The organism is Streptomyces sp. NPDC001852 (assembly GCF_042891825.1).
GTDB lineage: Bacteria > Actinomycetota > Actinomycetes > Streptomycetales > Streptomycetaceae > Streptomyces.
Map to the genome: position 1 here is coordinate 362,852 of NZ_JBIATN010000001.1, position 56,290 is coordinate 419,141.

The window sequence follows — 56,290 nt, forward strand, 5'->3', positions numbered from 1 at the left end:
CGCAGGATCGCTCCGTGAACCTGTCAGACAGCCAGACAGGTGGTCCTGCACCGCGGCGCGTCAGCGCCATGGAAGCGGTGCTCGCCCACCTCCGCGGCGCCATCGAACGCGGCGAGTACGCCATAGGCGACAAGCTCCCCTCCGAGGCCGAGCTGTGCCGCACCCTCGAGGTGTCCCGGCCCGTGCTGCGCGAGGCGCTGCGCGCGCTGCAGACGATGGGCCTCACGGTCTCCCGGACCGGAAAGGGCACCTTCGTCGTCGCGAACGCCGTCGAGGACCCCACGTTCGGCGACTACGCGGCCAGCGACCTGCTCGAGGTGCGCCGGCACATCGAGATCCCCGTCGCCGGGTACGCGGCCGTGCGCCGCACCCCGGAGAACCTGGACCACCTGTCCCACCTGCTCGACCGCATGGAGCGGGAGACGGACACCACGGCCTGGGTCGCGATGGACACCCTCTTCCACCTCGCCGTGGCCGAGGCGGCCCAGAACCCGGTGTTCCGCCGGGTCATCGAGGAGATCCGCGACGCACTGGCGCGTCAGTCGGCCTTCCTCAACGAACTGGGCGGCCGCCGCGAGCAGTCCAACCGCGAGCACCGGGCCATCGTCGAGGCGCTGATCGACGGTTCCGAACACGACGCGGTGGAGGCCATGAGCCACCACCTCGACCGCGTCGAGACGACCCTCACCGACATCGTGCGTCCCCAGCGGACGGACGACCTCCCCACGGAAGGCGGACCCGAGGCGTGAGCGAGCAGCACCTCAAAGACGAGACGCGCCCCTCGTCCGGCCATGTCGACGCCGGAGACGCCGGCTACAGCAAAGGCCTGAAGCACCGGCACGTCAACATGATCGCCATCGGCGGAGCCATCGGCACCGGCCTCTTCCTCGGCGCGGGCGGCCGGCTCGCCGACGCCGGGCCCTCCCTGTTCATCGCCTACGCCGTCTGCGGCGTCTTCGCCTTCCTGGTCGTACGCGCCCTCGGCGAACTCGTCCTGTACCGCCCGTCCTCCGGCGCCTTCGTGTCGTACGCCCGGGAGTTCCTGGGCGAGAAGGGCGCCTACACCGCGGGCTGGATGTACTTCCTGAACTGGGCGACCACCGGCATCGCCGACATCACCGCGGTCGCCACCTACACCCACTACTGGGGCATGTTCTCCGACATCCCCCAATGGTTGATCGCATTGATCGCCCTGGCGGTCGTCCTGACCGTCAACCTGATCTCGGTCAAGATGTTCGGTGAGCTGGAGTTCTGGTTCGCCATCGTCAAGGTCGGCGCGCTCGTGGTCTTCATGGCGATCGGCATCTTCCTGCTGGTCACCCAGCACCCGGTCGCCGGCCACCACCCCGGACCGTCCCTGATCACCGACAACGGCGGCGTCTTCCCCAACGGCCTGCTGCCGATGCTGCTGATCATCCAGGGCGTCGTCTTCGCCTACGCCTCCGTCGAGCTGGTCGGCGTCGCCGCCGGTGAGACCGAGAACCCCGAGAAGATCATGCCGAAGGCGATCAACTCGATCATGTGGCGCGTGGGCCTGTTCTACGTCGGCTCGGTCGTCCTGCTGTCCATGCTGATGCCCTGGAACAGCTACAGCGCCGGCGAGAGCCCCTTCGTGACGGTCCTGTCGCACATCGGCGTCCCCGCGGCCGGCGACGTGATGAACCTGGTCGTGCTCACCGCCGCCATGTCCTCGCTGAACTCCGGGCTGTACTCCACCGGCCGCATCCTGCGCTCCATGGCCATGAGCGGGTCGGCCCCGAAGTTCACCGCGCGGATGAGCCGCAGTCAGGTCCCGTACGGCGGCATCCTGCTCACCAGCGGTATCTGTGTCCTCGGCGTGGGCCTCAACTACGTCGTCCCCGCCGACGCGTTCGAGATCGTCCTCAACTTCGCGGCGATCGGCATCCTCGCGACCTGGGGCATGATCATGCTCTGTCACCTGCTCTTCTGGCGGAAGACCCAGAGGGGCGAGCTGACCCGGCCGTCGTACCGGCTGCCGGGCTCCCCCTGGACCGAAGTCGTGACGCTGGCGTTCCTCGCCTCCGTCCTGGTCCTCATGTACGCCGACGGCGGCGCCGGACGCACCACCGTGCTCTGTCTGCCGCTGATCGTCGCCATCCTGGTCGCCGGCTGGTACGGCATCCGCGGCCGGATATCCCGCACATCCACCGGCGCCGACGCGTGACCCGCGTACCGGCCGACCCGACTCATCGATGCAGGCAGTGATGTACAGCAGTTCTCCCGTCGACGCACCCGTCGTCCGCGAACCCCTTCACGCCCCGGTCGCCCACCTCATCCGCGGTGGAGTCGTCGAGGGCATCCACTACGGCTCCGTCGTCGTCCTCGGCGCCGACGGCACGGTGGAGTTCCAGCTCGGCGACATCGAGGCCGCGTTCTACCCGCGCTCGGCCGTCAAGCCCCTCCAGGCCGTGGCCATGCTGCGGGCCGGGCTGCCGCTCGACGGCGAACTGCTCTCGCTGGCCGCCGCCAGCCACTCCGGCGAGGAGCGCCACCTCGCCGGCACCCGGCGCATCCTCGAACTCGCCGGCCTCACCGAGGACCACCTGCGCAACGTCCCCGACATGCCGTTCGACCCGGTCGTCCGCGACTCCTGGGTGCGCGAGGGCCGCCTGCCCTCCCGGCTCGCCCAGAACTGCTCCGGCAAGCACGCGGCCATGCTGTGGACCGCCCGGCTCAACGGCTGGTCCCTGCAGGACTACCTCGACCCGGAGCACCCGCTCCAGCAGGCGATCCAGGAGATCGTCGAGGACCTGACCGGCCAGCGGGTCGCCCGGGTCACCGTGGACGGCTGCGGCGCGCCGCTGTTCTCCATCTCCCTGCACGGCCTCGCCCGCGCCCTGTCGCGGATCACCACCGCCGCCCCCGGCACGCCCGAGGCCCGGGTCGCCGAGGCGATGCGCTCGCACGCCGAGATGGCCTCCGGCTCGGGGCGTGATGTCGCCGCGCTGATGCGGGCCGTGCCGGGGCTGCTGGCCAAGGACGGGTTCGAGGGCGTGCAGGTCGCCGCGCTGCCGGACGGCCGTGCCGTCGCCGTGAAGATCGCCGACGGGGCGAATCGGGCGCGGGTTCCGGTCGCGGCGGCGGCGCTCGCTCGCGCGGGCGTGGATCCCGAGCTGCTGACCGCATTTGCGGGTGAGCCGCTGCTGGGTGGTGGAGAGCCGGTGGGGTGCGTGCGAGCTGTGCGTGCGCTGGATCCGGTTCCGTTCACTGCGTGTGCCTAGTTCGCCGAACACCAAGGGGGACTGCGGGTCGTCCGCGGTCCGCGGGCCGTTCGTGGCTGGTCGCGCCCATGCCGCGGAAGCCGCAGATCGTCAACGCCCCGCGCCCCCTTCGACACCTCCGTACCTGAGAAAGAGGACCCACCCCTCATGACCGCCACCACCCGCAGCGAACACGATCTGCTCGGCGACCGTGACGTACCCGCCGACGCGTACTGGGGTGTGCACACCCTGCGCGCGACGGAGAACTTCCCCATCACCGGCACCCCGATCTCCGCCTACCCGCATCTGATCGACGCCCTGGCCGCCGTCAAGGAGGCCACCGCTCTCGCCAACGAGGAACTCGGCCTGCTGGCGCCGGAGAAGGCACGCGCGATCGTCGCCGCCTGCCAGGAGATCCGGGCGGGCAAGCTGCACGACCAGTTCGTCGTCGACGTCATCCAGGGCGGCGCGGGCACCTCCACCAACATGAACGCCAACGAGGTCGTGGCCAACCGTGCGCTGGAACTCCTCGGCCACGCCAAGGGCGAGTACGCGTATCTGCACCCCAATGAGGACGTCAACCTGGGGCAGTCGACCAATGACGTCTACCCGACCGCCGTCAAGATAGCGACGGTTTTCGCGGTCCGGGGGCTGCTCAAGGCCATGTCCGTCCTGCAGGACGCCTTCGCCCGCAAGGCCGTCGAGTTCCGTGACGTGCTCAAGATGGGCCGCACCCAGTTGCAGGACGCCGTGCCGATGACGCTCGGTCAGGAGTTCTCGGCCTACGCCGTCATGATCGAGGAGGACCGCAGCCGTCTTGCCGAGGCCGTCGAGCTGATCCATGAGATCAACCTGGGTGCCACGGCGATCGGCACCGGGCTCAACGCGCCCGCGGGATACGCCGAGGCCGCCCGCCGGCACCTGTCCACGATCACCGGACTGCCGCTGGTCACCGCCGCCAACCTGGTCGAGGCCACCCAGGACTGCGGTGCCTTCGTGCAGATGTCCGGTGTGCTGAAGCGGATCGCGGTCAAGCTCTCCAAGAGCTGCAACGACCTCAGGCTGCTGTCCTCCGGTCCGCGTGCGGGCCTCGGGGAGATCAACCTGCCGCCGGTGCAGGCCGGTTCGTCCATCATGCCGGGCAAGGTCAACCCGGTGATCCCCGAGGTGGTCAACCAGGTCGCCTTCGAGGTGATCGGCAACGACGTCGCCATCACCATGGCCGCCGAGGCCGGACAGCTCCAGCTCAACGCCTTCGAGCCGATCATCCTGCACTCCCTGTCGGAGTCCGTCACCCACCTCCAGAGCGCCTGCCTCACCCTGGCCGACCGCTGCGTGTCCGGCATCACCGCCAACACCGAGCGGCTGCGCGCCACCGTGGAGAACTCCATCGGCCTGGTCACCGCCCTCAACCCGCACATCGGGTACACGGCCGCCACCGAGATCGCCAAGGAGGCGCTCGTCACCGGCCGGGGCGTGGCCGAGCTCGTCCTGGAGCGGGGCCTCCTGCCGGCCGAGCGGCTCGCTGAGCTACTGCGTCCCGAGGTCGTCGCCGGCAGTGGGGCACCTGTCGCCTGACCTGCGGTTACGGGCGGATATCAGCTCGTACGCGAGTGGGCTCCAGGGCCGGTCCGGAGGCACAATGGTGATCATGACAACGACGTCGTCCCTCACCTTCCTGCCGGTCCTGGAGCGCATCGCCGAGGAGATCGGGCGCACACCCGGCCGCGGCCGGGCCGCCGACTACATCCCGGCCCTCGCCGCCTGCGATCCCCGCCGCTTCGGCATGGCCGTCGCCGAGCTGGACGGCACGGTGTACGGGGTGGGGGAGTGGCGTGAGCCGTTCTCCACGCAGTCCATCACCAAGGTCTTCACCCTGGCCCTGGACCTGGCCCGAGAGGGCGACGAACTCTGGGAGCACGTGGGCCGCGAGCCCTCCGGCAACCCCTTCAACTCCCTGGTCCAGCTGGAGTACGAGAACGGCATCCCGCGGAATCCTTTCATCAACGCGGGGGCCCTCGTCGTCACCGACCGCCTCCAGACCCGTACCGGAGACGCCGCCGGGGAATTGCTGACCTTCCTGCGCACCGAGAGCGGCAACGCCACCCTGGACTTCGACAAGGAGGTCGCCGCCTCCGAGACCGCCCACGGTGACCGCAATGCCGCCCTCGCGCATTTCATGGCGTCCTACGGCAACATCGACAACGACGTGCCGACCCTGCTCGACCAGTACTTCCGGCAGTGCTCCATCACCGCCTCCTGCGCCGACCTGGCCCTCGCCACCGGTTTCCTCGCCCGGCACGGCATCCGCGCCGACGGCGGCCGGCTCCTCACCCGCAGCCAGGCCAAGCAGGTCAACGCGGTCATGCTCACCTGCGGCACGTACGACGCGGCCGGGGACTTCGCCTACCGCGTCGGCCTGCCGGGCAAGAGCGGGGTCGGCGGCGGCATCATCGCGGTCGTACCCGGCCGCTGCACCTTGTGCGTGTGGAGCCCAGGCCTGGACGAACGCGGCAACTCGGTCGCGGGGGTGGCGGCCTTGGACCGCTTCACGACGCTGACGGGCTTGTCGGTGTTCTGAGCCGCGATCGCGTGCGTTCCCTGGCCCCGCAGGCGCAGGGGACGCCCCTGACGTGCCGAGGTCACCGTTCCTCACACGCCGGTCACGTGCAGGCCGCCCCCGCGTGAGTGGAGCGTCGTCTTCCGGCCACCCGGCGTTGACACGCTGAACCAGTGTTGGCCATGGCATTCCCCGTCGATCTCCGCCGCTGCCAGGTGCTCGGGCTGGCCGGCACCGCCTTTCTCGCGCTGGGCGGTGAGACGGCCGGTGCCCTCCCCGTGCAGGATCTCCTGGCCCCCGCCTCGGTGCAGGCGGCGCTCGGCCTGGTCGGGGTGTACTTCGGTGTCGTCCTGCTGATCGCGGCCTGGGTGCTGCTCGGCCGTCTGGTGCGCGGGCCCCGGCCACCCACCCCGCGCGCCCTGCTGGTGGTGCTGGCCGTGTGGACGGCCCCGCTGCTGCTCGCACCGCCGTTGTTCAGCCGGGACGTCTACAGCTATCTCGCGCAGGGCGCCATGGTCGACGCCCACCTGGACGTCTACGCCCACGGCCCGGCCCAGCTCGGCGGCCCGCTCGCCGACGAGGTCGCCCCGATGTGGCAGCACACCGGCGCCCCCTACGGCCCCGCCTTCCTGGTCCTGGCCTCCGCGCTGTCCGGACTCACCCGCGGCCAGCTGCCCGCGGGCCTGCTCGGCATGCGCCTGGTCGCCCTGCTCGGCGTGGCCCTGATGGCCGTGGCGCTGCCCCGCCTCGCCCGGCACAGCGGCGCCGACCCGGCCGCCGCCCTCTGGCTCGGCGCCCTCAACCCGCTCGTCCTGCTGCACCTGGTCGCGGGTGCCCACAACGACGCCCTGATGCTCGGCCTGCTGGGGCTCGGCCTGGTCGCCGCGCGCGGGGACCGACCGGCCGGCGGTGTCCTCGGGGCGGTCCTCGTCACCCTGGCCGCCCTGGTCAAGGCGCCCGCCGCGCTGGGCCTGGCGGCGGTCGTGGCCCTCCAGGTCCGCGCCGGCCGCCGCCCGCTGCCGGCCGTCCTGACCGCGGCGGCCACCTCCGCCATGACGACGGTCGCCGCCACGGCCGTCGCCGGCACCGGCTACGGCTGGATCGGCGCCCTGGCCACCCCCGTCTCGCCGCACAACTGGGCCCTGACCAGCCTGCTCGGCCGCGCCACCGGGGCCCTGCTGGAGCACCTCGGCAGCGGCCTGGCCCCGCTGGCCGTACCGGCCTGGCAGCTGTTCGGCCTCGCCGCCACCGCCGTCGCCGTGGCGCTGATATGGCTCCGGCTGCGCGTCAGACCGGTGTACGCCCTCGGGCTCAGCCTGCTGACCGTCGCCGTGTTCGGCCCGGCGATCCGCCCCTGGTACGTGCTGTGGGGCCTGTTCCTCATCGCCGCCGCCGCGCCCAGCACCTCGGTACGGCACCGGGTCGCGGCCCTGGCCGCCGTCCTCGCCCTCGCCGTCCTGCCCAGCGGCGGCCCGGCCGACCTCGGCCAGTTGGTGCTCGCCGTCTCCGGCGGGGCGCTCGGCGTGGTCGTGCTGTGGCAGGCCCACCAGGCGGCCCAGGCCCCGGCCCCGGGACGCATGGCGTGAGCGGGCCGCGCACGACCAGGGGCCGTCTGCTGCTGGTGCTCGCCCTCGCGGCCGCAGTCACCGTCTTCACGGCCACCGTGCCGCTGCTGCGCGGATTCTTCGACCTGCGCGTCTACTACGGCACCGTGCACACCTGGGCGCACCACGACGGCCTGATCTACGACTACCGGGTGCCCGGCACCACGTACGGCTTCACCTATCCGCCGTTCGCGGCGCTCGCCATGCTGCCGCTGGCGCTGCTGGACCGGGCCCAGGCGATCGTGGCGTCCCTGCTGGTCAACCTGGCCGCGCTGGCGGTGATCCTGCGGATCCTCACGGGACCGGACTGGCGGCGGCACGGCTGGTACCGCTGGGCGCTGTGCCTGTGCCTGCTCGCGCTGTTCGAGCCGCTGCGGGACACGTTCAGCTTCGGCCAGGTCAACCTGGTGCTGCTCGCGCTCGTCCTCGGCGACTGCCTGCTGCTCGCGACCGGCCGGGAGCGCTGGGCCGGCGCCGGGATCGGGCTCGCCGCCGCCGTGAAGCTGACGCCCGCCCTGTTCATCGGTCTGCTGCTGCTCGCCGGGCGGCGCCGGGCGGCCGGTGTCGCGACGGCCGTGGCGGGTGCGGCGACCGCGCTGGCCGCCTGGGCGGACCCGCGGGCATCCCGCTTCTACTGGACCGAGGCGCTGTGGGACACCGGCCGGGTGGGCCGGCTCGACTATGTGTCGAACCAGTCGCTCCAGGGGGTGCTGGCCCGCCTCGGTGAACCGGGCCGCCCGCTGTGGGCGACGGCGGTCCTGCTGACCCTGTGCGTCTGGGCGTGGCGGGCCCGTGGGGCGGTGCGGGCCGGTGACTGGACGGCGGCCTTCGCGCTCACCGGGGCGGCGGCCTGCCTGGTCAGCCCCATCACCTGGGTGCACCATCTGGTGTGGCTGCTGCCGTCGTTCGCCGTGCTGCTGCGCGCCGGGCACCCGCGGACCGCGGGCGCCCTGTACGCGGTGCTGTGCACGAGCGTGGTCTGGCTGTGGTTCGACGACGCCTCCGGCCTCGGCGGCTTCCTCGGCAGCAACACCTACACGTGGATCACGCTGGGCCTGCTGCTCGGCCTGCCGACGGGTCAGCCGCGCGGGGTCCGGTTGCCCTTGCCCCGCGTCGCCACCGCGGCGACGCCCGCGGCGAGACCCGAGCACCCGACGACGACGGCGACGTCCGTCCAGAACGAGTCGTCGCCCTTTGCCCGCGACGCGGCAGCCGCGGCCACCGGTGCGGGCCTCGACACCGGCCGGGACCTGACGCGCAGCCCGTCCAGCGAGCCGACCGGATCCACCCGGCCGGCCGCCGCGAAGCCCCAGTCGAGCAGCTCGCGCGCCTCCTGGTACACCGCCAACCCGCCGCCCACCTGAGGGTTCATCACGGTCACCAGCAGCGTGCGGCTGCCATGGCGGGCCGCGGCCACCAGGGTGTTGCCCGCTTTGGTGGTGTAGCCGTTCTTGATGCCGATCAGCCCGGGGTACTTCTCCACGCCGTTCGCGCCGGTCAGCAGCCGGTTGGTGTTCCGGATGCCGTACGACGCGCCGTCCCCGGGGAAGTACGCCTCGGCGGTGGAGCAGTACCGGGCGAAGTCGGGATTGTGCAGCCCCTCCCGGCCGAAGACCGCCAGGTCGTAGGCGGAGGACACCTGGCCGTCGGCGTCGTAGCCGTCGGGGGAGACGACATGGGTGTCCAGGGCGCCGAGCGAGCGTGCCTTGGCCTGCATCCGGGCGGCCGTGGCCGCCCAGCCGCCGTTCAGCGAGGCGAGCACGTGCACGGCGTCGTTGCCGGAGTTGAGGAAGACCCCACGCCACAGGTCGGCCACCTGGTAGCTGTGGCCCTCCTTGACGCCGACCAGGCTGCTGCCCGGCCCGATGTCCGCCAGTTCCTCGTCGCGCACGGTGTGCCGCATCGTGGCCGGCAGGGACGGCAGCACGGTGACGGCGAACAGGGTCTTGAGGGTGCTCGCGGGCGGCAGTTTGCGGTGCGCGTCGCTCGCGGCCAGCACCGCCCCGCTGCCGGCGTCGGCCACCAGCCAGGACAGCGCCGACACCTCGGGCACCTCGGGCGCGTCCCGGTGCGGCCGGACCTGGACGCCGGAGCGGTAGAGCCAAGACGGTGCGGGCATCGCGGCCCGGGGGCCGGGCGGGGCGGGTTCCCCGGCCCGGGGCCCGGCGGAGGCGGCGGCCGGGGTGAGTACCAGCACGCCCGCAGCGCACAGGGCACACGCCGACACGGCCACCCGATGAGAAAGTCCGCTGATCATATGATCAACGTACGGACGGGATCGTCGTTCCTCGCGCCGAAGCGGCCGTTCGGCTCACGCGAGCAACCCGGATGCCGCACCGGGGCCGCCTGCGGGCGGGCTCAGCCGGTGGGCAGCGTGGGCCGGATCTGCCGCAGGAACGCGGCGTTGTCCGGGGTGGCGCGCAGCCGCTCCAGGAGGGTCTCCAGACCGGACGGGCCGCCCTCGCGGGGGCGCAGGACGCGGCGCAGTCCGTGGACGGCCGTCAACTCGCCCGGAGTCAGAAGGAGTTCCTCGCGGCGGGTGCCGCCGGCGTCGAGGTCCACGGCCGGGAAGAGGCGCCGGGCGGCGGACTCGCGGTCGAGGCGCAGCTCCATGTTGCCCGTGCTCTTCAGCTCCTCGAAGTAGTAGCCGTCGGCGCGGGAGCCGGTGTCCACCAGGACGCTGGCGAGGATGGTCATGGAGCCGCCCTCCTCCGCCTGGCGGGCGGCGCCGAAGAACCGCTTGGGCCCGAGCAGCGCGCCCGCGTCGACACCACCGCTCAGGGTGCGGCCGCCGGCGGCGGAGGCGTTGTTGTGCGCCCGGCACAGCCGGGTCAGCGAGTCCAGCAGGATCACGACGTCCTCGCCGGCCTCCACCAGGCGCTTGGCCCGCTCGACCACGAGCTCGGCGAGGGCGATGTGCTCCTTGGCCGGCCGGTCGAAGGTGGAGGCGTACACCTCGCCGCGCACCGAGCGGCGCATCTCGGTGACCTCCTCGGGGCGCTCGTCCAGCAGCAGGACCATCAGCCGGCACTCGGGGTGGTTGCCGGCCACGGCGGCCGCGAACTGCTGGAGGAGCACCGTCTTGCCGCTCTTCGGTGGGGCCACGATGAGTCCGCGCTGGCCCTTGCCGACCGGCGCGAAGAGATCGGTGACGCGCCCGGCCAGTCCGGACGCGGGGTGTTCGAGCCGGATGCGCTCGTGCGGGTGGAGCGGGGTGAGGTCGCGGAAGTGGCGCCGGGCGCGGAGGTCCGCCGGGTCGCGACCGTCGACGCGGGTGATCTCGGTCAGCGCGCGCCGGTCACCCCGGACGCCTTCGACGAGGTCACCCTTGCGCAGCCCGTGGCGCCGGATCAGGTGGGGCGCGACCTGGGGATCGGCGGGGGAGGGCAGCAGGTGCGGTGCCCGCAGATGCCCCTTCCCCTGCGCGTCGATGTCGAGGACACCGGTGACGATCCGGGCGGCCGCGGCCTGCTGGACCACGGGAGGGTGTTCGAGTGTGGTGGTCATGGTGGAAGGTCCTTTCACGGACGGAAGAAGAAGGCGGGAAGGGGGGAGAGGCCGCGAGCGGGAGGCCCTGACAACTGCCTCCGGGCGGCGGGAACGGCACCTCGGGTACGGCGGAAACGCCCTCGTCACGAGGTGGTGCAGGGAAGAAGCCCGGGCCGGTCGGAAACCTCGGCCGAGGGGCTGGTGGAGAGAGGAACGGCGCCGGTGTCCGTACGACGGGACACGCACACGCGCTGATCGCACTATACCCGTGCGCTCGGTCGGGTCAACATGATGCCGTCCGCGTCCATTCCCGTCCCGCACCCCGCGGCAATCACGTCCTGGACACGTCCCCAGACCACAACGATCCCGGACGTGCGGGGACTTGACCGTCAACCGTGGACTATGTTCAGGAGATGTCCACGCCACCGCAGCCGGCCGACCAGCCGCCTTCGCAGCCCCAGCAGCCCGCGTCGGCACCGGCCGTCCCGCCGCAGCCGACGGCCTATCCCTACCCGAACCCGCAGTCCCCGCCGCCGGGCGGCTTCTACGCCCAGCCCACGCTGGTCGGCTCGCCCGCCGCCCAGCCGCAGCCCGGACAGCCGGGCCAGTTCGGGCAGCCGGGTCAGCCGCAGCCCGGGAACCCCTACGCCCAGGCTCCTCAGTTCGGGGCCGCGGTGCCGCCCGTGCCTCCGTCCGGTGGCGGCGGGGCCGGCAAGGCGGTGCTGTGGGCCGCGGTCGGCGCGGTCGTCGCCTCCGCCGCCTGGGCGGGCGGTGTCTTCCTCATCGGCGGCAAGAGCGACAGCGCGGATCTGCGCGGCTACTCGGCGCCCTCCGACATGTGCTCCAGTGCCGACTACTCCTCCTTCAAGGCCGAATATCCCGAGGGCGACTCCTCGCCGACCAAGAGCTCCCTCAAGAACCCCGCGCTGGACGAGAGTTACTGCTACACGGGCCTGAAGAAGACGGGGTCCTCGTATGCCGACGCCTATCTGTCCATGCAGCTCGACGCGCACAAGAAGACCGATCCGGGGCCCGAGTTCACGGCGCTGTGGAAGAACTACGCCGACAGCCACACCGGTTACGACGTCTCCCCGGTCAGCGGCATCGGTGACGAGGCCTACCTGGTCAGCCAGGACACCACCGGCGGCTCCTCCAGCAGCGGTACCCGCTACGCCACGCTCGCCGTGCGCGACGGCTGGGTGACGTACACGATGAGCTACAGCGCCTACCTCACCTCGTACGACCAGGACAAGAACCCGCCCGCGCTCAGCGACGTGGAGGACTGGCTGAAGAAGGACGCCAAGGCCACGCTGGGGCAGCTCAAGGGCTGACCCGGTTCGGCCCTCAGGCGTGGTCCACCGCATCGGTGATGGCGGTGGCGACGACGGTCGCGCCCTCGCGGGCGCATGCCGTCACCTCGGCGGCGCCCTGACCCTGCGCGGCTCCGGTGGCGACGACGGTGCGGCCCGCCAGACGCATACGGCTCACTGCTTCCTGCCGGCTCGGGTCTGCTGCGACCCACGCCAGGAAGCCGCGCCCGGCTGCGGAAACTCATGTTCCTGATGGCTGTCATCCACGGCGTCGATCTCCTGCCCGGGCCGCCCTCACGCCGACCGGGCCTCCGCCTCCTTCACGATCTCGTCGAACCGCGCGCCCATGGCCTCGGCGAGGGCGTGCGCCCCGGACAGCGGACGGACCATGACCATCAGCTCGTCGATCAGGCCGTCCTCGTTCACGTGCAGGAAGTCGCAGCCGGTCAGCTCGCGGTCGCCCACGCGGGCGGTGAAGACCAGTGCGTGGTCGGGGGCGGCCGGGTCGCCGATCTCCCGGACGTACCGGAAGTCCTCGAAGACCTGGGAGACCGCGCGCAGGATCGCCGCGGTGATCGCCTTGCCCGGATACGGCTTGAAGACGACCGGGCTGGAGAAGACGACGTCCTCGGCCAGCAGCGCCTCGACGGCGTCGATGTCGCCGGCTTCGACGGCCGCACGGAACGCGTGCATCGGATCACCTCGTATAATCAACTAATTGAATAGGTGCAGATGAGATTAATCAATGGCTGCTAGCCTGTCCATATGTCGCTCAAGTACGCCGTCCTGGCCGCCCTGCTGGAGGGTGAGGCCTCGGGCTACGAGCTGTCGAAGTCGTTCGACGTCTCGCTCGCGAACTTCTGGCCCGCCACCCCGCAGCAGCTCTACCGGGAGCTGGAGCGGCTGGCGCAGGACGGACTGGTCCGGGCCCGGACGGTCCAGCAGGAACGGCGGCCGAACAAGCGGATGTTCACGCTCACCGAGGCCGGCCGCGCCGAGCTGGACGCCTTCGCCGCCGAGCCGCCGAAGCGGCCCACCGCCATCCGCGACGAACTCCTCATCAAGATCCAGGCGATGGACGGCGGCGACCCGGAGGTCACCCGCGCGCTGATCGAGGAGCGCATGGGCTGGGCGCGCGGAAAGCTCGACCGCTACCGGCGGGTGCAGGGCCGCCTCCTGGACGGCCGGACCGAGGAGGAGTACCTCCGCGGCGCCGACCGCGTCGGCCCGTACCTCACCCTCATGGCCGGGATCGCCTTCGAGGAGGAGAACCTGCGCTGGTGCGAGCGGGCGCTCGCGGTCCTGGCGCAGCGAGTGGCCCTGGGCTGAGGAGATGTTCGGTCCCGAAGGCCCCAGCCTGCGTGAACTCGCCGTACAGGCACTGTCGTCCGTCGAGCACGGTTACGACCTGCTCGCCCCGAAGTTCGATCACACGCCCTTCCGGACACCCGACGGGGTGCTGGAGTCCGTGGCGAAGGCACTCGCCCCGCTCGGCCCGTTCGAGGACGGACTCGACCTGTGCTGCGGCACGGGCGCGGGCGCCGAGGTGCTCACCGGGCTGTGCCGCCGCAGCGTCACCGGGGTCGACTTCAGTGCGGGCATGCTCGACGTCGCCCGGCACCGCGTACGGCCCGCCGACGGGCCCGGGGTCGCCTGGGTGCGCGGCGACGCCCGTGCCCTGCCGTTCGCGGCCGCCTTCGACCTCGTGGTCTCCTTCGGGGCCTTCGGCCACTTTCTGCCGCGGGAGCTGCCCGGGCTGTTCGCCCAGGTCCACTCGGTCCTGCGGCCGGGCGGCCGGTTCGCCTTCCCGGTGCTCGCCCCGCCCCGTCCGACGCAGGCCGGCTACTGGATGCTGCTCGGCTTCGACGCGGTCATGCGGGTGCGCAACGCGCTCTGGCGGCCGCCGTTCGTCATGTACTACCGGGCCTTCCGGCTCGGCGATGTGCTCGGCGCGCTGGGCCGGGCCGGGTTCACCGTCGAGCTGCACGCCCTGCCCGAGTTCGGGCGGCGCGGCGACGGCGGGCCACGGGCCCGGCTGGTGGTGGCGCGGCGGGCTCAGACCGCCGCGGGCAGTGTGAACTCGTAGACCAGCGCGTCCCGTTCGGCGTTCACCACCAGATCGGTGATCTCCAGCGGCCGGGCGTACTGGTCGTGCACCCGCCGGGTCACCCGTACCGAGGCCGCGCCGTCGACCTGGCTGATGGAATCCCGGTGGTGCAGGGACAGCCCGGCCTTGCGCATCCAGTCGTAGGCCCGGCGCAGCTGCGCGGGGGTGGTGCCGTCGGCCCGGTTCCGGTAGCGGGCCAGCTCCGCGACCTCGGCCAGTGCCACCGCCGAGAACGACGTCACGGCCGTCCGCAGCGACCGGCCGTCCGGCGTCGCCGACCGGTACCGGTGCACCAGTGTCGGCCGGTGCGGCGCGAGCCCCAGCGCCCGCGCGTGCTCCTCCGGCGGCGCCTCCCAGGTCACCGTGGCCCGGTCGACCGCCGAGGGGCCCGCCGGGCGGGCGCCCAGCGGGAAGGCCGGTGTTCCCGGCGCCGCCACCGGCCGGGCGGGCAGCGTGGCATGGCTGCCCCGCCGGTCGGTGGAGACGGCACCGCTGCGCCGCAGCATCTCCAGCGCCTGCCGGATGGTCTCCCGGCTGACCTGGAAGTAGGCGGCCAGGTGCCGTTCGCCCGGCAGTCGTTCGCCCGGCGGGATCGTGCCGGTGCGCAGTTCGTCGAGGAGCAGCGCCGCGATCCGCCCGTACAGGGGCCGGTCGTCGCTGTGTGCGGGTTCGTGTGGTGCGGGTTCGTGCGGGGTGGTGCGGGCCATGCCGCGCCCTCCTGTGGTGACAAGGTGTAGTCGTGCGGGCTCGTTGCGCGACCACAATTAGCATTGGTCTAAACCACAAGGGAAGAGCGGCCTGCCGGTTCGGCCGAAACCCACCCGCGCCATCGCGCCGTCACAGGGCGCTGTACAGGGCGTCGATCAGCGCCATTTTCCGCGGGTCGTCGGCGATGCGCGGCCCCATCCGGTTCATCACGTACCCCAGCGACACGCCGGCCTCCGGGTCGGCGAGCCCGCACGAGCCGCCGAACCCGTCATGACCGAAAGCCCGCGGGTTCGGGCCGTACGACCGCTGTGGACCGCTCAGCCACAGCCCGAGCCCGACCTCGGTCTCGCCCTCGAAGCCCGCGCCCAGCACCAGATCGCGGCAGCTCCCCTGGCCCTCGCGCACCCGCTCCGCCGCCCCGGGCGACAGGAGGCGCCGCCCGCCGTGGCGACCGCGCCCGGCGAAGACGCCGTACAGCGCCGCGACGGCGCGTGCGGTGCCGTGCCCGTTCGCCGCGGGGATCTCCGCCGCGCGCCACTCGGGCGTGTTCGCCTCCGCCGCACCGACCAGCGGATTCGCCAGCGCCGCCAGCGCGGCCGGTGCCAACTGGCTGAAGACCGCCGCCTGTTCACTGCGAGAGGCGGCCGGCGGACGCACCAGCTCGGCCGCCCGGTGCGCCTCCTTCGCCGGCAGCCCGACCGTGAAGTCGATCCCGAGCGGGCCGGTCACCTCCCGCTCCAGGAATTCACCCGGCCGCAGCCCGGAGACGCGCCGGACGACCTCGCCGACCAGGTGGCCGTAGGTCAGCGCGTGATACCCGGAGACGGTGCCCGGCTCCCACCACGGCTCGGTCGCCGCCAGCCGGGCGGTGGTCAGATCCCAGTCGTACAGGTCCGTCAGGGAGTGCGGCTCGCGCAGCCCGGAGAGCCCGGCGCGGTGCGACAGCAGATGCCGTACGAGCACCTTCTCCTTGCCGGCCGCCGCGAACTCGGGCCAGTACGCGGCCACGGGCGCGTCGAGGTCGAGCAGCTCCCGGTCGGCGAGCAGATGCGCGCACAGCGCCACCGGGCCCTTGGTGGTCGACCACACGTTCACCAGCGTGTCCTGCTCCCAGGGCCGGGTGGCGGCCGCGTCCGCCCAGCCGCCCCAGAGGTCCACCACCGTGGCGCCGTCGACGGTCACGGCCATCGCGGCGCCCAGTTCCCCCCGCTCCCGGAAGTTGTCCTCGAAGGCCTCCCGCACCGCCGTGAAGCGCGCGTCGCAGTGGCCGTGGACCTGTGTCTCGTGCGCGGACATGCAACCTCCGTCGTCGCCCGGAAACCCGGGCCGCGACGCTGCGACCCGGGTGCCCCGAACGTACCGACTGGTCGGACTGGAGGGAAGAGCGGAGCGTGCGTCAGGCGTACGACCGCAGCCAGCGCACCTTCTCCGCATCGTGGAAGGGGCCGCCGCCCTCGTGGTCGTTGAAGTCGTAGACCTCGATCTCCTTGTCCTCGTGCGCCCAGGCGTTGAACGCGGCGAACACCGTCGACGGCGGGCAGGTCTGGTCCTCCAGCGCCGCCGAGAAGAGAGCCGGGGCCCGGCCGCGGGCCGCGAAGTGCACCCCGTCGAAGTAGGACAGCGTGCGCAGCACCTCCGCCGAGCGGCCGCGGTGCGTCTTGAGGAACAGGCCGACCTCGCGATAGGGGTGCCGGTCCGTCAGGGTGGTCGCCCGCGGGAAGTCGCACAGGAACGGCACGTCCGGCGCCACCGCGACCAGGTCGGGGACCAGACCGCCGACGGCCAGCGTGATGCCGCCGCCCTGGCTGGCGCCGAGCGCCACGGTCCGGCCCGAGTCGGTCAGCGGGTGCGAGCGGGCCGCCTCGACGGCGCGCACGGCGTCCGTGTACACCCGGCGGTAGTAGTAGTTCTCGGGCGCGTCGATGCCCCGCGTCATGAAACCGGGATACGCCGGGGCCGCGCCCACCGGGTCCGCCGTACCGCCCCCGGCGCCCCAGGCGCTGCCCTGGCCGCGGGTGTCCATCACGAAGTGCGCCCGGCCCGTCGAGGCCCACAGCAGGTTCTCGTGCGGCAGCCCGCGCCCGCCGCCGTATCCGATGAACTCCACGATCAGCGGCAGCGGTTCGGTCGTGCCCGCCGGCAGCCGGAGCCAGCCCTTGACCGGGTGGCCGCCGAATCCGGCGAACGTCACGTCGTACACCCGGACCGTCGACAGCCCGGTGTCCACCGGCTCGAAGCGGGCGTCCAGCTCGTGCTCGCGTGCCTCCTCGAGGGTCTTGTCCCAGAAGGCGTCGAAGTCCTCGGGCTCGGTGGACTCGCTGCGGTGCGCGCGGAGTTCGTCCAGAGGCAGGTCGAACAGGGCCATGTACAACCACCTTTGCGAAGGGAGACTGCGTCAGCTCACCGTACGTGGGTGTACGAGGGCTGGCCAGTAAGCGTTTGTTCCCTCGCGGCGGCCGGGCACCCGCCCCTCACGCCCGCGGCTGGGTCCACCGCGGTCCGGTCCGCGCCCACTCCCGTTCCCACTCCGCCAGCCGGTGGCGCAGCGCGATCCGGCGCTCGACGGCGTGTCCGAGGAGTACGACGGCGGCCGCACCGCCCGCCGCGACCAGCCCGACGGTCACCGTGTGCTGCCAGACGGCCGCGTCGTCCGGCGGCGGTGCGACACTGCGGCCCCGGGCGTCGAACCACACCGAGACCGTGTCACCGGCACGGGTCCCCGACGGCACCCGGGCCCACGCCGTGCGTGTCCCCTTGCCGGGCTCGGTCCAGCGGACCTGGGCGCGGTACGCGTAGGCACGGTCGCCCTGCTCGGTGGAGAGCCGCTCGGGCGGGGCGCCGATCACCCGCGCACGCACCTGGTGGCGCTCGGCCCGCTGGGTGGCCGCGATGCTCCGGGCCGCGTCATGCGCGCGCAGCCCCGCGGCCACACCGACCAGCGGTGTGACGACGAACAGCAGGACGGCGACGATCAGCACCGTCCATGCCTCCACGACATCCGAGCGGCGCCGCAGCGGATTGCGCCGCAAGCGCCAGCCACGCACCCCGGTACGCATGTCCACCTCCTCGCACCGTCGGAGCCGGCGAGCCGACGAGCCGCTCCCCGCGGCCCGTCACCCCCCGCCGCTCACCCACACGAGCGTCCACACCCGTCTCGTACCCCGTACGGAGCACCTCGCTCACGCCGCGAACCGTGACTTCAAGCCCACCTGGAGCACGGAACGCGCCATGCGCCCCACGGTCGCGCGAACGACCCCGGCGCGCGACCCGGACTGTCAGCCGAAGCGCTCGATCCGGATCCGGTCCACCGGCTGGCCCGCCGCGACGAGCAGCCGCGACGCGTGCTCGGCGAACCCGTTCGAACCGCACACATAGGCCTCCCACCCACCAGGAGGCCGCTCGGCCAGGAGCGGCGCCAGATGTGCGGCCGCCATACGTCCCACGGGCACACCTTGTGGGGCGCTGCGTGTGAAGACGGGCGTCGTCTCCGCGCCCAGCTCGGCCGCGTAGATCAGCTCCTGGGGACTGCGCGCGGACACCAGCATGCGCAGCGGCACGGCGAGACCGCGCCTGCGGTGGTGCCGCACCATCGACATCAGCGGGACGATCCCGGACCCGGCGCCGACCAGCAGCGCAGGCCGGTCACCCGGCCAGGCGAAGAAGCCGCTCAGCGGCCCGCGCACCTCGACCGTGTCACCGGGGCGGGCGACCGTGTGGAACCAGCCGGAGACCTCGCCGTCCGGCACCTGGTCCAGGGTCAGCTCGATGTGCCCGGAGTCGTCCGGCGCCGACGCGATCGAGTAGTGGCGCTGCGCCACATACCCGTCCGCCGCGGTCAGCCGCAGCATCAGGTGCTGGCCGGGCAGATGCCCCGCCCAGCCCGGCACCGCCAGCCGGAAGGTGGCCGCGTGCGCCGTCTCGCGCCGGATCTCCACCACCGTGGCGATCTGCCACACCGCCGCCACCTGCTCACTCACCGCGATCCGCCCGGGCACGGCGAACCGCGTGGCGGGGCCGGCGGGGCGGGACAGAGGGGCAGCGGCATGGTACGGGGCCGTGGTGTCGGCCGCGTTCGGGATGGGGCTGGTTGGGACCGGGGGCGTGGAGAGGGCGGCCGGATTCTGGGCCGGAACCTTCGGGTTGGGGGTTGCCGTGCTGTCGGTCGGCTCGGGGCTTGTGGAGGGAACCGGGTCCGGAGCCGTGGGCGGAACGCGCGGGGTTGTGGCGTGGGGGTCCGGGGGCGTCGTCACCGTGTCAGTCACCGGAGTACCGCTGTTCCTTCCAGGGGTTGCCGCGCTCGTGGTAGCCGTTGCCTTCCCAGAAGCCCGGCTCGTCGTGGTCGAGGAGTGTGAGGCCGGCGATCCACTTGGCGCTCTTCCAGAAGTACAGATGAGGCACCAGCAGCCGCGCCGGACCACCGTGCTCGGCCGGCAGTGGCTCGCCGTCGTACTCCCAGACGATCCAGGCCCGAGACCCGGTGAGATCGGCGAGCGGCAGGTTGGTGGTGTAGCCGGTGTGGGAGCGGGCGACCACATGGGTGGCGGACACATGGGGCCGCACCACATCGAAGAACGCGTCCAGCGAGACCCCGCCGAAACGCACGCCGAACTTCGACCAGCCGGTCACACAGTGGATGTCGCCGTCGTACGCCGACGCCGGCAGCGCGTGCGCCGCGTCCCAGTCCCAGGTGTGCGGCCGCTCGACCAGGCCGTCGATCCGGAGGGACCAGTCGGCCGGTGCGAGGTCGGGGGTGACCTCGGCGGACAGGACGGGCCAGTCCTCGCCCGCGTCGTACTGCCCGGGCGGCAGCCCCGGATGGTGGACGCGCGGGCGGCCCGTGAAGCCTCGCGTAACGTTCATCCTTCAACCGTACTGGTCGTTCCGCGTGATCCGTCCCTGGTCACCGCCCGTCACGCCCGGATGATTGCGGCCGCATGAACTCTTTCGGGCCAGGGGAATAGCTCTGCGGCGCTTCTCCTTTGCGCTCGATGGCGGCACCGGTAGACCGGTGACAGCGCGAGAGAAGCGAGGAATGAGCATGCCCAAGGCGTATGTCTACACGCGGCACGGAGGACCGGAGACCGAGGCGCTGATCGACCTGGACCGCCCCGGCCCGGGCCCCGGCGAGATCCTGATCGCGGTCCGCGCGGCAGGCGTCAATCCCGTCGACTGGAAGCTGCGCCAGGGGTTCCGCCGCCCCGGCGAGGGCGAGCCTGTCTTTCCGGCGGTCTTCGGCAGCGAGGCCGCCGGCGTCGTCGTGGAGGTCGGCCCGGGGGTCACCGGCTTCGCCGCCGGCGACGAGGTGTTCGGCAGCGCCCTCCACGGCGCGTACGCCGAGTACGCCCTGCTCGCCGCCGACGTGACCGCCCACAAGCCCGCCGCGCTGTCCTTCCGCGACGCCGCCACCCTCCCGGTCGCCGCCGCCACCGCCTACGACGGCGTCCGCCAGCTCGACCTGCCCGGTGGCTCGACCCTGCTGGTGACGGGCGCCGGCGGCGGCGTCGGCAGCGCCGCCGTGCAGATCGCCCGCGCCTTCGGACTGCGGGTCGTGGGCGTGGCGAGCGAGGGCAAGAGGGAGTTCGTCCAGTCGCTGGGCGCGGTGCACGTGTCCTCCGGGCCCGACCTGGCCGCGCGGGTGCGGGCCGCCGCGCCGGACGGGATCGACGGGGTGTACGACCTGGTGGGCGATCCGGTGCTCGCCGAGGTCGCCGAGCTGCTGAAGGACCGCGGCAAGCTGATCACCGCGGGCTCGCCGCAGCAGGCCGTGGCCGCGCTCGGCGGCGCCCCCGTCAGGCGGGTCCGCACCGCCGCCGTCCTCGAGGCGGTGGCCGACCTCGCCGTACGCGGCGCCCTGAAGCCGCACATCGCCCGCACCTTCCCGCTGGACCAGGCCGGCCGGGCGCTGCGCACGGTGGAGGACGGGCACGCCCTCGGCAAGATCGTGATCGAGGTGACCGCGTGAGCGTCATAGCCGGAGCGGGCGTCGGCGACGGGCCCGCCGCCGACGCCCCGCACGTCCTCGACAACCCCGCCCTCGCCTCCCTGACCGGCCCGCACGCCCACTTCGCCGAGCGGCGCGGCCGGGTGCTGCGCTACCCCGTCGACGTCTCTCCGTGGCTCGCGCTGCCCGACGAACCGGACGCGCGGGACTGGGCGGACCTGGCCGCGCTGGCCGGTCCCGGCGCGGAGATCCCGCTGGCGGGGTACTGCGGTGAGGTGCCGGACGGCTGGGAGATCACCTTCCGGGTGGACGGAGTGCAGTTCGTGGACGACGGCCTCGCCGCCGCCCCGGACGCGGAGGCGGTCCGCCTCGGCCCGGCCGACGTACCCGAGATGCTCGACCTCGTGGCGCGCACCCAGCCCGGACCGTTCCTGCCGCGCACCGTCGAACTCGGCACCTACCTCGGCATCCGCCGCGGCGGCGCGCTGGTCGCCATGGCGGGGGAGCGACTGCACCCGCCGGGCTGGACGGAGATCAGCGCGGTCTGCACCGACCCCGCCTTCCGCGGCGAGGGCCTCGCCACCCGGCTGATCCACGCGGTCGCACACGGCATACGGGAGCGCGGCGAGACACCTTTCCTGCACACGAGCGCCCGCAACACGGGTGCCATCCGGCTGTACGAGTCGCTGGGCTTCCGGCTGCGCCGCCCTACGGCGTTCCTCGCGGCCCGCGCCCCGGAGCGGCTGGCGGGCGGACGGGCCGCGGTACCGGTGGCATGATCGGCCTCGGACCCTCGGGGGTTCAGTCGGCCCCGGTGTCGCCCGGACCCGCGTTGTACCGCTCCAGGTAGGCCGCGAAGCGCACCAGGTCCTCCTCCGGCCAGTGCGCGAGCCGTTCGCGGAACGCGGCCCGGCGGCTCCGGGTGACCTGGGCGAGGATCTCCCGGCCCGCCTCCGTCAGATGCAGTACCTGGACCCGGTGGTCCTCCGGGTCCAGGCGGCGCTCGATCAGCCCGGTCCGCTCCAGCGCGCCGACCTGGCGGCTGACGGTGGACTTGTCCAGCGCGTAGTGGGCGGCCAGGTCGGTCGCGCGGCAGCCGTCGCGCTCCTCGAGATGGCCGAGCAGGGTGTACGACACCAGGGACAGCTCGGGATGCATACGGCCCGCCGAGGCTCGGGCCCGGCGGGCGAAGATGGTCATCTCGCGCTGGATCGTCTCGACGGCCGACTCCGCTGCGCTCACGGGAATACCTCCTCCGGCGTTCTAGTTGTACAGTACAACTTGATGTGGAAGTTGTATAAGCCAACCTTTTGGAGGTCGCGCGCAATGAGGTCACCGGCACTGCGCCATGTGCTCACGCACCTGATCACCCCGCTGCTGATGTGCATGGGCATGGGGCTCGCGTACATGGGGGCCTTCGTGACCCCGGAGCCGCACCACCTGCCGGTCGCCGTCGTCGGTAGCGCCCCGCAGGCGAAGGTCTTCGCCCAGACGGTCAAGGACACCGCCGGGGAGAAGCTCGACGTCCGCACGGTCGCGACCCGCGCCGACGCCGTCGGCCTGCTGAAGTCCCGCACGGTGACCGGCGCCTATGTACCGAGCGCCAAGGCGCCCGAGCTGCTCGTGGCGAGCGCCGCCTCCGACATGGGCGCGACGGCCGTCGAGAAGGTCTTCACGCCGGTCGCCGCCAAGGAGGGCGTGCCGCTGAAGGTCACCGACGTGGCCGAACCGGTCACCGACGACCCCACGGGCCAGGGTCTGTTCTTCCTGCTGATCGCCCTCAGCATCGGCTCCTACGCCTCGGTCGCCGCCCTCGGTGCCGCGGGCGCCGCCCTCCCGATGCGGGTGCGGGCGCTGCTCACGCTCGGTGTCTCCGCCGTGGTCGGCGGCATCGGAACGCTGCTCGCCGGACCGGTGTTCCACCTCGCCCACCACGACCTCGCGGGCGTGTGGGGCATGGCCTGGCTGTACTCGGCCGGCATCCTCTTCATCGGCGTCGGCCTGCACACCTTCCTGAAGCGATGGACCACGCTCACCATGATGGTGCTGTTCGTGATGCTCAACTTCACCAGCTCCGGCGGGTTGTTCCGCCCCGAGCTGCAGAACGGCTTCTTCGGCACGCTGCACGCCTTCTGGAACGGCGCCGGCTTCGTCGAGGGTGCCCGCAGCCTGCTGTACTTCGGCGACGACGGTCTCTCGCGCAACGTGTGGACACTCGTCGTCTGGCTGCTGGCCGGCCTGGTCGTGACGGGCATGGCGGCCCTGTACGAGCGGCCCCGCCCGGCCCGGCACGCGGCCGGCCACACCGGCCCGGCGACCGCGACCGAGTCGGCCGCCACGCCCGCCGTGGCCCCGGCCGAGCGGAAGGCGGCGCGGGCGGCCGGGGAGGAGACCGAGGAAGAAGTCGAAGAAGAGGTCGAGGAGACGGTCGGCGTCTGACCCGATGCCGCCGGGCCCAGGGAGCACGCCCAACGCCGGGCGGTGCTCCCTGCCGGCTTTCACCAGGCGTCCGCTTCCGGTTCCGCAAGGGTCTGGACTTGCTTCGCGCGCTTCACCGGACTCGCCCTCTGGCCCGCACTCCATCGGCCTGGGCCGACTTGGCGGCGCATCACCCCGTCACCCCGCCCCCGACCCGATCGTCACCACCCGCGCCCACGCCGGCGGCGTGGGCGGCCGGAAGTCGGGATCCTGTTCGTCGTACGACCCGCCGGACCGCGGAAACAGCCCCACGACCGTCCGGCACGGTGGCCGTTCGCCCGGCCACGGTGTCTGACCGTCGGTCAGGACCACCACCGCGTCGGGCCGTGTCCGCAGCGCACGGGCGAAGCCGGTGCGCAGATCCGTCCCGCCGCCGCCGACCAGCTCGATGCCCTCCGTCCGGCACAGCGGCTGCACGGTCCGGGCCGCGGCATCGCAGGACAGCACGGAGACCAGGTCCCGCCGGCCGCCCACGGCCCGGCAGATCGCGGCCACCTCCAGCAGCGCGCTGCCCAGTTCGGCGTCGCTGACCGACCCGGAGGTGTCGATGACGACACACACCCGGGGCGGCCTGCGCCGCAGACTCGGCAGGACGACCCCGGGCAGCCCGGCCGAACGCCGCGCCGGCCGGCCGTAGCTGTAGTCCTCGCCCGCGCCCGGGGCGGAGACCGCCGACCGCAGCGCCGAGCCCAGCAACTGCCGCCACGGCTGTGGCGGATGGAACACCTCCTCCGCCCACCGCCGCCAGCCCTGCGGTGCGCTGCCCGGGCTGCCCTTGATGCCCTGCGCCACCCGGAACCGGATCGCGTCCCGCTCCTGCTCGCTCAGCCCGTGCGCGCCGTCCGGCCCCAGCTCCCAGCCCCGGTCCAGCCCGTCGGCTCCGCTGCCGCAGTCCAGCCAGGCCATCCTTTCCAGTCGAGAGCCGAGCCGGAACCCGGGCAGGTAGTCCTCCATCAACCAGCCCGTGGGCAGCCCCAGTTTCCCCGGCGTCACCGCGTCCTCGGGACACACCAGACCGTCGCCGTACACATCGTCGTTGATCTCGCAGTCCGCGGCGAGGTTCATCCGGAGGCGCTCCGCGGGCCCGCTCAGCCGGTGCTCGCGGGCGTACCGCTCGCTGCGCCCGTGATGGTCGCGCAGCAGATGCGCCACCTCGTGCACCCACACCGCCGCCAGTTCCTCCAGCGGTGTGCGGTCCACGAACGCCGGGGAGACGTAGCACCGCCAGTACCTGTCCACCCCCATCGTCGGAACCTCCCGCGACTCCACCGGCCGCAGCGCGAACAGGGCCGTCGCCAGATACGGCCGGACGCGGGCCGCGTGCAGCCGCGCGGCGAACAGCTTGCCGAGGTCGAGCGCGCCGGGCGCGTCCACCGTCATCGGCGCGTCCCGGCCCCTCGCGCGGCCTCGTCGGCCCGCCGGGCCAGCGACACCGCCCCGGCCAGCCGCTCGATCGCCGCCGGCACGTCCCAGTCCTCCCGGCGCAGGGACGCCAGCGTGGTCGCCGGCACGACCACCACGTCCGGTGCCCCGGTCTCCATCGCCCGCACCAGCACGGCCCAGGCCGCGTCCCAGCGCGCCCGCTCGGGGCGTTTGCGTACGGCGTCCACCACGCCGTCGAGCACCGCCTGCCGCAGATCCCCGCGCTCGGGCAGTTCGCCACCCGCCGGGTCGGCGAGCAGCGTCTCGGGGTCGGGCAGCTCCATCCGGTCCAGGCTCGCCAGCAGCTCGAACCCGGGACCGTCCCCCACGGTGCCCCGGACCAGCAGCGACAGCACGTCCCGCGAGGATCCGGCGGCGGTCGCGAAGGCGATCAGCCGCAGGGTCGCCTCCCAGCTCCGGGGCGACGGCCACGCCCCGCCCCGGCGGCTCTCCCCGCTCGGCAGCCGGTGCACCAGCCCCGGCCGGGCGACGAGGAACTCACACACCGCGCGCCGGGCGAAGGCCACGGCCTCGGGCAGCCGCTCCGCGTCGAGCCGGGGCAGGGTGGCCCGCGGCCAGGTCCCGCCGAGGCCCCGTACGACGACGTCGTGGTCGTGGGCCCACTGCAGATGCACGAAACGGTTGGCCAGCGGCGGGCTCAGTTCCCAGCCGTCGGCCGCCGAGGAGCGCGGGTTGGCGGCGGCCACGATCCGCACCCCGGGCGGCAGCCGCAGCGCGCCGATCCGCCGCTCCAGCACGAGCCGCAGCAGGGCCGCCTGCACCGCCGGGGGAGCGGTGGACAGCTCGTCCAGGAACAGCAGTCCCCGCCCGGCCCGCACGAGCCGAACCGCCCAGTCCGGCGGGGCCATCGGGACGCCCTGCACCGCCGGATCGACTCCCAGGACCGGCAGGCCGGAGAAGTCGGACGGTTCGTGGACGCTCGCGATCACGGTGGTCAACGGCAGGCCCAGGGCGTCGGCGAGCTGGTTCAGCGCGGCCGTTTTGCCGATGCCGGGCTCGCCCCACAGCAGCACCGGAAGATCGGCGGCCACGGCCAGGGTCAGTGCCTCCAGCTGGACGTCCGAGCGGGCCTCGGTGGTCGAGTCGCGCAGCAGGGCCGACAGGGCGTCGGCGACGGCGAGTTGGGAGGCGAGGGGCCGGCCGGCGGGCAGGGTCGTGGACACGTACGAAGTCATGAGGCATCACCTGGGGTGTGTGAACTGGGCGGAAGGGAAAGGGGGTTCAGAAGAAGGTGACGGTGCGGGTCTGCCGTCGGGTGGGGCGGCGGCCTCGGCCGGCGCGGCGGCTCGGACGGTGGGTGGAGGTGTCGCCGGAGCCGGTCAGACCCGCCCGGTACAGCCCGTAGGCGATGCGCCGCTCGGCGACCGCCGTGAGCTCGTCCCGCAGCGGCCCCTCGCGCAGCACCGCACCGCGGCCCAGCAGGCCCTCGACCACGGCCAGGGCGCCTTCGACGTCACCGTGGTCCAGCCGGTCGCGCACACCGGCCAGGCAGTCGGGACGCCGGTGCGCCTCGTCGATGGCCCGCAGACAGGGCAGCGGCGGCCCGCCGAGTGCGGCCAGCAGCTCCTCGCGCCGGATCTCGTCCGGATCGTGGTCCAGCGGTACCAGCACACCGTCGACCAGGCCGATCCGGTGCGTGGTTCCCCGGCACTCCACCTGACGCGCCCGCTCCACCGGATCCGGATCGCGGACGGCGCCGGGCGCGGTGTGACCGGGCACCAGGGCTGCGGCGACCAAGGGATGCAGCCGGTCCGCGCCGATCAGCCCGGCACGCAGCAACTCCAGATCGGGCGCCACCCAGGTCGCCGCATCGGGCAGCACCGGCACGGCGGAGAGTCCGCCCGGCGGCACCTCGCCCACGATCCGCAGGCGCGGCGCTCCACCACGCTCGGCGCCCCGGCACGGGAGACCGGCAGGGCCCGGCGTCCCGTCCCCCGTGCATGTTCCGCGCGGGGACCGGGCCGTTTCCGGCGGGTCGCTCCCGTATGCGATGTGGTGCGCTCGGCCGTGATGGCGTACCTCGGGTGGGCCGTGGGTCCCGTCGGCCGGGTGTGCGTCGCGCGGGGACCGGGCCGTTTCCGGCGGGTCGCTCCCGTATGCGATGTGGTGCGCTCGGCCGTGATGGCGTACCTCGGGTGGGCCGTGGGTCCCGTCGGCCGGGTGTGCGTCGCGCGGGGACCGGGCCGTTTCCGGCGGGTCGCCCGAGTCTGCGATGTGGTGCGTCCGGCATGCGTGCCGCGCCCCGGCCGGGCCGTGGGTCCCGTCGGCCGGGCGGGTTCTGCGCGGGGGTTCCGGCGGGCTGCCCTCGTCCGCGTCGCGGTGTGCTCGGCCGGGATGGCGCACCCCCGCAGAGCCCGGTGTCCCGGCGGCCGGGTCGGACCCCCACCCGTTCTCGGTCGGATCCGGCGCGTCGCCCCCGTCCTGCGTCACCGCAAGAAGCAAGCGGCGGCCGCCCCGGAGCCGTACGGCGAAGGTTTCACCGGTGTGTCCGTCGGCGCGCAGCAGGAGGTCCGCCTCGGCCGCCCACCGGCCGACGGCGCAGCCGGTCCCGGGTGGGGCGAGGCCCAGCGGATCGCGGTCCGGTGGCGTGAGACCGCCGGCGCCCGACCGGTCGCGCAGCTCGCCGGCCCTGCTCGCGTCCCACAGGTGCCGGTGCAGATCGAGCCGGTAGCGGCGGTTGGGGCGGGGATGCGGATGGTGGCCGGTGGGCGCGTCGGCCGGGTCGAACAGGGCGAGGCTGATCCGCTGGCCGGCGTCCGCCCAGGCCGGTGGGGTACGGGCCACCAGGTGCAGCGGGCCGGACCGGCCGGGCCGCTCGTACCGGGCCAGCGTCAGGGTCAGGCCGGGGCGCAGCAGCCCGTCGGGCGCGATCCTCGGCATGTGCCAGCGCAGCAGGTCCGGGGCGAGACGGCGGAGGTCGGCGCGGAGCCGGGCCGCGATGTCCCGGCCGTGGGCGCGGGCGACGGAGCGCAGATCGAGGTCGACGTCGATCCGGGCGGCGGCGCAGGCCCCTGCCCAGTCCCCGGCGGCACGGCGGCCGGTGGCGAGCTCGATCATGGACGGTGGCACGGCGTACTCCCGTACGCGCTGCCACATGGAAAGCTGGGGATCCCCGTACGCGGTGGAAGGGAGCATCAGCGCTCACCTTGTGCGGACGGGACCCCCCATCTCTGCGAGGCGTGAGTCGTCATCGCGGCGAGCCTAGCCACCCGACCGGGACGGCGCCAGGCGTTTTTCCCGCCCCGGACCGGGCGCCCCCTTGGGGTAGGGTGGGCGTCCGGTCGCGGACGGTGCACCGGCAGCGGTGACCGCGAGAGCGCCCTGAAGTCCCGCGCTCCGAAAGGCTTTCGGCCTCCATGTCTTCCCCTGGTTCCCTCTCTTCCCCCGACATCGTCGTCTCCGCCCTGCGCGCCGCCGGGTGCGTCTTCGCCGAGGACGAGGCGGAGTTGATCCTCTCCACCGCCCGCACGCCCGAGGAGGCGGCCTCGATGGTGGAGCGGCGCGCCGCCGGGCACCCGCTCGAACACGTCCTGGGCTGGGCCGGGTTCCACGGGGTGCGGGTCATGGTGGAACCGGGGGTGTTCGTGCCCCGCCGCCGTACCGAGTTCCTGGTCGACCAGGCGCTGGCCCAGGCGCCGCGGGCGAGCGTCGTCGTGGACCTGTGCTGCGGCTCGGGCGCACTCGGCGCAGCCCTCGCCGCCGCCCTGGACGGAGCCGAGGTGCACGCGGCCGACATCGACCCGGCCGCCGTACGCTGTGCGCGCCGCAACCTCGCCGCCTTCGACGGCCGGGCGCACCAGGGCGACCTCTACGACGCCCTGCCCGCCTCGCTGCGCGGCCGCATCGGCATCCTCACCGCCAATGTGCCCTACGTCCCCACCGCCGAGCTGCCCCTGCTGCCGGCCGAGGCCCGCGACCACGAACCGCGCGTCGCCCTGGACGGCGGCGCGGACGGCCTGGACGTGCTGCGCCGGGTCGCCGCCGGGGCACCCGAGTGGCTCGCACCGGGCGGCTGCGTGCTGACCGAGACCAGCGAACGCCAGGCACCGGCCGCCGTACGGGCCTTCAGGGACGCGGGTCTGACGGCCCGTCTGGCGGAGTCGGAGGAACTGTTCGCGCACGTGGTGATCGGCGTACGGCCGTAACCGTCAGGGCAGTTCCTGCGCCCGGGCGATGAGCAGGGCCACGTCGTCGTGGTTGTCGGGGTGGTGCAGGGTCCGCAGGAGGAAGTCGCAGGTCTCCTCCAGGGGGCGGGCGGGGTCGTCGAGCAGGGACAGCAGGGAGTCCAGGCGTTCGTCCAGGGAGTGGCGACGGGTCTCCACCAGCCCGTCGGTGTAGAAGACCAGCTCGTCACCGGGCTCGAAATCGACGGTGACGGTGGAGAAGCCGACCCCGCCCACGCCCAGCGGCACCCCGGTCGGCAGGTCCAGCAGCACCGGCGGCCGGCCCGGTCGGAGATGCGCCGGCGGCAGATGGCCGGCGTTGGCGATCCGGCACTGCCGCAGATGCGGATCGTGCACGGCGTACACGCAGGTCGCGATGGAGTGGTCCAGGGCGGACGTCGTCTTGTCCAGGTGCTCCAGCAGCAGCGCCGGGTCGAGGCCCAGGGCGGCCAGCGTGGTGGTCGCCGTGCGCAGGCGGCCCATGGTCGCGGCCGCGCTGAGCCCGCTGCCCATCACATCGCCCACCACGAGCGCGGTCTTGCCGCCCTCCAGCGGGATGACGTCGAACCAGTCGCCGCCGACCTCGCTGGTGGCCCCGGCGGGCTGGTAGCGGGAGGCGACCTCCAGGCCGGTCGTCACCGGCGGACTGCTGGGCAGCAGACTGCGCTGCAGGGTGAGGGCGGTGTTGCGGGCGTTCTGGTACCAGCGTGCGTTGTCGATCTGCACGGCCGCGCGGGCGGCCAGCTCCCGGGCGAGCACCACGTCGTCCTCGTCGAACGGCGCCGGATTGCGGGTGCGCTTGAGGTCCAGGGCGCCGAGCACCTCGCCACGCGCGATCAGCGGCACCGCGAGATACGAGTGCAGGCCCGCCCGGCCGAGCAGCTCGGCCGCCTCGGGGCAGCGGGCGATGCGCGGCAGGTCCTCGTCCTTCACCTGCCGCACCAGCACCGCCTCGCCCGTGCGCACGCACTCGGTGACCAGCCGGTCGGGTCCGTACCGGGCGATCCGGCCGGGCGAGTCGGCGGCCTGTACGGCGTCCGTGTCGTCCTGCGGGCGTACCGCGAGCGCCCGGATCACCGCCTCCTCCGAGGGGCCGAGGGTGCTGGGCCGGCCTTCCACCACCGCGTCCAGCAGATCGACGGCGGCCACGTCGGCGAGTTCCGGCACGGCGACCTCGGCCAGCTCGCAGGCGGTGCGGTCCAGCTCGAGCGTCGTACCGATCCGGGCGGAGGCGTCGGCGATGACCGCGAGCCGGCGCCGGGCGGCCTCCGCCTCCAGCGAGGCCCGGTGCTGCTCGGTGATGTCGACGACCGAGACCGCGACGCCGAGAACATTGCCCATGGCGTCGTCGAGCCGGTAGAGCGAATGCGCCCAGGTGTGGTCCTCGTCCGGGTCGGCGGGGGTGCGGCCGACCAGCGTGTTGTCGATGACCGGCACACCGGTCTCCAGCACCCGCCGGGCGTCGATCTCCACCGGCTCGGGGTTCAGCATGGGCAGCACCTCGCGCAGCGTCCGCCCGATGTGCTCGGCGGCCGGTACCCCGTTGATCCTCTCCAGGGCCGGGTTGACCGAGACGAACCGCAGCCGGGTGTCCAGGACGGCGTACCCGATCGGTGACTGCTTCACCATCCGCTCCGACAGCGCGACGTCCTGTTCCAGGCGCCGAACCGTCGACTGGTCCGCGGCGAGTCCGAGCGCGTACACGTCACCGCGGTCGTCCAGCAGCCGCATGTTGCGGAACTCCACCACGCGGGTGCTGCCGTCCTTGTGCCGGATCGGGAAGCCGCCGGCCCAGCTCTGCCCGGTGCGCATGACATCGGCGAAGAGTTTGCCGACCAGCTCGAAGTGCCGCTCGTGGACCATCAGCCGGGCGGCGTACTCGCCCAGGGCCTCCCGCGCGCTGTACCCGAACAGCTCCTCCGCCTGCGGGCTCCACAGCACGATCCGGCCGCTGGTGTCCAGGACCACCGACGCCACGCGGAGCACGTCGAGCAGACCGCCCGGCCGTACCGGCCCGCGCACCGGCTCGCCGCCCTCCGTCACCGGAGCCTCGGCTGCACTCATGCCATGCACCGCCTTCGCATGTCCGCACGGCACGTCGTCCCCCGTGCCGACTCCCCTAGATCCACCGCGCTCACACCCGACTCTCCGACGCCGTCGCCGGTTACCTCCACCATCTCTCACCCCAGCGGTGTGCGTCCGCCGAGGCCGTCACGCCGGGACCGGACTCCTTCCCGGACATCGTGCACGTCCCTTCGGCGGACCGGGAGAGTTCACGCTCATGTTGCTGCATTGGCCTGTACATGACTATCGCGCCACGCCAGACTGTCCGCCGACCGAGTGTTCCCGCCCTGCCCTGCGTCCCCATTCCTCGTCCAAGGAGTCGGCCATGCCCGCGTCCGCCCGGCAACGTTGTCACGCTGTTCTCGCCGGACTCGTCACCCTCGCCACCGCCGCCGTCGCGTCCCTCGCCGTACCCGGGTCCGCCGCCGCGGCCGACACCTGGACGGAGACCGGCTCCGACCACGCCCGCGCGCTGGACGAGAGCCAGGGGCTGACCTCCGTGGAGGTCCCGGCGAACAGCCCCAACCGGTACACCGGGATCGGCACCATTCCCCTCGGCGTCTCCAGCCGGGGCTGGAACCACGTCGGCGATCCCGACGCCTCGTACAACGGCTACTACATCGAGCCCTATCAGCGGGACTCCGGCAACTCGAAGATGTACCGCGTGCAGGCGCCCGACGGCACCTGGTCGGAGTACGTCCACACGCTGAGCCCCGGCGAGGCCCTGAACAACTCCTGGGACGCGATCTCGCCCGACGGCCAGTGGATGCTCTCGGGTGAGTGGGGCACGATGAACCGTCTGCTGGTCTTCCCGACCCCCGGCGTCAACCCGGCCACCTCGCCCTCGGCCGATCTCCCGCAGGTCTCGCAGGTCACCCTGGACCACGCCGTCCGCGACGTCCAGGGCTGCGACTTCTCCGGCCCCACCACGCTGCTGTGCTCCTCCGACGACCCCGACGGCAGCCTCTTCGGCATGACCAAGCCGCTGCTCCAGATCGACCTGTCGGCCCCGCCGAACGGCTCGGGCGACGTCACCGGCCATGTCACCGCTCTGCGTCAGCTGCCGCTGCGCAGCGCGTGCTCCGGCACCTTCGAGGCGGAGGGCATCGACTACGACCGCCGCACCGGGATCCTGCGGGTGATCGTGATGTCGCCGGGCTTCTGCATCCTGACCGACAGCAAGACGTACAAGTTCTCCCGCGGCTGAGCCCCCTGGGGTGTGCGGACCGGCCGCTGGTGCTTTCCTGGGGGTGGGCGCGGCTGGGCGGGGTACTCCCTTCCACCGCGGCGCGGCACGAAAGGAGCGATCAATGGCACACACGGAGCGGTCGCACCCGGAATCCGTCACGGTGGAGATCAGCGGTTCCAAGGAGGACGCCCGTCTCGTCTTCGACGCGCTGAGCTCCTGCTTCGCGTCCGACCGGGGCCCGGACGAGATCCCTCAGCAGCTCCACGAGGTCCGGCCGATGGTGTGGCTCGGCACGTACGACGTCGCGGACGCCCGGGGGCCGGGCTGCCCGCCGGTCCACCTCGACGCGTCCGTCCAGGCGGACGTCCAGGGCGGCTACTGGGCCGTGGACCGGTTCCGGCACACCCTGGACGCGATGTTCACCGTCGAGGAGACCTGCACGGCCTCCGGCGACCAGGAGAGGGACCTGCATCTGCGGCTGCGCAGCCGCTGACCCCCTCGCGCGCTACGACGGCGCCCCGGCCGGCTCCGCGTCGGCCGGGGCGTACTGCGCCTCACCGTCGCCGAAGGACCAGTCGACGGACGTGTTCTCGGTGACCGTGACGACGACATTGCGCGGTGCCGTGCCGGTGCGCTCGTGCACCAGCCCGGCGATCCGCCGGTAGAGCGCGCGCTTCAGCTCCGGGGAGCGCCCCGTGCGCATGGTGACGGCCACGAACACCACGGACTCGTCCTTGCGCAGGCCGAGGTGGTCGCCGTACCGCAGGGTGCTGGTGGTGCCGTCGTGGCCGGTCAGCACCTGGAAGCGGTCCTCGGGCGGGACGCCGAGCGTCTCGACCAGGGCGTCCTGGACGGCCTGGCCGAGCGCGTCGAGCCGGGCGGGGTCGGTGCCGAGCGCGTCTATCCGGACGAAGGGCATGATGGAACGTCCTTTCGGAGCGGGGTACGCCGGTATCGGCTGTACATACTAGTAGGTACAGAGTGGTCGGTGTCACCCCGCCCGCTTGTGCAACTAGTTGCACAAAGGCTCGGGCTTCCTCTACAACAAGAGGCGACGACACCGCGCACGGAGGGCCCGATGAGCCGTTACCCGCACCTGATGACCCCGCTCGACCTGGGCTTCACCACCCTGCCCAACCGCGTGCTCATGGGCTCCATGCACGTCGGCCTGGAGGAGGCCGAGCGCGGCTTCGAGCGCATGGCGGCGTTCTACGCGGCCCGCGCCCGCGGCGGCGTCGGCCTCATCGTCACCGGCGGCATCGCGCCCAACGACGAGGGCCGGCCGTACGAGGGCGGCGCCAGGCTCACCACCGAGGCGGAGGCCGAGCAGCACAAGGCGGTCACCGAGGCCGTGCACCGCGAGGGCGGCCGGATCGCGATGCAGATCCTGCACTTCGGGCGCTACGCCTACCACCGGGACCTCGTCGCCCCCAGCCCGCTGCAGGCGCCCATCAGCCCCTTCGTGCCGCGCGAGATGACCGACGCCGACGTCGAGCGGACCATCGACGACTACGCCCGCGCCGCCCGCCTCGCCCGGCAGGCCGGCTACGACGGCGTGGAGATCATGGGCTCCGAGGGCTACCTCATCAACGAGTTCATCGCCCTGCAGACCAATCGGCGCACCGACCGCTGGGGCGGCTCCTACGAGAACCGCATGCGCTTCCCCGTCGAGATCGTCAAGCGGGTCCGCGAGGCCGTCGGCGAGGACTTCATCGTCATCTACCGGCTCTCCATGCTCGACCTGGTCCCGGGCGGCTCCTCCCTCGACGAGGTGATCACCCTCGGCAGGGCGGTCGAGGCGGCCGGGGCGACGATCATCAATACCGGCATCGGCTGGCACGAGGCGCGCATCCCGACCATCGCCACCTCCGTGCCGCGCGGCGCCTACACCTGGGTCACCAAGAAGCTCATGGGCGAGGTGTCGGTGCCGCTGGTGACCACCAACCGCATCAACACCCCGGAACTCGCAGAGGAGTTGCTGGCGGGCGGGTATGCCCACATGGTCTCCATGGCCCGCCCGATGCTCGCCGACCCCGACTTCGTCGCCAAGGCCGCCGCCGGGACGCCCGAGGCCATCAACACCTGCATCGGCTGCAACCAGGCCTGCCTCGACCACACCTTCAGCGGCAAGATCACCTCCTGCCTGGTCAACCCGCGCGCCTGCCACGAGACCGAGCTGGTGCTCGCCCCGACCCGGCTGAAGAAGCGCGTCGCCGTCGTCGGCGCCGGACCGGCGGGCCTCGCCTGTGCGGTGAGTGCCGCCGAGCGCGGCCACGAGGTCACGCTCTTCGACGCCGCGAGCGAGATCGGCGGCCAGCTCAACGTCGCCCGCAGGGTCCCCGGCAAGCAGGAGTTCGACGAGACGCTGCGCTACTTCCGCCATCAGCTCGACGCTCACGGGGTCGACGTACGCCTCGACACCTGGGTCACCGCCGAGACCGTGGCCGGCTACGACGAGGTCGTGGTCGCCACCGGTGTCACCCCGCGCACCCCGGACATCCCCGGCGTCGACCACCCGCGGGTCGTGGGCTACCTCGACGTGCTGCGGGACGGCGCCCCCGTCGGCGACCGGGTCGCGATCCTCGGCGCCGGCGGCATCGGCTTCGACGTCGCCGAGTACCTCACCGACGGCGGGGACAAGGCGAGCGAGGACCCTCAGACCTACTTCCGCGCCTGGGGCGTCGACATGGACTACCGGACACCGGGCGGCCTCGCCGCACCCCAGCGCCCCGCCCCGCCCCGCCAGGTCCACCTGCTCCAGCGCAAGACCACCAAGGTCGGCGCCGGCCTCAGCAAGACCACCGGCTGGATCCACCGCACCGAGCTCAAGCACCGCGGTGTGACCATGGTCCCGGGCGTGAGCTACGACCGCATCGACGACGCGGGCCTGCACATCACCGTCGGCGAGGAGAGCACGGTCCTGGAGGTCGACACCGTCGTCCTGTGCACCGGGCAGGAGCCGCGCCGCGACCTCTACGAGGAGCTGGCCGCCGCCGGGCGCAGCGTCCATCTGATCGGCGGTGCGGACGTCGCGGCCGAGCTGGACGCCAAGCGCGCCATCAAGCAGGGCACGGAGCTGGCGGCGGCGCTGTAGGGCGCCTCCTGGCGATCCCTAGGATGAGGCCATGTCACTCCCGCACGCGATCCTCACCGCCCTGCTGGAAAAACCGTCGTCGGGGCTGGAGCTGACCCGCCGGTTCGACAAGTCGATCGGCTACTTCTGGTCCGCGACGCACCAGCAGATCTATCGCGAGCTGGGGAGGCTGGAGGCCGAAGGCCTCATCCGCACCCTGCCGGCCGAGGCGCCGGCCCGTGGGCAGAAGAAGAGCTACGAGGTCCTGCCCGCGGGCCGTGCCGAACTGGCCCGCTGGACCGCCGCCGCGCAGGACCCCAAGCCCCTGCGGGACACGCTGCTGCTGCGGCTGCGGGCCGCGGCGGTGGTCGGCACGGCGGGCATGGAGGCGGACCTGCGCCGCCATCTCGAGCTGCACCGGCGGCAGTTGGCCGAGTACCGGGAGATCGAGAAGCGCGACTTCCCGCCGGACCGGGACGCCCCCGAGGACCGGCTGCGCCATCTCGTGCTGCGGGCCGGCATCGATCTGGAGACCTTCTGGACCCAGTGGCTCACCCACGCCCTGGCGGAGTTCGCCGAACTGCCCGAAGGCGACTGAGAACGGCCCGAGGCCGGCTGAGCCGGGCCGGCAGCCGGTGCGCGGTGCCGGTACGGCTCCGCCTCAGAGCCGGTACGGCTTCGAACGCCGGCGCAGGTACCAGCCGGTGGCGATGACCCCGCTGCCCACCAGGGCCGCGCCGATGCCCAGCGTCAGCGGGCCGTAGTCCCGCGCGGCACCGCCCAGGCCGCCCAGCACACCGCGGGAGGGCGCCGGCGAGGCCGCGGGTGAGGCCGCCGAGGAGGTCGTCGAGGCCGTCGTCGACGAGGTCGTCGGCGCCGAGCCGGACGAGACGGTCACCGCCTGGGTGCCCGCCGTGCTGCCGCTGGAGCAGACCACGACCACGGTGTACGTACCCGGGCTCACCCCCCTCCAGGCCGCGGACTGGCTGACGGACGTGCCCGAGAGGGCCGACTGCCGGCCCTGGGAGAAGTTCGCCTGCTTGCTGGTGAGCAGGGCCGCGTTGCCCCAGCTGCCGTTGATCTGCGAGCACGCGCTGGTGACGACCGAGACGGTGGACCCGGTGGTGCTGACGGAGATGCCCGAGGCCGCGGCGGCCGGTCCGGCGAGGGCGGCGGGGAGCGCCAGGGCGGCCGCCAGGATCGGGCCGGAGCGGACGAGAAGTCGCGAGGTGTGCATGGGCAGCAGCCAATGTGGCCGCGGGGGAGCCCGCACCTGGGGGGCGGCCGGTCGGGTGAGAGCTTCCTCCGCGCGGCGGAGCCGCATGCCGGCACGGTCCCGCGCTCCTCACGGGGCTGCCGTGGTCACCGTCCGCTCCGGCGACCAGCCGCCCCACGTGCCGTCCGGTAGCCGTGCCCGCAGGCGTACCCGGTGCTCCTCTCCCGCGCTCCGGCCGACGTAGAAGCTGTAGCGCGCCCGCCCGCGCGGGGGAGTGCCGCCCCACACCAGCGAGGTCGCGGCGGTGCCGTCGAGCCGGATCCGGTACTCGGTGATCACCCCGTCCACCCGCGGTGGGTCCCAGGACAGGTCGATGTAGTACGCCCCTTCGGCCCGGTGCGTCGCCGCCGTGAAGCCGGTGGGCGCGGTGTTCCGCCCGTCGTCGGTGCCCGGTGTCGTGAGGCGGACCGGGGTGCTCGCCGGGGAGAGGTTGTCGGCGGCGTCGCGGGACCGCACCGTGAAGAGGTAACCGGTGCCGGGGCGCAGCCCGGTGAGCACGGTCGCGGTCTGGTTCCCGCCGACGCTGTGGATCTCCGCACCGCCCTGGTACACGTCGTACGACACCACACCCCGGTCGTCCCGGGACGCGCCCCAGGACAGCTGGACCTCCCGGGCGCCGAGCACCCGCCCGGCGGGGTGCGAGGGCCGGGTGGGCGCCGAGCGGTCCGCCGCCGCCCTGGCCGGTGTCCGCGCCCGCACCGTACGGCTCGGCGGCCCGAGCCGCCCCGCGGTGTCCCGGGCCCGCACGGTGAAGGCATACACGGTGGACGGCCTGAGCCTGGTGACGTCCACCATGTGCTGTGAACCCGGCACGTCCTCCACCTTCGTGGTGCCGCGATACACCTCGTAGGCGCGGATACCGGGGCTGTCCGGCACCGCGTTCCACATCACGTGCACGCTCGTGGCGCTGCCCGCCTGCGCGGTGACCCCGGTCGGAGCGCCGGGTTCCCGGCCCTCATCGCCTTCGCCGGCCTGGCTCCAGCCGCACGACGCGACCAGGAGCAGGGCCCCGCAGACCAGCACGGGCGGGCACGGCACGCGTCGCACGGCTCTGCCTCCCCGGGGACGGCGGCATCGGCGTTCACGTAAAGGTCCGTACCAATATGGCGCGGCGGGTGCGGGCACGGCAAGGGGGCCGTGCGGGGGACCGGTACGGCCGCGTGGGTGCCGATCGGCGTCCGCTCGGGTGACCGATGCGGGGCCCGCGTTGGTGACCATGGCGGGGCGTTACGTATGCTGAGCCTTCCTAGGGATGAACTACCCGTGAGGACAGGGAAGTTCATGTCGCAGGCGCGGACACGCTGTCGTCGCCCAAGCCGCGCCGACGCGGGTGGCCGGGGGATCCGGGGCGGGATGCGTCCCGGATCCCCGGCCCCTGTTGTCCCGCACGGGTCCTCTTGTCCCTCATGCGGCGCCGGTTTGTCCCTCATGGGGCGTCAGATGCGTGCTCCATCCAGCCCCTTCTGGGCGGCCTCTACGCTCGGGCGCCCGGGCCCGCACCCACAGTGAGCTGGATGTCCGCCCGTCCCCGACGAGAGGGTCCCTCACCGTGCGTGTCCCGTCGCTGACGCCGGCCCTGGCCGGAGTCGTCCTGCTCGCCCCGGCCGCACTGCACGCTCCTGTCGCCCCGCACACCCCGGTCGCCGCCGACCCGCACCGGGACCGGCCCGTGGTCCGCGGGGAGGGCGCGGGAGCCGGTGCCGATCCGCCCCGGGAACGGCCCGGGGCCCGCAGGAAGGGCGCGGGGGCCGATGCCGACCCGCCCCGGCAGCGGCCGGGGGCCCGCAGGAAGGGTGCGGTGGCCGCCGCCGACCTGCTGGGCCGACTGGGGGCATGCCACCAGATCTCCCACGGCCGGTACCGCACCGACGCCGGCCGCCGTGCGACCGTGCCCGTCTGCGGCACCCGGAACGCCGTCTTCTGGAAGGCCGACCTGGACATCGACTGCGACGGACGGTCCACCGCCCGCTGCAACCACCACACCGACCCGCAGTTCGCCACCATGACCACCTACCAGCAGTCCGACGGCCGCAGTCTCAACGCCGCGACCCTGCCCTACATCGTCGTTCCGGCCCCCAGCCGCATCTGGAACCCCCGCGCGTACGGCGTACGGGGCGGCTCGGTCGCCGCCGTCGTCTACCGGGGCCGGGTGCAGTACGCCGTGGTCGGCGACACCGGTCCGCGCGACCTCATCGGCGAGGCCTCCTACGCCACAGCCCGGGGCCTCGGCATCCGGGCCGACCCGGACGGCGGCGGGGCGCCCTCCGGGGTCACCTACATCGTCTTCAGGAACTCCCGTGTGCACCCCATCGAGGACCGCGCGGCGGCCGCGGCAACAGGAGCGCGGCTGGCCAGGCTGTTCCTCACGAACAGGTGACCAGCCGGCCCGCGGCCGTGTCACACCTTGCGGTAGCCGTACGCCTCCGACGCCGCGGCCTGCACGGCGTCCAGGTCGGCCCCCGTGGCGGCGGTGACCACCGCCGCCACCGCGCCCTCGACGAACGGCGCGTCCACCAGCCGGGTGCCGTCCGGCAGTTCGTCCCCCTCGGCGATCAGCGCCTTCACGGTCAGCACGGCGCTGCCGAGATCGGTGAGCACCGCCACCCCGGCCCCCCGGTCCACCGAGGCCGCCGCGGCGCAGATCAGCTCGGCGCTGGTGCCGAGCCCGCCGCCCTCGGTGCCGCCCGCCGGGGCCACCGGCACCGCCGGAGCCCCGCCCGCCAGGCCCTTCGCCAACTCGGCGACCGAGGCGGCCACTTCCGCGCTGTGCGACACCAGCACGATCCCGACCACCTTCGCTTCGCTCACCGTCCGCCCTCCGCCGCCTCGTGCAGAGCGGCGATGAGCAGCGCCGACGAGGTCGCCCCCGGGTCCTGGTGGCCGATGCTGCGCTCGCCGAGATAGCTCGCCCGGCCCTTGCGGGCCTGCAGCGGCGTGGTGGCCTCCGCGCCCTCCTCGGCGGCGGCCCGCGCGGCGGCGAAGCCGTCGCCGAGCGCGTCCACGGCCGGCACCAGGGCGTCGATCATGGTCTTGTCGCCGGGGGCCGCCCCGCCGAGCGCCATCACCCCGTCCACGCCCGCGCGCAGCGCCTCGGCCAACTGCTCCTCGCTGACCTCGGCGGCGTCGCCGAGCGCCTTGCCGGTCCGGCGGAGCAGCGTGCCGTACAGCGGCCCGGACGCGCCGCCGACCGTGGAGATGAGCTGCCGCCCGGCCAGCACCAGGACCGCGCCCGGGGTGTCCGGCGCCTCCTTCTCCAGGGCGGCCGACACGGCGGTGAAGCCGCGCTGCAGATTGCTGCCGTGGTCGGCGTCCCCGATGGCCGAGTCGAGAGCGGTGAGCCGCTCCGCCTCGCGGTCCACGGACGTGGTGGTCGCCGCCATCCAACGGCGGAAGAAGTCGGCGTCGAGCACTGGATCTCCTTGCGTGGTAGGGATGTTGACCGGCGGTGCTGCGGGTGAAGGTCGCCTCGTCCGCCGTATCACATCCCCCAGCGCAGCGCGGGAGTCTTCACCGGCGCGTCCCACAACCGCAGCAGTTCCTCATCGACCTGACACAGCGTCACCGAGGTTCCCGCCATGTCCAGGGAGGTGACGTAGTTGCCGACGAGCGTGCGGGCCACGGCGACCCCGCGCTCGCGCAGCACCCGCTGCACCTCGGCGTTGAAGCCGTACAGCTCCAGCAGCGGGGTGGCGCCCATGCCGTTGACCAGCACCAGCACAGGGTTGCGCGGCGGCAGGTCCTCCAGGATCGCGTTCACCGCGAAGTCGGCGATCTCCCCGGAGGTCATCATCGGCCGCCGCTCCCGGCCCGGCTCGCCGTGGATTCCGATGCCCAACTCCAGCTCGCCGTCGGGCAGATCGAAGGTGGGGCTGCCCTTCGCCGGTGTCGTACAGGCGCTGAGCGCGACACCGAAACTCCGGGAGTTCTCGTTCACCCGGCGCCCGATGGACTCGACCCGCTCCAGCGGCTGCCCCTCGGCCGCGGCGGCGCCCGCGATCTTCTCCACGAACAGCGTCGCACCGGTGCCGCGCCGCCCGGCCGTGTAGAGGCTGTCGGTGACGGCGACGTCGTCGTTGACGAGCACCTTGGCGACCTGGATGCCCTCGTCCTCGGCGAGTTCGGCCGCCATGTCGAAGTTGAGCACGTCGCCGGTGTAGTTCTTCACGACGAACAGCACGCCGGCGCCGCTGTCCACGGCCGCCGCGGCCCGCGCCATCTGGTCCGGCACCGGGGAGGTGAACACCTCTCCGGGGCAGGCGGCGGAGAGCATGCCGGGTCCGACGAACCCGCCGTGCAGCGGCTCGTGCCCCGACCCGCCACCCGACACCAGCGCGACCTGCCCGGCCACCGGAGCGTCCCGGCGGACGATCACCCGGTTCTCCACGTCCACGGTCAGATCGGGATACGCGGCCGCCATCCCGCGCAGCGCGTCCGCCACGACGGTCTCCGGCACGTTGATGAGCATCTTCATGGGTACCTCCCAATGAGGCTAGCAGGCGGGCCTCTGACCTGTGTTTTAGCTGGTCAGGCTAGGTATGGTCAGTTCTCGATGTTGGCGGTCCACGGCGGGCGGAAGCGGGTTCCGCCAGTCCTGATGCTGACTCAATGCTGACTTTCGTGACGGAGTGCCAGGTGTCCGTCGGTGATCGGTGGCGTCGCGGTCGGAGTTCTGCTGTCGGCAGTATCGACCTTGCGGCAGCGAAGGTCACGTGGAGTGGAGCAGATGCCCGCGCATGCCGTCCGGCGTCATCGGGTGGTCGCAGGCCGGTGTCCGTCCTGGCCCAGGAGGTCACGGTCCCGTAGAGCCGCGGTCAAGCGCCGGTCATGGATTAGGAGGGCGGGGCGGCGCGGGCGTATCGTTGATCCGGTTTTGATGAGACACCTCGTTCGGTGAGGCGTCTTCACGGACACAGGCCACTGATCCCACCCGTCGAGAGACGCTCCGGATCAGGACAGGTCTCCCCGGCCGAAGGGGTGACCCCAAGTGGCTTCCCCGCGGGTGCGGGGACACGCCGTGGAGTGCCAAAGCTCTGACGAGTTGGGGTGCGCCGGGCCGATTCCCCCGGTTGCCCTCGCCGTATGGCCGTGGCGCCGTGAGCGCGGCCGGGATCGGGAGGAGGCGAGCATGGACAGTAGTCCGGGCCATAGTCGGCCCCTCTCCGCGTTGTCCTCGCCGTCCCTCCGCGGCCCGAGGCAGCCCGCCCTCTTCCCCTGACCCGACCCCGCCCGGTGAGTCGGGCCCGGTGTGCCCTGCCCTGGTCCTGGGGCAGGGCAGAGTGCGCTGCCGTGGCCGCCCGCTGCCCCGTCATCCCGGGGCAAGGGGGTGTTCACCTTGTCCGTCAACACTCTGCTCATGTCCACCTCGGCCCGTCTGCGCGACCGCCGGGTGACCCTGGAGCGCCGCGCCACCGCCTCCAGAGCGGTCCGTACGTCCCTGGTCTCGCTGGCGGGACTGGTCGGCGGGCCGGTCACCAACCAGGCCGGGGAAGAGGTCGGCCGCGTCGTCGACGTGGTCGCCCGCCTGTACGGAGAGGAGCCGTACCCGCCGGTCACCGGGCTGATCCTGCGGATCGGGCGCCGGCACACCTTCCTGGCGTCCGACGCCATCGGCAAGGTGCACGCCGGACACGTACGGCTGCGCACCGCGCGGATCGACCTGCGGGACTTCGCCCGGCGCCCGGGCGAGGTGCTGCTCGCCCGGGACGTACTCGACCACCAGCTCGTGGACGTGGACGGCGTGCAGGTCACCCGTGCCGCCGATCTGTACCTGGCGCCGCTGGTGGACCGGGTCGTGCTGGTCGGCGTGGACGTCTCCCTGCCCACGCTCCTGCGCCGGCTCGGCCCCCGCCGCTGGCAGGCCCGGCCCACCCCGGAACGCGTGCTCGACTGGCAGGCGGTCGCCCCGTTCGCGGAGCAGGCCACCGACGGACCCTCCGAGGTACGGCTGCGCGCCTCCCGGACCGCACTGCACCGGCTGCGCCCGGCCGACCTGGCCGACATCCTCGAAGACCTCGGACGCAGCGAGCGCCAGCAGCTGCTCGGCTGGCTGGAGCCGGAGCGGGCCGCCGACGCCCTGGAGGAGATGGAACCGGCCGAACTGGAGAACCTGCTGCGCGAGGCACAGCCGGATCACGCCGCCCGCCTGGTCGACGAGATGGAACCGGACGAGGCCACGGACGCCCTGCGCGACCTCACCCGTGAGGAGCGCGAGGCCCTGCTGACGCGGATGCCGAAGAAGGAGGCGGCCGAACTGCGGCGGCTGCTCACCCACCGCGAGGGCACCGCGGGCGGCGCCATGACCACGCTGCTCGTCACCGCCCACCGCGACGAGACCATCGCCGAGGTCCGGGCCCGGCTGGCCGAACAGGCCGAGCACCGCACCGAGATCGACGCCGTCGTGTGCGTCGACACCGACGGCCGGCTGCTGTGCGACATCTCGCTGTTCGACCTGGCCGTGGCCGAGGACGCGGCACCGGTGGCCGACCTGGTGGCCTGGCTCGCCCAGTTCGGCCCGCCGGTGACCGTCCACGCGGACACCGCCCTGCCCGAGGCCGCCGACCAGCTGGTCGCGGCCCGCGCCTCGTCCCTCCTGGTGGTCGACGACGGCGACCGCCCGATCGGCCGCATCCTGGCCGACGACCTGCTCGACGCGATGCTGCCCGAACGCGGGCGCCTGCACTTCCGGAGGTTCCTGCAGTGACCCGCGACCTGGACACCACCGAGGCGGTCCCGGCGGCCGGTGCGACGGCACCCCGCCGCACCGGCTGGCGACGCCTCACCATGATCGCCGCGGTCGCGGGCCCCGGCCTGGTCGCCGCGAACGCCGGCAACGACGCCGCCGGCATCGCCACCTACGCCTCGGCCGGCTCCCAGTTCACCTACGGCACCCTGTTCTTCATGGTCCTGGTCACCGTCGCCCTGGTGATGGTGCAGGAGATGGCCGTCCGCCTCGGCGCCCACACCGGCAAGGGTCTGGGCGCCCTGATCCGCGAGCAGTTCAGCCTGCGCCTGACCGCGCTCGCCGTCTTCTGCCTGCTGCTGGCCAACACCGGCCTGGTCGTGTCCGAGTTCGCGGGCATCGGCGCGGCCTTCGAACTCCTCGGCGTCCCCAAGTGGGCGGTCATCCCGCCGGCCGCGATCCTGCTGTGGGCGCTGGTGCTGTTCGGCTCCTACCACTGGGCCGAACGCGTGTTCCTCATCATGTCCCTGGCGTTCTTCGCCTACCCGATCGCCATGATCCTCGGCCACCCCGACTGGGGCGCCGTCGGCCATCATCTGATCGTCCCGCACATCGAGCCCAGCAAGGACTTCATCCTCCTCGCGGTCGCGTTGATCGGCACGACGGTCAGCCCGTACATGCAGTTCTACGCCGCCGCCGGAGTCGTCGACCGGGGCGCCAGGCCCGCCGACTACCCCCTCATCCGCGCCGACGCGATCCTCGGCGCCGTTTTCGCCTGCGTCATCAGCCTGACCATCATCATCGCCACGGCCTCCGCCATCGGCGGCACCGGCCCGCTGGACTCCGCCGCGCAGGCCGCCGAGGCCCTCAAGCCGATCGCCGGCCAGAACGCCGAACTCCTCTTCGCCGTCGGCCTGCTCGGCGCCTCAGCCCTGGCCGGAGCGGTCGTCCCGCTGTCCGCCAGCTACGCCATAGGAGAGGCGGCGGGCGTGGAGCGCTCGGTCTCCCGCAGCTTCCGTGACGCCCCGCTGTTCCTGGGCCTGTTCACCGCCCAGATCTTCCTCGGGGCGGCTGTGGCCATGACCCCGGTCGACGTCATCCAGTTGCTGATCGGCACCCAGGTCCTACAGGGCCTGATCAGCCCGGTCGTCCTCGTCTACCTGCTGGTGCTGACCAACCGCCGCTCCGTCCTCGGGCAGGCCGCCAACGGGCCGCGCTACCGCATCGCCGCCACCGTCGTGGTCGTCGGCGTGGCCGCCATGTCCACCATCCTGCTCGTCCAGACGGTCCTCGGCTGGTTCGGCCTCGGCTGACCGGGCAAGGTGACCGGCCGGACCACCGGGATCGCCGCCGACGACCAGGGGTACGTGTACGCGGGCGGTGCCGACAGCGGGTGGCTTCCTGACGTGCCTCGGAAAAAAGTTGCGGGCCGCTGTCGATCCGGCCACGTCCCGTTCGACGCCATGGTGTGGGGCGCCTCGCCACACGATGACGCGACAGGACCTGAGGAGGAAGCACATGGATCAACTGCTGAGAGTCATGAACTTCAACGTCTCGAGTGACGGAATCGGTGCCGGTGAGCACCAGAGTCTCGAGCGGCCGTTCGGTGTCGACCACCCCGAGAGGCTGTTCGCCTGGGCCGGAGCCACGGCGAGCTGGCCCATGCGCACGGATTCCGGCGGGAGCCGGGGCCTCGACGACTACTTCACGCGAGACTTCGCACGCAACATCGGTGCCGAGATCATGGGCCGCAACAAGTTCGGGCCCCAGCGCGGGCCCTGGCAGGACCATGAGTGGCGCGGCTGGTGGGGGGAGGAGCCCCCGTTCCGTACACCGGTGTTCGTCATGACCCACCACGAGCGTCCGTCGTTCACGCTCTCCGACACCTCGTTCCACTTCGTCGACGGCGACCCGGCCACGGTCCTCGAACGGGCGCGGGAAGCGGCGCAGGGCAGGGACGTCCGACTCGGCGGCGGGGTCTCCACCATCCGGCAGTTCCTCGATGCCGACCTCGTCGACACCATGCATGTGGCGGTCTCGCCGGTGAAGCTCGGGTCCGGACTACGACTCTGGGAGTCTCCCGATGAGCTGCTCGACCGGTTCCACCTGGAGGTCGTGCCCAGCCCGAGTGGCGTGACGCACCACCTGTTCTGGCGAAGGTGACGCGAGGACCCACTCGAGTGCAGGCTGCGATGCCGGGCGGGTGAAACCGCAGGCCCGCTCGGCCCTGGTCACGTGGAGCGCGAACGAGGCGTACCAGTGCTCGCGCCGTTCTCGCCGCTCACAACCCTGCTGTCGGGTTGCTGAGCCACCCTGCACAGGGCCCGGCCGGTCAGCGAGGCGTGGTGGCGGAGTCGGCCGTCGGCCTCGCAGGAGGGCGTTCGACGCGGGATGCGGGGTCGAGGGTGAAGCCTGTGACCGCGCCGCCGCCGGGGCGGTTGCCGGCGAAGGCGTTGCCGCCGTGGGTGACGGCGACGGCGTGCACGATCGCCAGGCCCAGCCCGGAGCCGGGCAGGCTGCGGGCACTGTCGGCGCGGTAGAAACGGTCGAATACGCGGGGCAGGTCGGCCTCCGCGATGCCCGGTCCGCGGTCGCGCACCTCCACGCGCGTGCCCGTGATCGCGACCTCTATCGGTTCGGTTCCGTCCTGGTCGAACTTGGCCGCGTTCTCCAGCAGGTTGGACAGCGCCCGCTGCACCGCGGACGCCCGGACCCGTACGACGGTGCCGTCCTCGGCGACAAGGATCTCCCGGCCGGTTCGGCGCCGGGCGAGGGCGGCAGCATCCTCGGCCAAGGCGCCCAGGGCCACCTCCGTGGGCCGCTCGGCGTCCCGGTCCCCGGCGGCCAGCTCGACCAGCTCGTTGACGAGGTTGACCAGTTCACGGGTCTCGCTCTTCATGTCCGCGATCAGGTCCGCCTTGGCCTGCGGGGGCAGTCGGTCGATCCGGTCCAGGAGAGCCGCGTTGGCCTGCAACGAGGTCAGCGGGGTGCGCAGTTCGTGCCCGGCGTCCTGGATGAGGCGACGTTGGATCTCCTCGGACGCGGCGAGCCTGCCCAGCATGCCGTCGAACGCCCGCCCGAGCCTGCCGACCTCGTCCTGCCCGGCCACGGGGACCTCGGTGTCCAGCCTGCCGGTCCGGGCCACGTACTCGGCCACCCGGGTCAGCCGGACCAGCCGCCCGGCGATCCTGCGCGCCAGCCACCAGCCCGCCAGGCCGGCCACCACGATGACGATGGCGCTCAGCTCGACGGTGCGTGCCTTGAGCTGCCTGAGCAGGTCCTCGGTGTCGCTGTACTGCTGGGCCACCTGTACGGCGCCCCGGCCGCCGCCGAGCGCCACGGTGGCGACCCGGTAACGCTCTCCTTGAATCTGGGCCTTGTAGTAGATGGTGTGGCCGGCCTTGGCGTGGGCGGCCGCGGCCCGGTCGAGGGCGCGGACCTGCAGCGCCGGATAGCCGTGTTCCTCGATACGGCCGGCCCTGCCGAGGACCTGGACGTCGGTGCGGATGCGGCGCGAGAGGTCGTCGCGGGGGCTGTCGCGGTCGGGGCCCACGCTGAAGTAGTCCGACGGCGACAGACGATGCTGGGCGACCTGCTGGTGGAGATCGCTGACGACGCCGCGGAAGACGTCGTCCTGGTCGACCCGCACCATCCGCGCCGCCGCGTTGTAGCTGAGGAAGCCGCCGAGGAGGGTGGTGGCGGCGGTGACGCAGGCGAAGGAGACGGCGAACACGGTGCCCAGGCTGCGACGGGGACGCAGGATCGCGAAACGGTGTCTTGTGCTGTCCATGGGCGGTGCTTCCTCCGGGGCGGTCGGCGCCGCCAGTGTGCCCGGCCGACCACCGCCGACGGCAGGGCCCGGGCGCCTTCGGTGACTGCTCTTACTGGCCTCTCACCAGCAGCTTCACCGAGACCACCGCAGGGCCACGCCGCTACACCGCCACCGCGTGCGTGACCCGGATCTTCGACTGGCCGTGCGGGCGCCGCTCCCAGTCGTCCATGAAACGCGCGGTCAGGCCGTGTCGCTCGGCCAGCGAGAGCAGGGTCTCGGTGCGGTAGTAGAAGTCCTCGCGGAGCACCTGGTGCTCGGTGCCCTCCGTCCGGTCGAAGGTGAAGTCGAAGAAGCCGCCCGGCGCCAGCACCCGCCCGACGTTCGCCAGGCACTCGTCGATCACCTCCAGCGGCGAGTGCGAGAAGACGCTGTGGGCGTGCACCACGGTGAACCACCCCGAGGGCAGGAAGTCGAGCGTCAGGTTCTCGACGAGCGCCAGGCGGGGAAGCCGGTCCTGCAGGCCCCGGCGTACGAGGGTGCGCTGCGCCTCGATGAGGATGTCCGGCGAGATGTCGATGCCGTAGTAGTGGCCGGGGCCGAGGTGGTCGATGAACCGCCAGCCCGCGCGCAGGTTCCCGCAGCCGATCTCCAGCATTTGGTCCTGCGGCTTCAGGCCGTGTTCGACCAGGTAGTCGAACTGCATCTGCCCGAGCGCCAGCCAGTGTTCCTCCGAACCGCTGCCGACGGCACGCCCGGGGCTGCGCGTGGTGTCGGAGGCCATCACGGCGCGGTAGTACGCCACGTGGTCGCGGTGCCGGAGACCCAGCCAGCTGTCCCGTGCGGCGCGGCGGAGATGGGCGGGGATCCGGCCGGGGTGCCGCAGGGCATAGCGCAGCTTGTGCCCCAGGGAGGAGCGGTTCCTCGACAGCTCGGACTTCGGCATGCCTGCCTCCGTGATCCACGTCGGCCCCCGTCCGGCAGCGTAGCCGGGCGCGAGCGGTACGGCCTCCCCACAGCGTGGTGTGACCGGGCGGGGGTGTCCTCGTTCCGGTCGTCGTTCCCGGCAGCCGTGACCTCGCCGTCGGCCGCGTCGTCGGTGGCCTCGTGGCCGGTGCCGCCCCTCGAAGTCAGCGGGCGGAGCTGCTGTGGGTGGTGTGGTGACGGCGGTGTCCTGCGCGGTCGGCGTCCGCGGAGGGGGCCGGGCGCTCGCGGCGCGTGCGGCTCTCGGCGCGCCGGAGACGGACGACGGCGTCGAGCCCACCGCCGGGTGCTGCCTCGAGGGTGACCTCACCGCCCCCGGCGCGGGTGAGTTGCCGGGCCATCGGCAGGCCGAGGCCCGTGCCGTCGTGGTCGGCATCAGGAGTCCGCCAGAACCGGTCGAAGGCTCGCTGCCGTTCGGCCTCGGTCATGCCGGGACCCTGGTCGATCACATGCAGCTCGGCCACGGGCGGGGTGCGGCTGCCCTCCTTGGCGGTGGCGACGGTTGCCAGCGTGATCGAGGTACCCGGCGGGGACACGCGCAGAGCATTGGAGAGCAGGTTGTCGATGATCTGCTCCAGTGCGCCCGGGACCGTCCATACGCGAACGGCCGTGGCCCCGGAGACGGTGATGCCGACCTGCTGTTCGTCGGCGAAGGCCGTCCAGATGGCCGCGCGGTCGGCGACGACGGCGTCGAGATCGACCGCCTCCGGCCTGATCGCGGAGTTCTCCAGCCGGGCCAGCGCGAGCAGCCCCTGCACCATGCGACTGAGCCGCTCCAGCTCCCCGAGCGCCGTGTCGAGGCTGTCCCGGGCGCAGGGGGCGAGGTGCGGCTCGAAGTTCTCCAGGCGCAGGCGCAGTGCGGTCAGGGGCGTCTTCAGCTGGTGCGATGCCTCGGAGGCGAATGCCTGCTGGGCCTGGAGCAGGTGCTGGAGCCGGGTCGCGGTCCTGGTGAACGACGCGGCGAGGCGTCGTAGTTCCGGCGGCCCGTGATCGGTGGCAGGGGGATCGGTGATCCGGCCTTCGGCGAGTTGTGCGGTGGCGCGTTCCAGGGCCTGGACCGGGCGGGTGATCGAGCGGGCGAGAGCGAAGCCGATCAGGGAGACGGCCGCCAGCAGCCCCAGTCCGACGGCGGCGAGGGCCAGCCAGGTGGCGTGGACCTTGGCCCTGAGCGGGTGCAGCGCATACACCGTGCGCACCACACAGGCGACGGTGGCGTTGGAGCCCCCCGGCACGGTGACCACGAGGACCTCGCCGCCGGTGGACGGGGCGCTGCGGGTACCGACGGAGGGCTGGTCGTGCAGTGCGGTGGAGATGTCCGGCTCGGCGGACAGGTCCTCGCCCACCAGGGCACGGGCGGCGGTGTCGGTGAGGACGACGCCTTGGTGGCCGGCGACGAGCACGCGGCTGCCCGTACGCTGCCCGTAGGCTCGGGCCAGCTCGGGCAGGTCGGCCGTCAGTCCGTGCTCCATCTTGTCCTCGCAGACCTCGGCGAGCGTCATCGCCTGCTGCTGCGCCGCATGGGAGAAGCGGGACAGCTCGCTGCGGGCGTAGAAGATGCCGAACGGCACCTCGAGCGCGAGCAGGACGAACAGCATGACGCTCAGATGGCTGAGCAGCAGACGACGCGTCACCGGGATCCTCCGCCGCGCGTCGGCTCTGCGGCGGACGTGGCGTCGACGGGTGCCGGGGGGACCAGGCGGAAGCCGATTCCGCGGATGTTCTCGATCCAGGAGGAGTCCCCGAGCTTTCGGCGCAGCGCGGCGATGTGGACGTCCAGGGTCTTGGCAGGCCCGAAGTAGTTCGGCTCCCAGACCGTGTCGAGAATCTGCCGGCGGGAGCAGACGGCCCCCGGGTCTTCCGCGAGACAGACGAGCAGATCGAACTCCTTGGGCGCGAGGGCGACGGGCGACCGGTGCAGATGGACCTGGCGAGTCCGACGGTCGATGGTCAGCGGGCCGATCCGCTGGCCATGGGGCGTCCCGGGTGCCGGATCGTCCGGGGAGCCCGGCTCCTCACGGCGTGTGTCCAGCACTGAGGGGCGGGTGCGGCGGGTGACGGCACGGATCCGGGCGACCAGTTCCCGGACACCGAAGGGCTTGGAGACGTAGTCGTCCGCGCCCAGTTCAAGGCCGAGCACCCGGTCCACCTCGCTGTCCCTGGCGGTGATCATGATGATCGGCACGGACGAGCGGGCCCGGAGCGCACGGCAGACGTCGATGCCGTCCATGTCGGGCAGCCCCAGGTCCAGCAGCACCATGGCCGCTTCCGGCGCGGCGAGGCCGTCGGCCCCCGTTCCGGCGTGTTCGACGGTGAATCCGAAGCGGCGCAGTCCCTCCATCAGCGGTACGGCCACCCGGTCGTCGTCCTCGATCAGCAAGACACGCATGGCGCAAGGCTCACAGACCCCGCCCGAAGGGTGTGGGGCAAACGCCGGAAGCTCCCCCGAGCCGGTGATCTTCCACGGACGGCGTAACCGCCGCGGCCCGCTTTGACAGCGCGGAGTAAGCCGAGAGTTAAGGCCGCGGCCGGCGGTGTCCCATCCCCCCAGGTGACAGCCGAAAACTCATCCAAGGGCAGGGCCGCATGCAGGGAAGGCGTTTCCGGCGCAATCGGCTGTGGGCGAGGGCGGAAAAACGCTTCATCGGAGGAATCCGAGCCCCCTGCTGTATGTGCTCTGGCAATCCGCTTGATCGTCTTCCCGTAGCTTCGCCTGCACGGCCGCTGCCGACGGAGCACCGCGCGCCGAGCACCCGCACCAGCACCTGGGATGCCCCATGCCCCTTGATGAACTACGCCTCACGCGCCCCGACTTGGCGGAGCCCTTCACGGCCGCGCTGCCGGGAGCACGCGCCACCGTACTGGGCCGGCTGTGGGGCGCCTTCGCACGAGAACCCCTGCCTGGAGTGACCGGGCACCGCAGGGAGTCCGGCGCCCTGGTGGTCGAGCTGCAGCGGGGCGGCTCGCTCTCGGCGGCCGAGTCCGGTGCGCGGCGGTTCGCCGAGGTGCCCGAGGACTTCACCGTGTCCGGACCGGAGGGGCCGGTCAGCGGCCCGGCGGAGCTGCTGGCCCAGCTGGGCCTGCGTACCCCCGCCGCGAAGCGTTTGGCGGCCGAGCTGGACAACAGCGTCGTCAACCTGGCCCTGGCCAGGGCCGCGAACGCAGGCCGGGCGGCCTCCCCGAACGACTCCACGGATGCCGAGCAGGCGGTCGTCGACGGCCACCCGCAGCACCCCTGCTGCCGGACGCGTACCGGCATGTCGATCGCCGACGTACTCGCCTACGCGCCCGAGCACCGCCCCGTCGTCCGGCTGGCGCTGCTCCGTGTCCCGGCCGATCGCTGGCAGGGGGCGGGCGACTGGCCACGGCCCCTGTGTGACGGCGACACGGTCCTCCTCCCGCTGCATCCCTGGCAGCGGGACCATGTGCTCGCGCGCCACCCCGACCTGGCGGTCGTGGAGGAGACCATCCCGGCCCGGCCGCTGCTGTCGTTGCGCACCCTGGCACCACTGGGCGTTCTGCCGGGCTGCCACATCAAGACGGCGCTGGACGTGCAGGTCACCAACTACCGGCGCACCATCTCCCCGGCCGAGGTCGCCGACGGGCCCGCGCTGTCCGACCTGGTCGCGGCCGTCATCGACAAGGCCGGGTACGGCGCGAGCCTGCGCGTTCTGCGGGAGCTCGGCGGCGGCTCGGTGTGCGTGGACGGACAGCCCTCGGCGAGCCTCGCGGCGATGATCCGGGAGTCGAGCGAGTGCCACCTCGACGCCGGGGAGATCGCTGTTCCCCTCACCTCCGTCCACGCGACCGGCGCCGCCGCGGTCTCCGGTGACCCGGTGCGCTGGCTCGCGGACTTCGCCGGGATCGTGCTGCCGCCCACGCTGACGCTGCTGTCCATGGGGGTGGCGCTGGAGGCGCACGGCCAGAACACCCTGGTCGTGCTCCGCGACGGACGGCCGGTGCGCGTGCTGTACCGGGACCTGGACGGCGTACGGGTCAGCCCACGCCGCCTGGCCCGGTGCGGATTCACTCTGCCGCCGCTGCTCGGTACCCGTGCGGGCGACGACGTGGGCGCGCTGCGCACCAAGCTGTTCGGCGGCCTGGTCAGCGGAGTCTTCAGCGAGCTGGTCGACGTCCTGTCGCGGACGCGGGCGGTCGAGCCCCGGACGTTGTGGGGGGCGGTGGCCGAGGCGGGCCGCCGGGTGTACGCCGGCCTGCCGGAGGCGGGGGACGCGGCGGCGTTCTTCGGCGACACGATGCCGTTGAAGGCGACCATCGCCATGCGCCTGGCCGAGAACCCCGGCAAGGCGCAGTGGACACCGGTTCCCAACCCCCTGGCCGACTGCCGATGAACTCCGAAACCGCCCCCCGCCCCACTGGAGCGACCGCATGACCACCGGCACCGCATCCCCCACCAGGACCGCCGCCCCGGCCGCCGAACCGTCGCACATCGCCGACACCGTCACCGCCCACACGCTGCTCAACTGCCTGATCCGAGAGGTGTCCGCCCCGGAGCACCAGGTGACGGTCGATGAGGGCCACCTCCTGCTACGGCTGCCCCGCCGGGGCGTCCTGCTGCGTTCTGCACTGCGCCGGGTCTCGCTGATCGGAGCGCACCGCTTTCAGGGTCCGGTGCAGCGGCTCGCCGACGACGCCTGGGTGGCAGTCGGCTGGAAGGAGCTGGCCGGATACATCGAGGACGAACTGGAACTGCGCACGGGGGTCGCCAACGAGGAGTTCCTCAGCCAGGTCGCCGACAGCCGAGAGACGATCCGCACCGCCCTGGAGGAGCGGGCGGGCACCACCCGGCACGCAGACCCGTACGTGGCATCGGAGCAGTCCCTGGTGTTCGGTCACCGCTTCCACCCCACGCCCAAGGCCCGCACCGGCGACCCGGCGGACTGGCTGACGTACGGCCCGGAGACCGGTGCGCGCTTCCGCCTGCGCCACCTGGCCGTGCGCCGTCATCTCGTCCGCGAGGAAGGCGAGTTGGGGGAGATGGACGCGCTGTGCCCCGCACCCGATCCGGGATTCGCCGTACTGCCGGTCCATCCCTGGCAGTACCGGCTGCTCCAGGATCACCACCGGCTGCGGGAGGCAGTGGCCGCCGGCGATGTCGTCGACACCGGAGTGAGCGGACCCGAGCTGGTGCCGACCGCGTCGGTGCGCACGCTGTACCACCCCGACAGCGACACCTTCCTCAAGTTCAGTCTGAACGTCCGCCTCACCAACTGCGTCCGCAGACACGCAAGTTACGAGCTGTCGGGTGCCGTCGCCCTCAACCGGCTGCTCCAGCCCCTCTTCGCCGGGCTGGCCGGCCGATTCCCGGGGGCCGCCGTCCTGGCCGAGCCCGGCTACCGCACACTCGACACCGCCGGCGACACCGCCCTCCTGGAGGGTCTCGGCGTCATCGTCCGCTCCGGCCTGCGCCACCACCTGCGTCCCGGGGTGACACCTCTGCTCGCCGCCGCGATCGCGGACGAATACCCCACCAGCACGGCCCACGTCTCCCACCTCCTCGCCCGCGGCGACGGGGACGTCCTGGCCTGGTGGGACGCGTACCTGCGACTGCTGCTGCCACCGGTGCTGGCCGCCTACTTCGACCACGGCGTCGTCCTGGAACCGCATCTGCAGAACGTCGTCGTCGGTGTGCACCCCGACGGCACCCCGGCGCAGATGCTCTTCCGCGACCTGGAGGGGACCAAGCTCCTGCCCGGGTACCACCGGCACACCCTCGACGCCCTGCCGGACGACGTCCGAGGCCCCCTCACCTACGATCCCGAACACGGCTGGAACCGGGTCGCGTACTGCCTCCTGGTCAACCACACCGCCGAAGTGCTCAGCGCCCTGGCCGACCTCGACCCCACCCTGGAACCCGCCCTCTGGGGCCTGGTCCGCGACCACCTCGCCGCCTACGCCCGCACCGCCGCCGAACCGCCACGCCTGCGCGCGCTGCTGTCCGGCGTACCGCTGCCGGCCAAGGCCAACCTGCTGCTGCGCTGGGCTCGCAAGGCCGACCGGCACGCCGGCTACGTCCCCCTGCCCAGCCCACTCGGCGCGGACTTCCCCCGCGAGGTGATCCGATGAGGGCCGCCCTGCTCGACCACGTCGGCCGACTCGCCGACGACGACCTGCCCGCCTATGTCTACGATCTGCCCGGCCTGCGCGAGCACGTCCGGGCGATCCGGGCCGCACTGCCGGACCGGGTCGAGCTGCTGTATGCGGCCAAGGCCAACTCCGATCCCGCGATCCTGCAGACCCTGGCCGGGCACGTCAGCGGGTTCGAGGTGGCCTCCGGCGGCGAACTGGGCCACGTCCGCCGGCTCGCTCCCGACGCGCCGGTCGCCTTCGGAGGTCCTGGCAAGACACAGACGGAGCTGGCCTGTGCGCTGGACGCCGGAGTGGAGCGCCTGCACGTCGAGAGTGAACACGAACTGTGTCTGCTGACCACCTTGCTGGGCGATCGGACGGTCGACGTCCTGCTGCGCGTCAACCTGCCCGTCGAACCCGGCCAGGTCGCTCTCGCCATGGGCGGCCGGTCCAGCCCCTTCGGCATGGATCCCGCGCAGCTGGACAACTGCCTGGAGCTGATCGCCTCCGACCCGCGTGTCCGCCTGCGCGGTCCGCATCTGCACCTGGCCAGCGGACTCCAGGCCCAGGCCCAACTCGCCCTGGTCGAGAAGGTGTTGACGTGGGCCGAGGACTGGTCCCACGACCGCCGGATCGACCTCACCGAGGTCAACGTCGGAGGCGGCATGGGCGTCGACTACGCACAACCGCACAGGACGTTCGACTGGCCCGTCTTCGGTGCCGGACTGCGCCGGATCCTGTCCCGGCGCCCCCGCCTCACGCTGCGCATCGAACCCGGCCGCTCGGTCACCGCCTACTGCGGCTGGTACGTCACCCAGGTCCTGGACATCAAGTTCAGCCGCGGGCAGGCGTTCGCCGTGCTGCGCGGAGGCACCCATCATCTGCGCACCCCGGCCGCGAAACAGCACGACCAGCCCTTCGAGGTGATTGCCGACGACGTCTGGCCGCGGCCCTGGGCCCGCCCGGAGGTGCGCGACGAGCCGGTGACACTGGTCGGACAGCTGTGCACGCCCAAGGACGTCCTGGCGCGCCGGGTCATGGTGAGCCGGCTGCGCGTCGGTGACCGGGTCGCCTTCGCCATGGCCGGCGCGTACGCCTGGAACATCTCCCACCACGCCTTCCTGATGCACCCACACCCGACCTTCCATCACGTCGACGATGCGCCGGTGTCCGGAACCGGCGACACGTACGCCCGTCGGCCGTCATGAGCGCGGGCTCGCGCACGCCGATGACGGCCGCACTCGCCGTCCGGGACTTCCGTCGCTATCTGCTCGGGCAGCTGGCCTCCAACGTCGGCACCTGGATGCAGCGTGCCGCGCAGGACCTGCTCGTCCTCCACATCACCGGCAACAGCGGCAGTGCGGTCGGTATCGTGACCGCACTGCAGTTCCTGCCCCAGACCCTGTTCGGCCTGACCGGAGGCGTCCTGGCCGACCGGTTCCCCAAGCGGCGGCTTCTGCTCCTGACCCAGACGGCCATGGGAATGCAGTCGCTCCTGCTCGGGCTGCTGACCGTCACCGGCGCGGTCAACCTGCTGTCCGTCTACGCGCTGGCCTTCGCCCTCGGCACCGCCACCGCCGTGGACAGCCCCGCCCGCAACGCCTACATCTGCGAACTGGTCGACCGGGAGCGCGTGGCCACCGCGGTCAGCCTGAACTCCGCCCAGTTCAACGTGGCCCGCACCCTCGGCCCCGCCCTCGCCGGCCTGACCGTCGCCGCCTTCGGCACGGGCCCGGTGTTCCTCGCGAACGCGGCCTCGTACCTCGCCGTCCTCTACGGCCTGGTCACCATCCGGACAGAAGAGCTCGCCGACCGCGGCCGGTCGCGACCAGGGGGCCGTGTCCGACTGCGCGACGCCTTCCACGCCATCGCGTCCACCCCGGAACTCCTCCTGCCGATCACCCTCATCGCTTTCGTCGGCACCTTCGGCCTCAACTTCCAGGTCACCATCTCACTCGTGGCCATCACGGCCTTCCACACGGGCGCCGCCGCCTTCGGCTGCCTGTCCGCCGCATACGCCCTGGGCAGCCTCGCCGGCGCGCTCCACGGCGCCAGGACCGGGAAGCCACCCACGGCACGCCGTCTGATCTCCGCCGCGATCGTCTTCGGAGCACTGGAAGCCGCGCAGGGCCTGATGCCGGGCTA

Annotated in this window: 50 protein-coding genes, 1 pseudogene and 1 riboswitch (1 of these 52 only partly in view); of the genes and pseudogenes, 26 read left to right on the forward strand and 25 right to left on the reverse strand. The window is 72.8% G+C overall.

Annotated elements, in window-relative coordinates; translation table 11 throughout:
- Positions 1-68 precede the first annotated feature (68 nt).
- The 7 genes from ACFYZB_RS01595 to ACFYZB_RS01625 all read left to right on the forward strand — a co-directional run bounded on the left by ACFYZB_RS01595 (position 69) and on the right by ACFYZB_RS01625 (position 8,749).
- Positions 69-749, forward strand: coding sequence for a FadR/GntR family transcriptional regulator (locus tag ACFYZB_RS01595; protein ID WP_351205809.1), 681 nt, complete (start codon positions 69-71; stop codon positions 747-749).
- On the forward strand, positions 746-2,185 hold the full coding sequence (locus tag ACFYZB_RS01600) for an amino acid permease (RefSeq protein WP_388752978.1): 1,440 nt from the start codon (positions 746-748) through the stop codon (positions 2,183-2,185). The genes ACFYZB_RS01595 and ACFYZB_RS01600 overlap by 4 nt, the downstream gene beginning before the upstream one ends.
- Positions 2,186-2,225: 40 nt before the next feature.
- Positions 2,226-3,242 carry an asparaginase gene (locus ACFYZB_RS01605; protein ID WP_388752981.1) on the forward strand — a complete coding sequence of 339 codons (1,017 nt, stop codon included), beginning with the start codon at positions 2,226-2,228 and terminating at the stop codon, positions 3,240-3,242.
- Positions 3,243-3,389: 147 nt separating this feature from the next.
- Positions 3,390-4,799: an aspartate ammonia-lyase gene (gene aspA, locus ACFYZB_RS01610; RefSeq protein WP_388752983.1), complete on the forward strand. Its 1,410-nt coding sequence runs from the start codon at positions 3,390-3,392 to the stop codon at positions 4,797-4,799.
- Positions 4,800-4,863: 64 nt separating this feature from the next.
- Positions 4,864-5,802: a glutaminase gene (locus ACFYZB_RS01615; protein ID WP_388752986.1), complete on the forward strand. Its 939-nt coding sequence runs from the start codon at positions 4,864-4,866 to the stop codon at positions 5,800-5,802.
- A gap of 161 nt (positions 5,803-5,963) precedes the next feature.
- Complete coding sequence (mptB, locus tag ACFYZB_RS01620) at positions 5,964-7,367, forward strand: polyprenol phosphomannose-dependent alpha 1,6 mannosyltransferase MptB (RefSeq protein ID WP_388752988.1); 1,404 nt, start codon at positions 5,964-5,966, stop codon at positions 7,365-7,367.
- Positions 7,364-8,749 (forward strand): glycosyltransferase family 87 protein, encoded by a 1,386-nt coding sequence (locus ACFYZB_RS01625; protein ID WP_388752990.1) that lies wholly within the window; start codon positions 7,364-7,366, stop codon positions 8,747-8,749. The genes mptB and ACFYZB_RS01625 overlap by 4 nt, the downstream gene beginning before the upstream one ends.
- A gap of 59 nt (positions 8,750-8,808) precedes the next feature.
- On the opposite strand, the pseudogene ACFYZB_RS01630 reads toward ACFYZB_RS01625, so the two are convergent.
- Both ACFYZB_RS01630 and rho read right to left on the reverse strand, forming a co-directional pair.
- Positions 8,809-9,642, reverse strand: a pseudogene (locus ACFYZB_RS01630) (D-alanyl-D-alanine carboxypeptidase family protein); the annotation flags it as partial.
- Between the two features lie 101 nt (positions 9,643-9,743).
- Positions 9,744-10,892 carry a transcription termination factor Rho gene (gene rho / locus ACFYZB_RS01635; RefSeq protein WP_388752993.1) on the reverse strand — a complete coding sequence of 383 codons (1,149 nt, stop codon included), beginning with the start codon at positions 10,890-10,892 and terminating at the stop codon, positions 9,744-9,746.
- Positions 10,893-11,287: 395 nt separating this feature from the next.
- Between rho and ACFYZB_RS01640 the strand changes: the two genes are divergently transcribed.
- Positions 11,288-12,205 (forward strand): hypothetical protein, encoded by a 918-nt coding sequence (locus tag ACFYZB_RS01640; protein WP_388752996.1) that lies wholly within the window; start codon positions 11,288-11,290, stop codon positions 12,203-12,205.
- A gap of 13 nt (positions 12,206-12,218) precedes the next feature.
- On the opposite strand, the gene ACFYZB_RS01645 is transcribed toward ACFYZB_RS01640, so the two are convergent.
- Both ACFYZB_RS01645 and ACFYZB_RS01650 read right to left on the reverse strand, forming a co-directional pair.
- The gene (locus tag ACFYZB_RS01645) at positions 12,219-12,362 is read right to left on the reverse strand and encodes a hypothetical protein (RefSeq protein WP_388752999.1); all 144 of its coding nucleotides are present in this window, start codon (positions 12,360-12,362) and stop codon (positions 12,219-12,221) included.
- A 116-nt stretch (positions 12,363-12,478) separates the two neighbouring features.
- Positions 12,479-12,877, reverse strand: a complete 399-nt coding sequence (locus ACFYZB_RS01650) for a nuclear transport factor 2 family protein (protein WP_351205676.1) — start codon at positions 12,875-12,877, stop codon at positions 12,479-12,481.
- Positions 12,878-12,949: 72 nt separating this feature from the next.
- Between ACFYZB_RS01650 and ACFYZB_RS01655 the strand changes: the two genes are divergently transcribed.
- Positions 12,950-13,513: a PadR family transcriptional regulator gene (locus ACFYZB_RS01655; RefSeq protein ID WP_351205678.1), complete on the forward strand. Its 564-nt coding sequence runs from the start codon at positions 12,950-12,952 to the stop codon at positions 13,511-13,513.
- A 4-nt stretch (positions 13,514-13,517) separates the two neighbouring features.
- Positions 13,518-14,270: a class I SAM-dependent methyltransferase gene (locus ACFYZB_RS01660; RefSeq protein ID WP_388753002.1), complete on the forward strand. Its 753-nt coding sequence runs from the start codon at positions 13,518-13,520 to the stop codon at positions 14,268-14,270.
- On the opposite strand, the gene ACFYZB_RS01665 is transcribed toward ACFYZB_RS01660, so the two are convergent.
- The 6 genes from ACFYZB_RS01665 to ACFYZB_RS01690 all read right to left on the reverse strand — a co-directional run bounded on the left by ACFYZB_RS01665 (position 14,240) and on the right by ACFYZB_RS01690 (position 19,859).
- A complete protein-coding gene (locus ACFYZB_RS01665) occupies positions 14,240-14,998 on the reverse strand; it encodes a GntR family transcriptional regulator (RefSeq protein WP_388753005.1) in 759 nt (252 codons plus the stop codon). The two genes, ACFYZB_RS01660 and ACFYZB_RS01665, sit on opposite strands and share 31 nt — an antisense overlap.
- A gap of 130 nt (positions 14,999-15,128) precedes the next feature.
- A complete protein-coding gene (locus ACFYZB_RS01670) occupies positions 15,129-16,295 on the reverse strand; it encodes a serine hydrolase domain-containing protein (protein ID WP_388753008.1) in 1,167 nt (388 codons plus the stop codon).
- 100 nt (positions 16,296-16,395) lie between these two features.
- Positions 16,396-17,364 carry an acetylxylan esterase gene (locus ACFYZB_RS01675; RefSeq protein WP_388753011.1) on the reverse strand — a complete coding sequence of 323 codons (969 nt, stop codon included), beginning with the start codon at positions 17,362-17,364 and terminating at the stop codon, positions 16,396-16,398.
- 106 nt (positions 17,365-17,470) lie between these two features.
- Entirely contained in the window at positions 17,471-18,055 is a 585-nt protein-coding gene (locus ACFYZB_RS01680; protein ID WP_388753014.1) for a hypothetical protein, read from the reverse strand.
- A 219-nt stretch (positions 18,056-18,274) separates the two neighbouring features.
- Positions 18,275-19,030: a ferredoxin reductase gene (locus ACFYZB_RS01685; RefSeq protein ID WP_388753480.1), complete on the reverse strand. Its 756-nt coding sequence runs from the start codon at positions 19,028-19,030 to the stop codon at positions 18,275-18,277.
- Between the two features lie 223 nt (positions 19,031-19,253).
- Complete coding sequence (locus ACFYZB_RS01690; protein WP_388753017.1) at positions 19,254-19,859, reverse strand: sulfite oxidase-like oxidoreductase; 606 nt, start codon at positions 19,857-19,859, stop codon at positions 19,254-19,256.
- Positions 19,860-20,037: 178 nt separating this feature from the next.
- Between ACFYZB_RS01690 and ACFYZB_RS01695 the strand changes: the two genes are divergently transcribed.
- Together ACFYZB_RS01695 and ACFYZB_RS01700 are read left to right on the forward strand one after the other, a co-directional pair.
- Positions 20,038-20,961 (forward strand): NADP-dependent oxidoreductase, encoded by a 924-nt coding sequence (locus tag ACFYZB_RS01695; protein WP_388753020.1) that lies wholly within the window; start codon positions 20,038-20,040, stop codon positions 20,959-20,961.
- Positions 20,958-21,719, forward strand: a complete 762-nt coding sequence (locus ACFYZB_RS01700; RefSeq protein ID WP_388753023.1) for a GNAT family N-acetyltransferase — start codon at positions 20,958-20,960, stop codon at positions 21,717-21,719. Before ACFYZB_RS01695 ends, ACFYZB_RS01700 begins: the two co-directional genes overlap by 4 nt.
- Positions 21,720-21,741: 22 nt before the next feature.
- Here the strand turns inward: ACFYZB_RS01700 and ACFYZB_RS01705 are convergent, their stop codons facing one another.
- Positions 21,742-22,140, reverse strand: coding sequence for a MarR family winged helix-turn-helix transcriptional regulator (locus ACFYZB_RS01705; protein ID WP_351205813.1), 399 nt, complete (start codon positions 22,138-22,140; stop codon positions 21,742-21,744).
- Between the two features lie 126 nt (positions 22,141-22,266).
- On the opposite strand from ACFYZB_RS01705, the gene ACFYZB_RS01710 reads away from it, so the two are divergent.
- Positions 22,267-23,379, forward strand: coding sequence for a hypothetical protein (locus tag ACFYZB_RS01710; RefSeq protein WP_388753026.1), 1,113 nt, complete (start codon positions 22,267-22,269; stop codon positions 23,377-23,379).
- Positions 23,380-23,556: 177 nt separating this feature from the next.
- Here ACFYZB_RS01710 and ACFYZB_RS01715 read toward each other — a convergent pair whose 3' ends face one another.
- From ACFYZB_RS01715 to ACFYZB_RS01725, 3 genes are read right to left on the reverse strand one after another with little or no spacing between them, the layout of a single operon-like run.
- On the reverse strand, positions 23,557-24,798 hold the full coding sequence (locus ACFYZB_RS01715; protein ID WP_388753029.1) for a VWA-like domain-containing protein: 1,242 nt from the start codon (positions 24,796-24,798) through the stop codon (positions 23,557-23,559).
- Positions 24,795-26,036 carry an AAA family ATPase gene (locus ACFYZB_RS01720; protein ID WP_388753032.1) on the reverse strand — a complete coding sequence of 414 codons (1,242 nt, stop codon included), beginning with the start codon at positions 26,034-26,036 and terminating at the stop codon, positions 24,795-24,797. Before ACFYZB_RS01720 ends, ACFYZB_RS01715 begins: the two co-directional genes overlap by 4 nt.
- Positions 26,037-26,082: 46 nt before the next feature.
- Positions 26,083-27,996: a hypothetical protein gene (locus ACFYZB_RS01725; RefSeq protein WP_388753035.1), complete on the reverse strand. Its 1,914-nt coding sequence runs from the start codon at positions 27,994-27,996 to the stop codon at positions 26,083-26,085.
- 221 nt (positions 27,997-28,217) lie between these two features.
- Between ACFYZB_RS01725 and ACFYZB_RS01730 the strand changes: the two genes are divergently transcribed.
- Positions 28,218-29,006 (forward strand): putative protein N(5)-glutamine methyltransferase, encoded by a 789-nt coding sequence (locus ACFYZB_RS01730; protein WP_388753038.1) that lies wholly within the window; start codon positions 28,218-28,220, stop codon positions 29,004-29,006.
- A gap of 3 nt (positions 29,007-29,009) precedes the next feature.
- On the opposite strand, the gene ACFYZB_RS01735 is transcribed toward ACFYZB_RS01730, so the two are convergent.
- A complete protein-coding gene (locus tag ACFYZB_RS01735; RefSeq protein WP_388753041.1) occupies positions 29,010-31,088 on the reverse strand; it encodes a SpoIIE family protein phosphatase in 2,079 nt (692 codons plus the stop codon).
- 325 nt (positions 31,089-31,413) lie between these two features.
- Between ACFYZB_RS01735 and ACFYZB_RS01740 the strand changes: the two genes are divergently transcribed.
- Positions 31,414-32,295 (forward strand): hypothetical protein, encoded by an 882-nt coding sequence (locus ACFYZB_RS01740; protein WP_388753044.1) that lies wholly within the window; start codon positions 31,414-31,416, stop codon positions 32,293-32,295.
- Between the two features lie 103 nt (positions 32,296-32,398).
- Positions 32,399-32,770 carry a hypothetical protein gene (locus ACFYZB_RS01745; protein ID WP_351205711.1) on the forward strand — a complete coding sequence of 124 codons (372 nt, stop codon included), beginning with the start codon at positions 32,399-32,401 and terminating at the stop codon, positions 32,768-32,770.
- 12 nt (positions 32,771-32,782) lie between these two features.
- On the opposite strand, the gene ACFYZB_RS01750 is transcribed toward ACFYZB_RS01745, so the two are convergent.
- Positions 32,783-33,196, reverse strand: coding sequence for a tautomerase family protein (locus ACFYZB_RS01750; protein WP_388753047.1), 414 nt, complete (start codon positions 33,194-33,196; stop codon positions 32,783-32,785).
- A 159-nt stretch (positions 33,197-33,355) separates the two neighbouring features.
- Between ACFYZB_RS01750 and ACFYZB_RS01755 the strand changes: the two genes are divergently transcribed.
- Both ACFYZB_RS01755 and ACFYZB_RS01760 read left to right on the forward strand, forming a co-directional pair.
- A complete protein-coding gene (locus ACFYZB_RS01755; RefSeq protein ID WP_388753050.1) occupies positions 33,356-35,371 on the forward strand; it encodes an FAD-dependent oxidoreductase in 2,016 nt (671 codons plus the stop codon).
- 31 nt (positions 35,372-35,402) lie between these two features.
- Entirely contained in the window at positions 35,403-35,948 is a 546-nt protein-coding gene (locus ACFYZB_RS01760) for a PadR family transcriptional regulator (RefSeq protein ID WP_388753053.1), read from the forward strand.
- Between the two features lie 63 nt (positions 35,949-36,011).
- Here the strand turns inward: ACFYZB_RS01760 and ACFYZB_RS01765 are convergent, their stop codons facing one another.
- Positions 36,012-36,587 (reverse strand): hypothetical protein, encoded by a 576-nt coding sequence (locus tag ACFYZB_RS01765; RefSeq protein WP_388753056.1) that lies wholly within the window; start codon positions 36,585-36,587, stop codon positions 36,012-36,014.
- Between the two features lie 108 nt (positions 36,588-36,695).
- The gene (locus tag ACFYZB_RS01770) at positions 36,696-37,673 is read right to left on the reverse strand and encodes a fibronectin type III domain-containing protein (RefSeq protein WP_388753059.1); all 978 of its coding nucleotides are present in this window, start codon (positions 37,671-37,673) and stop codon (positions 36,696-36,698) included.
- A 502-nt stretch (positions 37,674-38,175) separates the two neighbouring features.
- On the opposite strand from ACFYZB_RS01770, the gene ACFYZB_RS01775 reads away from it, so the two are divergent.
- Positions 38,176-39,003 carry a glycoside hydrolase family 75 protein gene (locus tag ACFYZB_RS01775; RefSeq protein ID WP_388753061.1) on the forward strand — a complete coding sequence of 276 codons (828 nt, stop codon included), beginning with the start codon at positions 38,176-38,178 and terminating at the stop codon, positions 39,001-39,003.
- Positions 39,004-39,023: 20 nt separating this feature from the next.
- Here the strand turns inward: ACFYZB_RS01775 and ACFYZB_RS01780 are convergent, their stop codons facing one another.
- From ACFYZB_RS01780 to dhaK, 3 genes are all read right to left on the reverse strand, one after another.
- A complete protein-coding gene (locus ACFYZB_RS01780) occupies positions 39,024-39,434 on the reverse strand; it encodes a PTS-dependent dihydroxyacetone kinase phosphotransferase subunit DhaM (RefSeq protein WP_388753064.1) in 411 nt (136 codons plus the stop codon).
- A complete protein-coding gene (gene dhaL / locus ACFYZB_RS01785) occupies positions 39,431-40,036 on the reverse strand; it encodes a dihydroxyacetone kinase subunit DhaL (protein WP_388753067.1) in 606 nt (201 codons plus the stop codon). Before dhaL ends, ACFYZB_RS01780 begins: the two co-directional genes overlap by 4 nt.
- Before the next feature lie 68 nt (positions 40,037-40,104).
- Complete coding sequence (dhaK, locus tag ACFYZB_RS01790; protein ID WP_388753070.1) at positions 40,105-41,097, reverse strand: dihydroxyacetone kinase subunit DhaK; 993 nt, start codon at positions 41,095-41,097, stop codon at positions 40,105-40,107.
- Between the two features lie 404 nt (positions 41,098-41,501).
- A riboswitch (M-box (ykoK) riboswitch) is annotated at positions 41,502-41,676 on the forward strand.
- A gap of 282 nt (positions 41,677-41,958) precedes the next feature.
- Here dhaK and ACFYZB_RS01795 point away from each other — a divergent pair.
- From ACFYZB_RS01795 to ACFYZB_RS01805, 3 genes are all read left to right on the forward strand, one after another.
- Positions 41,959-43,326, forward strand: a complete 1,368-nt coding sequence (locus ACFYZB_RS01795) for a magnesium transporter MgtE N-terminal domain-containing protein (RefSeq protein ID WP_388753073.1) — start codon at positions 41,959-41,961, stop codon at positions 43,324-43,326.
- Positions 43,323-44,618, forward strand: a complete 1,296-nt coding sequence (locus tag ACFYZB_RS01800) for a divalent metal cation transporter (protein ID WP_351205731.1) — start codon at positions 43,323-43,325, stop codon at positions 44,616-44,618. The genes ACFYZB_RS01795 and ACFYZB_RS01800 overlap by 4 nt, the downstream gene beginning before the upstream one ends.
- 205 nt (positions 44,619-44,823) lie before the next feature.
- Entirely contained in the window at positions 44,824-45,468 is a 645-nt protein-coding gene (locus ACFYZB_RS01805) for a dihydrofolate reductase family protein (RefSeq protein ID WP_388753076.1), read from the forward strand.
- 169 nt (positions 45,469-45,637) lie between these two features.
- Here ACFYZB_RS01805 and ACFYZB_RS01810 read toward each other — a convergent pair whose 3' ends face one another.
- The 4 genes from ACFYZB_RS01810 to ACFYZB_RS01825 form a co-directional block, all read right to left on the reverse strand.
- Positions 45,638-47,095, reverse strand: a complete 1,458-nt coding sequence (locus ACFYZB_RS01810) for an ATP-binding protein (protein WP_388753079.1) — start codon at positions 47,093-47,095, stop codon at positions 45,638-45,640.
- 142 nt (positions 47,096-47,237) lie between these two features.
- Positions 47,238-48,020 carry a class I SAM-dependent methyltransferase gene (locus ACFYZB_RS01815; RefSeq protein ID WP_388753082.1) on the reverse strand — a complete coding sequence of 261 codons (783 nt, stop codon included), beginning with the start codon at positions 48,018-48,020 and terminating at the stop codon, positions 47,238-47,240.
- A gap of 184 nt (positions 48,021-48,204) precedes the next feature.
- Positions 48,205-49,689 (reverse strand): sensor histidine kinase, encoded by a 1,485-nt coding sequence (locus ACFYZB_RS01820; protein ID WP_388753085.1) that lies wholly within the window; start codon positions 49,687-49,689, stop codon positions 48,205-48,207.
- On the reverse strand, positions 49,686-50,444 hold the full coding sequence (locus tag ACFYZB_RS01825) for a response regulator transcription factor (protein ID WP_388753088.1): 759 nt from the start codon (positions 50,442-50,444) through the stop codon (positions 49,686-49,688). Before ACFYZB_RS01825 ends, ACFYZB_RS01820 begins: the two co-directional genes overlap by 4 nt.
- A 388-nt stretch (positions 50,445-50,832) precedes the next feature.
- On the opposite strand from ACFYZB_RS01825, the gene ACFYZB_RS01830 reads away from it, so the two are divergent.
- The 4 genes in view from ACFYZB_RS01830 to ACFYZB_RS01845 are tightly spaced (at most 37 nt apart) and all read left to right on the forward strand, a layout consistent with a single transcriptional unit that may run on beyond the window.
- On the forward strand, positions 50,833-52,407 hold the full coding sequence (locus ACFYZB_RS01830) for an IucA/IucC family protein (protein ID WP_388753091.1): 1,575 nt from the start codon (positions 50,833-50,835) through the stop codon (positions 52,405-52,407).
- A gap of 37 nt (positions 52,408-52,444) precedes the next feature.
- The gene (locus ACFYZB_RS01835; protein ID WP_388753094.1) at positions 52,445-54,142 is read left to right on the forward strand and encodes an IucA/IucC family protein; all 1,698 of its coding nucleotides are present in this window, start codon (positions 52,445-52,447) and stop codon (positions 54,140-54,142) included.
- Positions 54,139-55,353, forward strand: a complete 1,215-nt coding sequence (locus ACFYZB_RS01840; protein WP_388753097.1) for a type III PLP-dependent enzyme — start codon at positions 54,139-54,141, stop codon at positions 55,351-55,353. The genes ACFYZB_RS01835 and ACFYZB_RS01840 overlap by 4 nt, the downstream gene beginning before the upstream one ends.
- A protein-coding gene (locus ACFYZB_RS01845) for an MFS transporter (protein ID WP_388753100.1) crosses the window boundary here: on the forward strand, positions 55,350-56,290 show its 5' portion. Its footprint extends 418 nt past the window's final position; 941 of the gene's 1,359 nt are visible here — the first part of the coding sequence; its start codon is at positions 55,350-55,352; its stop codon lies beyond the right edge, outside the window. Before ACFYZB_RS01840 ends, ACFYZB_RS01845 begins: the two co-directional genes overlap by 4 nt.

Coding starts and splice junctions, on each gene's coding strand:
- ACFYZB_RS01595 (WP_351205809.1), top strand. CDS start 69: ATGGAAGCGGTGCTCGCCCACCTCCGCGGCGCCATCGAACGCGGCGAG.
- ACFYZB_RS01605 (WP_388752981.1), top strand. CDS start 2,226: ATGTACAGCAGTTCTCCCGTCGACGCACCCGTCGTCCGCGAACCCCTT.
- aspA (WP_388752983.1), top strand. CDS start 3,390: ATGACCGCCACCACCCGCAGCGAACACGATCTGCTCGGCGACCGTGAC.
- ACFYZB_RS01615 (WP_388752986.1), top strand. CDS start 4,864: ATGGTGATCATGACAACGACGTCGTCCCTCACCTTCCTGCCGGTCCTG.
- mptB (WP_388752988.1), top strand. CDS start 5,964: ATGGCATTCCCCGTCGATCTCCGCCGCTGCCAGGTGCTCGGGCTGGCC.
- rho (WP_388752993.1), bottom strand. CDS start 10,892: ATGACCACCACACTCGAACACCCTCCCGTGGTCCAGCAGGCCGCGGCC.
- ACFYZB_RS01640 (WP_388752996.1), top strand. CDS start 11,288: ATGTCCACGCCACCGCAGCCGGCCGACCAGCCGCCTTCGCAGCCCCAG.
- ACFYZB_RS01650 (WP_351205676.1), bottom strand. CDS start 12,877: ATGCACGCGTTCCGTGCGGCCGTCGAAGCCGGCGACATCGACGCCGTC.
- ACFYZB_RS01655 (WP_351205678.1), top strand. CDS start 12,950: ATGTCGCTCAAGTACGCCGTCCTGGCCGCCCTGCTGGAGGGTGAGGCC.
- ACFYZB_RS01660 (WP_388753002.1), top strand. CDS start 13,518: ATGTTCGGTCCCGAAGGCCCCAGCCTGCGTGAACTCGCCGTACAGGCA.
- ACFYZB_RS01665 (WP_388753005.1), bottom strand. CDS start 14,998: ATGGCCCGCACCACCCCGCACGAACCCGCACCACACGAACCCGCACAC.
- ACFYZB_RS01670 (WP_388753008.1), bottom strand. CDS start 16,295: ATGTCCGCGCACGAGACACAGGTCCACGGCCACTGCGACGCGCGCTTC.
- ACFYZB_RS01675 (WP_388753011.1), bottom strand. CDS start 17,364: ATGGCCCTGTTCGACCTGCCTCTGGACGAACTCCGCGCGCACCGCAGC.
- ACFYZB_RS01680 (WP_388753014.1), bottom strand. CDS start 18,055: ATGCGTACCGGGGTGCGTGGCTGGCGCTTGCGGCGCAATCCGCTGCGG.
- ACFYZB_RS01690 (WP_388753017.1), bottom strand. CDS start 19,859: ATGAACGTTACGCGAGGCTTCACGGGCCGCCCGCGCGTCCACCATCCG.
- ACFYZB_RS01695 (WP_388753020.1), top strand. CDS start 20,038: ATGCCCAAGGCGTATGTCTACACGCGGCACGGAGGACCGGAGACCGAG.
- ACFYZB_RS01705 (WP_351205813.1), bottom strand. CDS start 22,140: ATGACCATCTTCGCCCGCCGGGCCCGAGCCTCGGCGGGCCGTATGCAT.
- ACFYZB_RS01710 (WP_388753026.1), top strand. CDS start 22,267: ATGAGGTCACCGGCACTGCGCCATGTGCTCACGCACCTGATCACCCCG.
- ACFYZB_RS01715 (WP_388753029.1), bottom strand. CDS start 24,798: ATGACGGTGGACGCGCCCGGCGCGCTCGACCTCGGCAAGCTGTTCGCC.
- ACFYZB_RS01720 (WP_388753032.1), bottom strand. CDS start 26,036: ATGACTTCGTACGTGTCCACGACCCTGCCCGCCGGCCGGCCCCTCGCC.
- ACFYZB_RS01725 (WP_388753035.1), bottom strand. CDS start 27,996: ATGCTCCCTTCCACCGCGTACGGGGATCCCCAGCTTTCCATGTGGCAG.
- ACFYZB_RS01730 (WP_388753038.1), top strand. CDS start 28,218: ATGTCTTCCCCTGGTTCCCTCTCTTCCCCCGACATCGTCGTCTCCGCC.
- ACFYZB_RS01735 (WP_388753041.1), bottom strand. CDS start 31,088: ATGAGTGCAGCCGAGGCTCCGGTGACGGAGGGCGGCGAGCCGGTGCGC.
- ACFYZB_RS01740 (WP_388753044.1), top strand. CDS start 31,414: ATGCCCGCGTCCGCCCGGCAACGTTGTCACGCTGTTCTCGCCGGACTC.
- ACFYZB_RS01745 (WP_351205711.1), top strand. CDS start 32,399: ATGGCACACACGGAGCGGTCGCACCCGGAATCCGTCACGGTGGAGATC.
- ACFYZB_RS01750 (WP_388753047.1), bottom strand. CDS start 33,196: ATGCCCTTCGTCCGGATAGACGCGCTCGGCACCGACCCCGCCCGGCTC.
- ACFYZB_RS01755 (WP_388753050.1), top strand. CDS start 33,356: ATGAGCCGTTACCCGCACCTGATGACCCCGCTCGACCTGGGCTTCACC.
- ACFYZB_RS01760 (WP_388753053.1), top strand. CDS start 35,403: ATGTCACTCCCGCACGCGATCCTCACCGCCCTGCTGGAAAAACCGTCG.
- ACFYZB_RS01765 (WP_388753056.1), bottom strand. CDS start 36,587: ATGCACACCTCGCGACTTCTCGTCCGCTCCGGCCCGATCCTGGCGGCC.
- dhaK (WP_388753070.1), bottom strand. CDS start 41,097: ATGAAGATGCTCATCAACGTGCCGGAGACCGTCGTGGCGGACGCGCTG.
- ACFYZB_RS01805 (WP_388753076.1), top strand. CDS start 44,824: ATGGATCAACTGCTGAGAGTCATGAACTTCAACGTCTCGAGTGACGGA.
- ACFYZB_RS01810 (WP_388753079.1), bottom strand. CDS start 47,095: ATGGACAGCACAAGACACCGTTTCGCGATCCTGCGTCCCCGTCGCAGC.
- ACFYZB_RS01815 (WP_388753082.1), bottom strand. CDS start 48,020: ATGCCGAAGTCCGAGCTGTCGAGGAACCGCTCCTCCCTGGGGCACAAG.
- ACFYZB_RS01825 (WP_388753088.1), bottom strand. CDS start 50,444: ATGCGTGTCTTGCTGATCGAGGACGACGACCGGGTGGCCGTACCGCTG.
- ACFYZB_RS01830 (WP_388753091.1), top strand. CDS start 50,833: ATGCCCCTTGATGAACTACGCCTCACGCGCCCCGACTTGGCGGAGCCC.
- ACFYZB_RS01835 (WP_388753094.1), top strand. CDS start 52,445: ATGACCACCGGCACCGCATCCCCCACCAGGACCGCCGCCCCGGCCGCC.
- ACFYZB_RS01840 (WP_388753097.1), top strand. CDS start 54,139: ATGAGGGCCGCCCTGCTCGACCACGTCGGCCGACTCGCCGACGACGAC.